The following is a 57,671-nucleotide window of genomic DNA, read 5'->3' on the forward strand; positions in this document are numbered from 1 at the left end:
ACGGGCGGTTACGAAGATCACAGGAATATCGGCGCCTGTCTTGAAGTGACGAAGGGCCTCCAGGCCATCCATGCCGGGCAGCCCCACGTCCAGCAGGATTAGATCGGGTGGATCCCGGCGTGCGACCGCCAGCCCATCCTCAGCGCTGGCGGTTGTGCTGGTTTGATAGCCGACGAGCTCCAACTGCAGGCTCAGGCTGCGGCGCAACAGGTCGTCATCTTCAACGATCAGAATATGTTGTGGCATGGCAAAGCCTCGGGGAAGAATGATGAAACCAGCGGCTATCATAACATGGATTGCCAGCCAATTCAAGCGGCGTATGGGGAACAGAAATTCTGCCGACTCCCCTCCCCGAACCGGGGAAGGGGTCACGGTTAATGGCTTTGACAACGGTGCTGGGTGGTGATAGACTGCGCGTGTTCTGTTGGGAAATAATCCCGGAAACGAGGTCAAAGAACCTTGGCATGGCGAGGGTGTTGAACCAGTCCGCGCCGGGCCGCGATTTCTCCACGAGGCAGGGACTCCAATGCATCTATACTTGATTCGACATGGACAGAGTTACGTGAATCTGAAGGACTGGGAGGATGGCAACCTGGATGAGGGGTTGACCGAGCTTGGACAGCAGCAGGCGGCCGCGCTTGGTACCTGGATGCCGGTGGCGGTACCCGAGATCGATACCCTTTACGCCAGCACCATGCGTCGCGCCCGGGAGACCGCTCAGTACCTGGCTGATGCTTACCAATGCGGGATCGAATTCGACGATCGACTGCGGGAGATTGGCAACAACCGCTACGACCACACACCGTGGCCCAGCGATGATCTGCCCAAAGAGTATTCTGATTACTGGTCAAGCGAGCGACCCTTTGCCACCTCCACGCCCATCGTGGAGGGTGGTGAGACCTTTATGCATTTCCGTACCCGGGTCGGACTGTTCATTGAGGAATTGGTGACATGCTGCCGCGGAAAGCGAGTGCTGGCGGTTTGCCACGGCGGAGTCGTCGAGGCAGCCTTCGATCATATCTTCAACATCGGTCCCTGGCGCCGCTGTGAGATATGGGATCACAACACCGGCGTTACCTATTTTGAGTATGTGGAGATTCCTCGGCGCGAGACATGGCGCCTTCATTTCCATAACCGGATTGACCATCTTGTCCAGGAGATTACGGCTGAGTAAGGGGCATGTTCCCGTTCGGCCAATCGTTTCGACCAGTCGGAATTGATCCGATTCCCGGATTGAGTGCCAGGGCGTACCTGGAGGGAGACAGATCGTGGAAACCGGTTTGTTCGATTGGGAACAGCTGGAGGGGAGGGATTAGACCATAATCACCAGCCGCCGCAATCGGCGCATCGTCGAGGTGCGAAAATTGAACCAGCGCAAACACAGGCAGCGCCAGGGCCGTTTTTCGGTCGAGGGTGTGGCATTGTTGGAGATGGCGTTGGCAGCGGGCGTGCAGCCCCAGGAAGTCTACTTCAGTGAAGAACAGCTGCAGTTGAGCGACGGTGGAGGCAGGGTGTTGGCGCGCCTGGCTGCCACAGATGCTGAGTTGGTGGCTGTTTCCCTGGAGGTGATGAACTCCCTGGCCGATCGCGGGATTCCCGAGGGAATCGTATCCCTGTTTCCCTTGTTCGAAACCCCGCTGAACGATCTGCGTCTGGCAGGAGATGGCCTGGTATTGCTCATTGATCGGCTCCAGGATCCTGGAAACCTGGGCACGCTAATCCGCACCGCCGACGCCATCGATGCAGCCGCGGTGGTGTTGATCGAGCCCTGTGTGGACCCCTTCGAGTCCAAGGCGGTGAGAGCGACTATGGGATCTCTCTTCAATGTGCCTTTGATGCGCACCACCGATGTGCCGGCTCTTTTCCAGCGACTTGCGGCATTGGGGCTTTCGACCGTGGCTGCTGATGCCCATCGCGGGGAAGCCTGGGGCGCCAACTTGTGGCAGGGTTCGGTGGCATTGGTGGTCGGGCATGAGACGCGCGGCCTGACGGAGGATGTCCTTCCCTACGTCGATGCCTGGGTCAGTCTTCCCATGGTGGGCAAGGCGGAATCGCTCAATGTGGCGGTAGCAGGCGGTGTGCTGATGTATGCCTGGCTGAAGGCGAACGAGCGCCATGGTTGATATCCTTGTTATCGGAGGTGCCTCTCTCGACCGTTTGCATTTCGCAGGCAGGACAGCACAGTCACCCGGTGGCGCCGGGCTCTATACCGCTGCTGCCGCGCACCGGGCGGGTGCCACTGTGGCGATGTTGGCGCCCAGACCTGACCCTGTTCCTCGGGCATTGGAACCAGCGGCAGAGCGGATTGACTGGATAGGGCCTCTTGTTCCTCCCAAGGACCTTCCACATTTCGAGATTGCCCATTATGGCGGCGGCAGGGCTGAACTGGTCACGGCTCGCTGGGGAGCAGAGGCCAGACTGACACCGCAAGAGCTTCCCGGTGATCTCTCAGGCTTTTCAATAGTCCACATTGCCGCTCTGGGATCTGCTGAACGGCAACTTGCGTTCCTACGCTCCTGCCGACTGCGTGGCGCATCCCGTATCTCGGTTGGTACCTATGCCAGGGTTGTTGTCGGAGAAACAGAGACAGTAAGGGCCTTGCTCCGTGAGGCTGATCTGTTTTTCATGAACGAAAACGAGGCTGCTGTCCTGTTCGCCGATGTGGTGGATGCCAGAACCCAGCCGGGGAAGCTTCTCTTCATCACACTGGGCGAGAAGGGCGCCAGGGTTTGTCAGGGAGATCGTGTCAGCGAAATAAGCCCTGTGTCTGCACGGGAACTGGATCCAACGGGTGCCGGCGACACCTTCTGCGGAACCACACTGGCCCTCCTGGCACGTCACGAGCATCCGGTACTTGCCGCCGAAATGGCCACCGCTCTGGCTGCGCAGGTCATCGAGAGTGTCGGTCCTTCAGCCCTGTGGCGAACCGACCCGCTGCCCAGGCCGGCAGCAGATCGAAGGGTGATCGTCAATCCGGTGCAGGTAGACAACGTTGCGGCCTTGATCGCAGACCTGCCGGAGGTGCAGGCTTTTGACTTCACCGGTCCTGAGTATCCTCCAGAAGGACACCCGGCTACCCTTGGCTATTTCTTCACAGCAACGCTGCAACAATTCGGTTTTTGGTCTGTTGTCGATGATCACTACAGCCACCCGCTGTTGGCGCCCCTGGATGGGGCTGTACGCAAAGGTTCCGACTATCTGTGGCAAAGCTGGTTGCACCCCCTGGCAGGTGACCGGTCTTTTTATCATGCTTCCCGCCAGGTCACCCTGACTCCCGCGGACCTGAGTGCACTCTTCCGCGCCGACGATGGCTGCGATCCCATGCCAGCGCAGGCACTGCACCTGGAGGTAGCCCGATCCTATGGGCGGGATATGATGACCATGGCCCATACCCCGGCCGGGATGGTGCAGACAGCCAACCGATCGGCTGCACCTCTGGGAACCTTCCTGTCCAGCCTCGATCACGTGGGCGGCTACAAGGAAGACCCGCTGCGCAAGAAAGCAAGTCTGCTGGCGTTGATTCTGGCCCAGCGTCCTGAAAGGTTCCTGCGACCTGGCCCGTCTGAGGCAATGCCACCCATCATCGATTATCACCTGATGCGCTCCTGTTTGCGCACCGGGCTTCTGGAGGTGACCGATCCTTCGCTGGAGCAGGCTTTGATCCAACGACAGGTATTGGACGCGGCCTCAGAGCGAGCTGTGCGCCGGGCAGCCTACCGGGCAGTCAACTCGCTCGTGCCACTTTCCGGAAAGTCGATGGGTGCAGTGGACTGGTTTTTCTTCAACGCTCGTCGCCGCTGTCCGGAGATGACGGAGCCGGACTGTTCAGCATGCGCGGTTGATCCGGTGTGTGCTCAGCGCAAAACGTTGTTTCAGCCTGTGTTTCGTACAACCTGTTATTGACGGTTGAATGGTTTGGATCTGGCCGCCAAGATCAACGCGATTCCATGATGATATTGATTGACTCGCTTTTGTCCCAAATTACCGATGGTGCTATTTGTGATATTCGTGTCGGCGCCAGCTGGACGGCTGTTGAGGCCCATGTGGCCGGGGAGAGGCGTTGTGGTCTGGCAACCTCGTTTTCCGGGCATCGATCCGGCCATCACGGGAGGCCGCGGGTTGCCGATGCTGGCAACCTGACAGGGTTTTCCCCCACAGCCCTGGTGCAACTGGCGCGATCCGATAGCCCGATGGAGATTGCCATTGGCCTGGCTGCTATCAATGCTCTGTTGCCGCGCCAGCCAGCGTTATGGGCCGAGGAACATGCGGCTGATGTCATTGCACATCATGGCAAGGGAAAACGCGTTGTTCTGGTTGGGCATTTTCCCTTCGTCGACCAGCTGCGCGAGCGCGTGGGCACCCTCTGGGTCCTGGAACTGCAACCTCAGGCGGGTGACCTGCCGGCCAGCGCAGCAGTCGATGTGGTTCCCCGGGCCGATGTACTGGCTATTACGAGCACGGCTTTCATCAACCGTACGTTTGCCGGCCTCATGGCTCTTCGTCGCCGGGATGCGCTGGTGATGTTGCTGGGCCCCAGCACCCCCCTGTCACCTGTGCTGTTCGATTACGGCGTGCATTTTCTTTCGGGGGCAATCGTACAGGATGTGGACCGGGTCCTGCAAGCGGTAAGCCAGGGCGCGAACTTTCGCCAGGTCCGTCGCAGTGGCGTGCAACTGGTTACGATGAGCCAGATTGTACCGTGAGGTATCCCTCGTTAAGATGTATGTGTTTGCTTATTGTGACCAATTGTACAGGATAGCAATCCGGGGTATAATGTCAGTGAATTTTACGCCACTGATTCTCCTCAGAGTCTCGTAGAGGTAATTGAGATGCGAAGGTCGCTTTTACTTGTTTTCCTTGTTGCTATTATCATTTTCATCCTTCCCCAGGGCGTGATTGGGCAAGATGAGGATGAAGCGCCGGTCGTGCGCGCCGTTCTGTTTTTCTCTCAGAGTTGCCCTCATTGTCACACGGTCATCAACGAGTTCCTGGTTCCCATGATCGAAAAAGAGGGTGATAAATTGGCGATCATCGGGGTCGACATCGCCCAGCCAGGAGGTCAGGAGCTTTACCTGGCATCCACCCAGCGGTTTTCCGTGCCCGACGAACGGCAGGGTGTTCCCCGCCTGGTCGTCGGCGACCGGGTATTGGTCGGAAGTGTGGAGATTCCCCAGGAGTTTCCGAAGATCTACGCCGAGGGTCTGGCCAATGACGGAATCGATTGGCCAGACATTCCTGGTCTGACCGAGGTGATTGCCCTCAGTGCGGAACAAGAGGCACAACACGAGGGCCCTGAACAGCCGCCATCCAGAGAGGCCCAGGCAACCGACACGCCGGTCCCGGAGGCTGAGGCAAACAGTACATCGGTCCCTGAGGGCGAGCCGACACCGGCCGAGCATGTCTTGCAGCTGGGAGAGGAACCACTGCCGCCGGAGCCTACCACTGACACAGCAACGGAAGGGGGTACGCTGGCGGCGATCATATTGGGTGCGATGCTCCTGGCACTGATCTACACGATCGCACGCGCCATCGTTGCACGCGATACCTTGTTTGCAAGTAACGGCGAGTTAATAGGAAGGGCCTGGTCGTGGCTCATTCCGCTACTGGCCCTGATTGGGCTGGGGGTCGCCGGGTATCTGGCCTACGTGGAGATCACGCACACAGCAGCGGTGTGTGGACCAGTGGGCAAATGTAACATCGTCCAATCCAGCGAGTACGCCAGCATTGCAGGCATACCGGTTGCGGTCCTGGGTATGCTGAACTATATCGCTGTCCTTGTATTGTGGACAGTGCATCGCTTTGCATCAGGCAAATGGTCCTGGTGGGCAGCTCTGGCGCTGTTGCTCTTGACCATCTTCGGTGTGCTGTTTTCTATCTATCTGACGCTGATGGAACTGTTCGTTATCCATGCCATTTGTGCCTGGTGCCTGGCGTCGGCCATTATCACGACGGTGTTGATGCTGCTGGTCTTGCTTCAATTGACCGGGCGGGGCACTGTCAAGAGTGTTCCTCCCCGGCAGAGTCCAACTCAGGCTTGAGAAGAGTCCTCCAGAGTCTCAAAAGCTGAGGCTTCGGCAGAAACTCCAAAGAACAGGCGGCGGACATCACGTCCACCGCCTGTTTTTCGCTTTTCCAGACATCTTTGCTTACGGCTGGGATTCGCTTTTCTCAAACACCAGCAGACCGGCGCTGCTGTCTGCCACATATAGTTTCCCGGGAACCTGCGGATCGACCACGATGTGGCGAGCGCTTCCTGGCACATCCCCCGCTGCCACCGGCCGCGGCCTGTCGGGGTCGCTCACGTCGAGAAGCCAGATGCCCTGCTCGCCCGCCGTAACGTAAACGCCATCGTTGCTGGCGGTGACTCCGATCAAACCGCCAGGCCCGATCATGGAACTGATGAGCCGGGGGGTGGCGCGATGACTCAAATCCACGATGTGCAGACCACCGGAACAGATGTCATAATAGCAACTGGCGGTGGCAATATAGGCCAGGTCGCCCGCCACGGCAATATCCGAGACATCTGCCGGGAGTTCGACCGAACCGACTTCATGAGGCAGCGTGGGATCGCCCAGATCAAATATTCGCAGAATGCCCTTGTGGCCATCTCCCTGATCAGCACCGCCCCCTGCCAACAGGAACTCAACGGGCCCGCCTGGCACAGACCCGCCCGCCAGGGCAACCTGCCAGAGTTGACCCGGCACGTCCAGTTTGCTCAGCAATTCAGGTTTCGTCCAATCGGTGACATCCAGCACTCGCAGGCCCGTATCGCCGACAGCTACATACGCCAGTCGTTGCGCAGGATTGTCGCCGGTGACGGCAACACTGTAACCCGCCCCTTCCATCTCGTCAGCGCTGATTCTGCCTACCCCCTGCGGCTGTGTGGGATCGGACAGATCGACAATCTTCAGGCCTTCCTGCCATACCGGCACATAGGCGATGTTATCGATGATCGTGAAGCCACGGGCCCAGCGCATATCATCCAGGCTGCCGATTTGCTTCGGGGCAGCACCCCAAACCGGTTCGTAGATACTCAGCACACTTTGGGAGGTTCCTGCAGCCAACAGAAGCGGTGTGCCGGGAATGGCGGCGATTTCCGCCAGGCCACCTGGAAATACCACATCTCCGATAATGGCCAGCTGTTTGGGATCTGAACTATCAACCACCGTTAATCCCGAGTTGGCCGTGTCGACCAGGGCACGATCTTCGACCAAAACCAGGGCCGAGTTGGCGCCAGGAAGGCCGAGGATGCCGGCGGATTTCGGCCTGTACGGCTTCGCCATATCGACGGCGATCAGATTGGTTCCGCACTGCCCGAACTCGCAGAAGACTTCGGTCGCGAAGACATAGTTTCCATCGACTCCCACGAAGCCGGTGGGCAGGTCTGTCTCGTAAAGGTTGATCAGCCGGGGATTGGCCGGTTCGCTCAGGTCGTACCATCGAATGCCATCTCCGGCTACGAAGAGGCGGCCTTCGTCCAGGGCCAGGGATCGTGCCCCTCCGGGTACTTCGATGGTGGCCAGGTCCCGCGGGCGCACCGGATCACCAACGTCGATCACTTCCACGCCTATGCCATGAGCCACGTAGGCCATCCTGCCTGCCGCAACGACATCATTGGGATAATCGGGCAATTCCGTGGCGCTTAGCAGCGCGGGAGTTTCAGCTTCGGCTATATCGACCAGGTAGAGGCTTCCCTGGCAGGGGCCGTTCGGGCAGTGACCGCCCGTTACCATCGCCACATCGTATCGAGTGAAAACCTGCAGGGCATCCCGGGGCAGTGGAAACAGGCTCACAAGTTGGGGCATGGAGTAGATATTGACATCCAGAATAGCCAGCCCGGCCGGGCCTGCAGCGGCGTAGGCATAGCCGTAACCGGGGACATCCAGCCCTTCGATCATCGCAGGCAGTGGCGGGCTTTCCCCCAGGAGCCGGGGATTGGCAGCATCGTAGTGGTCGATGGTTACCAGGCGCGGACCCACGGCAAGGAAGGAGAGATAGCCGGTCGCGTCGATGGCCAGGGATTGTCCGCCGACCTGGTCTACCAGGGTCAGCGTGGTTTCCCCCGCCACGATGTTTTGGGCAGAAATCGAGAGCTCTGCCAGAGGTTGTTGTGTCATCGGCACAGCCGCCGGCTCTGCAACCGTTTCAACCGTCGACCGACCTATGGGGTCGACAATGGGTTCCGGCGCAGGGATGGCGTAGTCGTACCATGCCGTGCCCGGCGCACAGCCACTCAACAGCGAGATCACCACCAGGATCAGAATCCCGGGGAAAACAGACCGGCGAACAAGATTCCTGTAGGCTATCACGTTCATAAAAACAGTTTGCGAGGACATTGGCTGCGCTATTTTAGCATCTCGCCCGATTGCGGGCAAGGGAAATCTCCGCGCAAATCCCGCCTCACTGTCGCGTGATCAAGGGCAGGAAAACAGAGGGTGCCGGGTCCGGGGCACCGTAGCGCATCATGACTCCCTCGAAACCCACCGCCCAGCCATCGGTTGCCGAACTCATGGCAATCGAATTCACTCCTCTAGCCGAGGGGGTCTGCGCAGGCACCCATGCGTTTCCGTCGCCGTGCAGCAGCGGCAGCCGGCTGCCGCCAATCCAGCCTTCCTCAGTATCAACCAGGGTCACCGCCCAAAGGTCGTGATCGCTCGGGCTATCTGCCTTGTGCCAGGCCTGCCCGTCCCACTGCAGGATGGTGCCTTCCTGGCCCACGGCCCAGCCATCGTCGGCCTGGTTCATTGCGATGGCTTTCAGGTAGTAACGGCTGGAGGGAACATCAACCGGGGACCAGGCGTTTCCATCCCAGTGAAACATGTGTTGCCATTCACCTGCACCCCACCTCGAACCAACGATCCAGCCATCCGTGCTGGAGATCATGGCTATCGCACTTCCACTGATCTCCTGATCGAAAAGAGACCAGGCAATGCCATCCCATCGAAAAATGCCACCCCTTCCCGCGGCCCAGCCGTCGTCGCTGGACACCATGTCCAACGCATAAAGATCTTCAGTAGTGGGGCTCTCGACCTGGCTCCACGATTGCCCATCCCAGTGCAGGATAGTTGAAGAAGGATAATTGCCGCTATAGCCGCCCACGGCCCAAACATCGTCACTGCTTACCATATCTACGGCGTTTAGTTCATCATCGCCGGGGTTGTCGACTTGAGTCCAGGAGGTGCCATCCCAGTGCAGGATGACAGAAGCAGGCCATTCCCCACCCACGGCCCAGCCATCGTCGGGTTCGCCGATGGCGACGCCGTTCAAATCAAGTCCGGTTGCAGTAAAGGCCGGTGCCCAGGCAATATCCCCCGATTGGGGCACCCGGTGCATGATGATACCGTTTTTTCCAACGGCCCAGCCCATGCCATCGGCCGTGGTCGCAACGGAGTAGAGACTGTATTGGGATCTGACTGGGAAGGGACTCGTCACCTGAAGCCAACGATTGCCGTCCCAGCGAAGCAGGGCGGGAGAATACCTCAGACTACTCACGGCCCAGCCCTCGTCAGCATTGACCATGGAAACCGACGTAAGCGACCGGTCAGTAGGACTCTCCACGGGGGTCCACGAACTGCCATCCCAGTGCATGATCGTGCCGTCTCCGCCCACGGCCCAGCCATCGTCGGCGGAAACCATGAAAACCGAGAGAAGCCCTTCTCCCCAGGTTGGAGCACCGGGCGGCCGCAGCCAGGCGTGACCATCCCAGTGGAAGATGGTCATCCCCCCGCCCACGGCCCAGCCATCGTCGGCGGCAACCATGAAAACCGAACTCAGCCGCTTCTGCGAGACCATCTCGAACTGGGACCAATGGTGACCATCCCAGTGCAAGATCGTGCTCCAGTCACCCACGGCCCAGCCATCATTGGCATCGACCATGGAAACTGAGTACAGGGTCCGGTCAGTAGGACTCTCCACCAGGTCCCACGAAATGCCATCCCAGTGCAGAATGGTACCTTCTGCGCCCACCGCCCAGCCGTCGTCGGCATCCAGCATGGTGATCCCATAGAGATCGTGGACGGTTGAACTGGGTACGGCCGTCCACTGGTCGCCGTACCAGTGCAGAATGGTGCCCCCTTCCCCAACCGCCCAGCTCTCGTTTTCAGAAACAGCTGCCACCGAGTGCAGATCTCTCTTGGTAGGGGAGTCGGGGGGGGTCCAGACCGCGCCATCCCAGTGAAAAGCGCCCTCACCCCCGATAGCCCAGCCGTCTGAAGCGGAGATCATGGACACATCGTATAACGGTTTGCCGGTCGGGCTGGTGACCTCATCCCAGGCGTGGCCGTCCCAGTGCAGGATGGTGGTTGTGTTGGAATAACCGCCAACTGCCCAGGCGTCGTCATGGGCGAGAACGGTTACCGATTGCAACAATTCGTCGCTGGGACTGACAACCTCGCTCCAGCTGGTGCCATCCCAGTGCAGGATGGTGCCAGCTCTCCCGACGGCCCAGCCATCATCCGCCGCGACCATGGACACAGAATACAGCGTATGACCGGTTGGGCTTGGGAACTCAAGCCAGGCATGGCCGTCCCAGCGCAGCATGGTGCCGTCGTAGCCGGCGATCCAGCCACCCTCTTCCGTCAAAGCAATCGAATTAAGCCTCCGGGTTGTTGTTGATGCGACCCGCCGCCACCGGTTGCCATCCCAGTGCAGGATGGTGCCCTCGTAGCCCGCGGCCCAGCCGTTGTCAGGATCGGTCATGGCCACCGAGGTCAGGATTTCGTCGGTGGGGCTGGCGAACCGTTGCCACTCGACTCCGTTCCAGTGGATGATGGTGCCCTCTTCACCCACAGCCCAACTATCATCGGCACTCAGCATGGTTATCCCGTACAGGGTCTTGTTGGTTGGACTGGGAACCCGGAACCAGCCAACACCATCCCAATGCTGAATACTGCCTTCGTAGCCCACGGCCCAACCGTCATCTGGTGAAAGCATGGCGATGGCTTCGCCTCGGCCTGCGGGGCATCGGACTGGCCGGTCAGTTGTCCAACATTGCCAGGCGTACGGAGTATCCGCGGTGGGCGCGGACTGGCCAACGGGTGCCGATGCCGCCGGCGGCACATTGACCAGCAGCACAAGGACGAACATCAAGCAGAGCAACGAGCGGGTCGATTTCATGGCGAAACACCTCCAGATGGAAAGAATATGACCTGAATCATGGCGCAATAGCGTGTGACGCGGTAAGCTGGTATTGAACGGCCGGGACCAACCTCACCGGCCGTTGACCACTGGCAGGAACAGATCCTGCGGGCGATAACGCCACAGCTCCCCGCCGTTGGCCCAGTTCCAGGTGCCCAGGTGCAGACCACCGTCGAAATTGGCGATGGCGTTGGCCCATAGCGTTGCATCGTTGTTGTTGTCGCCGAAGCCCTTGGGACTCATGGGATTCCAGACTGACCCGTCCGAAGAATGCCACACCTCCAGCCCCGTGGAGAAGTTGGTGGTCACGGCGATCAGTTCGGAGTCGAAGGACAAGAGGGCTTCCACCTTGAAGTTGTCCGGGTCACCGAAGCCATCGACCATGGTGGGCAGCCAGAGCGATCCATTCGGTGAACGCCATATCTGTCCACCGGTCGAGTCGTTGCGCGTGCTGATATAGAGCCAGTTGTCGAACAGGGCCATGCTGCCGAAATGGATGTTGTCGGGGTCACCCAGGCCGTTGACGGCAGCCATTTCCCAGCTGGCGCCGTCGTCAGTTCGCCACAATTCCGCGCCTTCTGCATTGTTCTCTACCGCAGCATAGAGCTTTTCCTCAAACACGAACAGGTCCGATACCAGGTTGTTGCTGCTATCACCGTTGAATCCGGCGGTGACCACCCGTGTCCAGGAGCCGTTGTTTCCTGTGCCGGAACGCCAGATTTCCGCGCCAGAGTCGTTTTGTGTGGCGGCGTAAAGTGTGTCATCGAAAACGGCCAGGGCGGTGATGGCGACATTGTCCCCATTGCTAAACCCGTTTTTGACTACCTTGGACCAGGAAGTGCCCGAAAAACTGCGCCATACCTGAGCGCCTGTGTCGCCCCATCCCGTTGAGGCGTAGAGGTCTCCATGGAACAGTTGCATGTCAACCACGGCGGGTGCTGCCTGGGGATCAGTGAATCCCCACTCGCTGGAGGGCAGCCAATCGGATCCGTGCGTTGACTTCCATATCCTGGAGCCCTGTTCCCAGTCGGACGTGGCAGCGAACAGTTGCCCGTCGAAGGGTTCCAGTGCTGACACCCCGGTGCTCCAACGCTGGCCAAAGCCGTTGATATTGACCTGGACCCAAGAAGGAACGCCGGTCATGAATTTCTGGACGCGGTGATTCTCCTGGTCCGCCACATAGATAGTGCCAACCTGGTTTGCAGCTACGCCGGCAGGGTTGCGCAACCGCCCTGATCCGGTGCCTGTCTCGCCTCCGATGGTTGTCAGATAGGCGCCCGTCGCATCGAAGACCTGTACCCTGTTGTTCCATTGGTCGACGGCATACACCCGACCGGCCTGACCCACTGCCACTGCGATGGGATGAAGATGGCCGAAATCATCGCTGAAGACGCCGGTTTCACCCGCGAAGGGTCCGCAGTCGTAGGCCTGTCCGTCGGGCAAACACTGCTGTATCCGCTGGTTGTTGCTGTCGGCAATATAGATGATGCCCTGGCTACTGACGGCGACGCCAGAGGGCCAACGGAAGTGGCTATGGTCAGACCCGGGCTGACCTGTTTCGCCCAGGGTCAGCCTGTAATTCCAGTTGCTGTCATAGATCTGTACCCGTTCGTTGCAGCGATCCGCCACCAGGATATCGTCGTTGGTTGGGTTGATGGCAACCCCGCTGGGGCAGTTGAACTGCTGGTTACCCGTGCCCTGCCCGCCGACGCTCTGATTGAAGGATCCGTCGGAGTTGAACACCTGGACGCGATGGTTGGTGGTATCAGAGATATAAGCGCGGCCTGTTGCATCAATCCCCACGTTGCCCTCAGGCCCGCCCCAGTAGTCGCCAAAGTGTTCATTGTCGTCGCCAAAGATGCCCGCTTCCCCCGCCGCCCACAGCGTCAGGCCATCAGAATCCAGCTTGACCATGCGGTAGCCCGGGTTTTCCAATACGAAGAGCTTGCCATCCGCCCCGGTGCCTACACCCCACGGCCCATTGAAGTGGGACTGGTCGACGGCGTAGGGTATGCCACCGGTGCCGGCGAAAATGGCCAACAATGTCCCGCCATGGCTGTACTTGCGGATCGTGTGGGCCTGCAGGTCGCCAATGAAGATATTACCGAACGAATCCGCCACAATGTCGCCCGGCCAGATCATCTCGCTGGCAAAGCTGGTGCAGTTGCCCGCCGGCGTACAGCGTTTGACGCGCCCGTTGCCTGTATCGGCGATGAACAGGTTGTCGTTGTTATCGATTCCGATTCCCAGGACAAAATCCAGGGTGTCGACCCCGTTGCCTTGGCTACCGGTGCCGTGGAATGTGGTGCAGGTCCACGCCCCGGCCAGGACACAGCGTTGAACGCGGTAGTTATCGGTATCTGCTACGTACAATTGGTCGGCGCTGTCCAGAACGATCTGAGAGGGCAGGTTGAAGTGAGCGGAGTCGCTGCCTGGCTCCCCGGTCACACCAATGGTAGCTACATGGCCTGGCGTTCCGCCCGATAACGAATAGACCTGCACGCGATGATTTCCGGAGTCCGCCACGTACATCTGGCCCGTGCTGTCAAAGGCAACGCCGCGCGGATAACGGAACCGGCTATTGGAACTGCCGGGCGTCCAGGGGCTGCTTGATGGGAAAGTTTGAAGCGGACTGCCATTGGCATCGAACTGCCGTAGTGCCGAAGCGGCCACGATCCAGATCGATTCATCGCTGTCCAGGGCGACATCTTCCGGTGTTGCCAACAGGTCGTCGTCGAATCCCGGTTGGCCTGCCTGACCGATAGACAAGGTTTTTATTCCTGCAGCGTCGAATTTCTGCATCCGAAAGCCTGCTTCCTCGACGACATAGATGGCCCCTGTGTCGTCGATCGTCATGCCCATCGGGCGGTTCAGATGCAAGGAGTCAACATGATAGGGTGAGCCTGTTGTTCCCAGGGTTTCCAGGTAGCTGAAACTGAGCCCAGGATCACCCAGGCTAACGGTGGTTGCCCGGGATTCCGGCAGGTTTTTCAGGTTCAATGGAGGCTGCCAGGGGTATTCCCGTTCGTCGACCGGATCGGTCGCGACCAGATCAAGGTCTTCTTCGGGCGAGTGGTCCGGCATCGGCGCTTGGGCAAGCACTGGTGCACTGCCCGCCAACAGGAATACCACTGTGGATAAAATGAGAGAAAGATTTGTTTGAAAGTTCATGCCAATCCTCCTGGTCCGGCATCGATCGCCGATCCGGATCGGTCCCGGACCTATGGTGCCGGGTCCATTGCTCTGGGCACAGGCCATAGGGGTAGTATATACGCTGCCTGTTTCTGCAAGCAAATACGTAATGGCAGGTGAGCTGGGATGATTAGTACAGCTTGGCGTAGATAAATATACAGTTAAAGACCGTCCCTACTTCTGGTGAAGGACCTTGGTTACTGCATAGTTATTTAGCCCGCAGAGTATTAGTGTATTTTGCTGAGAGTCACTATAATGACAGATGCTGTTCCTCGTAGGTGCCATGTTGGAGAGGGTCGAATCATGCACTATGCCATCAATATCATAAACTTCGGTGACTGCGGTGATGCCCGCGTGTTGGCCGATTTGGCTCAAGATGCCGAGGCTGCCGGCTGGGACGGCTTCTTCATCTGGGATCATATCGCATGGGATTGGGGTGTAATGCCCATGGTTGATCCCTGGATTGCCTTGACGGCAATCGCCCTGAGTACTGAACGCGTGCGACTCGGGGCCATGGTTACGCCGATTCCCCGTCGAAGGCCCTGGAAGTTCGCGCGGGAGACCGTCTCCCTGGATCATCTGTCCGATGGCCGGCTGGTTGTAGGCGTGGGCATCGGGATTACCAAGGCCGAATTCGACAACCTGGGCGAGCCAGGTGACTTCAAGATCCGAGGTGCCATGTTGGATGAGGGCCTTGAGGTCGTGGAGAAGCTCTGGTGTGGCGAGTCGTTCAGTTTCGATGGCCAATACTACAAGATCAAGGATACCCAGTTCCTTCCGGCACCACAGCAATCTCCCCGGATTCCCGTCTGGGTGGCGGGCATGTGGCCCAATAGACGGCCCTTCCGTCGCGCTGCTCGTTGGGATGGTGTCTTTCCCATACCGGCCGGCGGCGCGCCCGAAGAAATGCTCACTCCCGACGACATTCGCGACATCATGGCCTACGTCCAGCGGTATCGCGGGAGCGATCGCCCCTTTGATGTTAGCATCGGTGGCGACACCCCTGGCGATGATCCGGCGCGGGCCGCTGAAACGGTAAGCCCTTATGCCGCAGCCGGTGTAACCTGGTGGCATGAGGCAATTCATGGCTTTCGTCCCGACCTTGCCCAACGGGCTGAAGAGTCCTCGTGGGTCGATGCCATGCGCTGGCGCATTCTTCAGGGGCCTCCGCGTATCGAATAACCGTAATCTGCAAGTTACGTGACCAGCATTCGCGCATCCACAGCCAGGGCACCCTGACCCCTGGCATAAACGATCAGGGGATTGATGTCGATCTCCTGGATATCGGGGAAGTCCAGGGCCAGTTGTGCCACCTTTTCGATGACCTCAGCCACTGCTTCGATATCCCCCGGTGGCTTGCCCCGCAGGCCCTGGAGCAGCTTGCCGGCCTGGGTTTCCCCGATCATCCGCAAGGTCTCCGCTCTCTCAAAGGGTGCAATGCGAAAAGCGACATCTTGGAATAACTCCACATAGATGCCACCCAGTCCAAACATGATCAGCGGACCAAACTGAGGGTCGCGGCGCATGCCTACAATCACCTCGTGGCCCGCCGCCGCCATCTGGGCGATCAGCAGGCCCTCAACCCGGGCATCGGGCATGCGCCGGGGGATCTGGGCCATCATCTCTTCGAAGGCCAGCTCCACTGCTGCCCGGTCAGAGAGTCCCAACACGACCCCGTCAACCTCTGACTTATGCAGAATGTCGGGGGAAACGATCTTGAGCGCTACCGGGAAACCCACATTTTCTGCCAGCTCTGCCGCCTCAAATCCGGAATGTGCCATGGCAGCCCTCGGTTGGGGCACATCGTAGGCCTCCAGGATCAAGCGTGCAGCGTACTCCCCAAGCCAGCTGTGGCTATCAGCTCTGGCTCGTTCTATCAGCGTTGTCACCTGGTCGGATGTGCTATCCCTGGGCGCTTTCCCGGTCTTCCGTAGTTTCTTTGCTATCGTTTCATCTCCCCGAGGATCCCCTGCCTCGTTCTTTCGCGCAATGGCTGATTCTCTCCACAGCGCTTCGCTCTCCGCCCTGCGGCCTACGGGGTGGTTCCCAAGGACTTCGTGACATTCTGACATTCTGACATTCTGACATCCTTCTCTCTGTATCTTCGCATATTGCCACATCTTGCCCAATGCCCGGACGGCCGGTTCCGGAAATTGAAAGGGCGCGATCTGATACTCGTGGAGCCGGGCCATGGCTTCGCGTACCGCCAGGTCACCCATGAAGCAGGCCACCACTGGCTTGTCACTGTCTCGAGTTGCCCGGCCAATAGCATCTGCGACGGCGGCCGGATTGATCAACGCCTGGGGAACCAGAATGGCCAGCACCGAGTCCATGTTGGGATCGGCCACCAGGGCCCGGATTGCCATTTCAAAATCGGGCGGGGTGGCGCCACCCAACATGTCGATGGGGTTAGCCAGTTGTGCATCGGAATGGGTGTGCCTGCTCAGCTTATCCAGCGTGTCAGGGCAGGGTGCAGGCATGACCAGACCATTGCGTTCCAGCTCATCGGCGGCCAGACTGGCGGGTCCACCCGCGTTGGTGACGATGGCAACACGATTGCCCCTGGGTAGTGGACCATAAACCAGAGCCACGGCGCTGTTGAATAACTCTTCCACGGTGTCGACCTGCAGCACCCCGCTCTGCTTGAAGGCTGCATCATAGGCGGCTGATTCCCCCGCCAGGCTACCGGTATGGGAAGAGACAGCCCGGGTGCCAGCTTCCGTGGTACCCGCCTTGATCACCAGAATTGGCTTTCGGGGCGTGACCTGGCTGGCGACATCTATGAAACGACGCCCGTTTCTGATCGACTCAAGATAGGCGACGATAACCCGGGTGTTGGGATCATCGGCCAGCGCTGCGATCAGGTCACTCTCGCTGAGATCGGCTTCGTTGCCCAGGGTGGCAAAACGGCTGAAACCGACCCCCTTGCCATCGGTCCATTCCAGGATTCCACCGCAGATAGCTCCTGACTGGCTGACAAAGGCGATGTGCCCGGGCTTGGGCATGGCACGAATGAAGGTTGTATTGAGTCCTGTGTAGGCATCCATAGTGCCCACGCAGTTGGGACCGATCATACGCATATTGTGGGTCTGGGCGATTCGCACCATTTCCTCCTCCAACGCCTGGCCCTGGAGCCCCACCTCCTTGAATCCTCCCGACAGAACGATAGCTGACCTGATACCTCGTCGGCCACACTGTTCCAGCGCCGCCGGGCACAAGGTGGCGGGAAGGATGATCACCGCCAGTTCGACCGGGTCGGGCACGCTATCCACGTTCGGGTAACATGGCAGGTCGAGGATATGCTCTCTTCCCGGGTTCACCGGATAGATCGCGCCACGGAAACCATAGCTTTTCAGGTTGCGCAGAACGCCAAAGCCCAGCTTCTGTGGATTGGAGGATGCGCCGATCACAGCGACGCCCGAGGGATCGAAGAAGGCGCGCAGGGAAGAGGATTGGAGATTGTGTGATTGCGAGATTGCGTGGTTGCGTTCAGTTGTCATGGGCAGCCTCTTCTCGGAATGGTGTTTCATGAATCATAACACGGATACGACTGGTCGACCATGATACAGGTCATATATGGCTGAGAATGACCAAGAAAACAGGTTTTGGCTCACGGCTGAAGAATCCCTGGCTGTCCAAATAACAGGGCGAGGCTCAATGCCTCGCCCTGGGTGCGATCATTAGTCGGTGGTGAGATCTTTAAACGGCGACAAGTTCGTTGAATTTCTCTGCGGAGGAAGCCTGTATCTGATCGTGGATGGAAACCCCGTGGCTGTCCATAGTTACCACAGCCGGAAAGCCCTCGACCCGGATCTGCCAGAAGGCTTCAGGCACGCCAAACTCATCCATCTTGTGAACATCCTGGACCTCTTTGACCGACTGGGCGATCAGACTGGCTGCCCCGCCGATGGCGTGGAGGTAAACAGCCTTGAATTTCTGGCAGGCAGCCAACGTTCTGGGCCCCATGCCACCCTTGCCGATCACAGCCTTGACGTTGAAGTGTTCAATGACATGGTCTTCGTACACTTCCTCGCGGATACTGGTCGTCGGGCCGGCAGCCACAAACTGCCACGTGCCGTTGTCCTGCCTGACCACCGGGCCGCAGTGATAGATGACGCCGCCGTCCAGTTTATCCTTCAGCAACGCGTACAAACCGGCTTCCGACTCGGGCGGGTTGCCCTCGGTGTCGATAAACGTTTCGATCATGTACTTATGGGCGGCATCGCGCGCTGTAAAGATGACGCCATTGATGCGAACGACGTCGCCCACATTCAGGGCGGCAATAGCTTCATCCGAAATTGGTACGTTCAGATCGATCATTGGTAGATCACCTCCCAGCCTGGCATAGCTCCCTCCCTTTCCTTGGGGCGCACCAGCATACTTCGCCGGCGGTTGGCCCAGCACATGTAGCTTACCGAAACAAAATAACTGGCCGGCAGCCGGTGCATGACATCCATCTGGACATCGAGTATCGTCGTCCTTCCGCCGAAGCCCATGGGACCGATGCCCAATTCGTTGGCCTGGTCCTTGATGGTCTGCTCGAGTTCGGCAAGCTCCGGGTTGGGGCTTTGGTCCCCGATTTCGCGGAATAGCTGGATCTTGCTTCGGGTGTACCCTGTGCCCCTGTCACCGCCAACTGCGATGCCGAGTACCCCGGGGGCACAGCCTTTTCCCTGGGCCTGCTGAACGGCATCCAACGCGACTCGGCGCACACCTTCCAGGTCTCGTCCTGCCTTCAGCCGGGCATCGGGAATGGCGTACTGGGCTCCCACGTTTTCGCAACCGCCGCCCTTGAGCATCAAGTCCACTTTCACGAAGTCATTTTCCCATTCGTGGAAATGCATGGTGGGAAAGTCGATGCCCGTGTTATCGCCACTGTTTTCGCCGGTGAGGCTGTCTACGGCATTGGGCCGTAGATAGGCCTGGGCAGTCGCGGTGGCACAGGCTGTGCGGATCTGATCGGCCAGCTTTCGCGTCGACCAGCCCAGGGGATAGTAGACTTCAAAGATGGGTGTGCCAGTATCCTGGCAGATGGGAGTTGACTTCTCGCGGGCCAGCGCCACATTCTGCAGGATGGTATCCAGTGCACCCTCGGCGGCCGAGCCTGGCTCTTCCTGCTCCCTGGCCTCTGCCAGGGAACTTTCCATATCGGGGGCCAGATCAGTGGCCGTGCGTCGAATCAATTCAACAAAGGCATCGGTCAAATCTTGCATACTCAATTCTCCTCAGGCGCTACAAAAAAGCCAGTTCCCGCCAGAGCTTACAGGGAGCAAGCGCGAACAAACAGACTTCAGCCGGGAATCACCGATGTTGAATTCAGGATGTATATAAATCCGCCTGAAGCCTCGACTCCCTGGCGGGAACATTCAGGAGTTGAGGCTTTAGCTGGGAATCACCGATGTTGAATTCAGGATGTATATAAATCCGCCTGAAGCCTCGACTCCCTGGCGGGAACATTCAGGAGTTGAGGCTTTAGCCGGGAATCACCGATGTTGAATTCAGGATGTATATTGACCCACCTGAAGCCTCGACTCCTGCAGCGCTACGCCGGGCTGCACTAGATTGTCCGCTCGAAAGAGTCCAGGGTGTTCTGGAGCAGCATGACGATGGTCATTGGGCCCGCGCCGCCGGGCGAGGGTGAGATGGCACCCGCAACCTCCTTGGCTTCATCGAAGGCCACATCTCCCGTCAGACGATACCCGCGTTTGCGGGAAGGATCATCTACCCGGTTCGTGCCGACGTCGATCACCACGGCCCCTGGTTTGATCCAGTCACCGCGTACCATCTCTGGACGGCCCACCGCAGCTACCAATATATCGGCCTCCCGGCAGATGCCTGGCAGATCCTTGCTACGGGAATGGCAGGTGGTTACCGTGGCGTTGGCGTGCAACAGTAGGGATGCCATGGGCATCCCTACAATATTGCTCCGGCCCAGCACGACGGCGTTGGCGCCTTCCAGTTGGACACCAGTTCTTTCCAGTAGAACCATACAACCCTTCGGGGTGCATGGAATGAAGAGGGGTTCACGCCCCTTCATCACCAGCCTGCCGATGTTAATCGGATGAAATCCGTCGACATCCTTATCCAGGCTAATTGCTGCCAGGATGGACTCTTCATCGAGATGCCCGGGTAAGGGCAATTGCACCAGGATGCCGTTGATCTCCGGGTTGGCATTCAGCTCTTTCACCAGCCCTTCCACTTCCTCCTGGGTGGCGTCGGCCGGCAGGGTATGGTTAAAGCTCTCCATGCCCACTGCCTGGCAGCGCTTGCCCTTCATGCGAACATAGGTCTGAGATGCCGGATCCGCTCCGACCAGTACCGTGACCAGACCTGGCCTTCGGCCCGTTTCAGCGTAGAGTTCCGCCACTCGGCCTTTTATCTGTTCCTGAATGTCGGCGGCAATAGCCTTGCCGTCAATCACCGTTGCAGTCATATGACTCTCCTTGAGTATAATCGTTTTGGTGGATAGAGATCAATCCACTGTAACAGAGTGATCCTGGGGGGTTGGGTGGCGCAACAAATACTCGGATGCTGATAGTACCGCCTTGGCGCCGTCTCCAATAGCGATCAGCACCTGTTCGGTGAAGGTGTTTGTAACATCACCCGCCGCAAACACCCCCGGACGACTGGTAACGCCACGGCAGCTGACGATGATTTGTCCCTCGCCGTCAAGGTCGACCAGATTTTTCACCAACTCCGCGTTAGGAATCAACCCCATTTCGATAAAGAGTCCCCGGACGTCGATGGTTTCCTCGTCACTGTCTGGCGTACGAATGGTCATCTCCTCCAGGTAGGGAGATCCTCCAACGCTAACCAGGGTTGAACCCTCAAGCACCACAACGTTCTCAAGGGAACGGATCTTGTTCAACCAGGGTGAGTCTTCATCCAAAGGGTCTGGCGAGACCAGAAAGACCTGGCTGGAGAGGGTAGCCAATTCGGTTACCGCTCGGAAGGCCAGGTCGTCGCTGCCGACAACCGCCGTCCTTTTTCCCCAGAACAGCGGCGCGTGACTTAGCGCCGAAAAGCTCACGCCCAGACCCAGTAGGTCGGCTTCTCCCGGGACACCCAGGGTGCGCGGCTGGGAACCGGTGGCAACGATAAGGGTGCGCGCGAGGAAAGAAGTGCCACTTTCGGTGGAGACCTGAAATATCTCATCGCCATCTTCCGACTGTTTGGCTGTGACGCTGATGGCCTTATCCATGAGGCGGGCGAAATCCAGGTACTCGACCTGGCTCTGGAATTTGCGAATTACTTCCTCGCCGTTGATAGTTTCGTAGCCTTCAAGGCCACGGATGTGCATGCGATAGTTCGCCTTGCCCCCCAGGTCTTCGGTGATCAGCAGCGTTTCGAGGCGTTTGTGAATGGCATAGACCGTCGCGGTTAATCCGGCCGGGCCTCCGCCAAGAATGATCAAATCATACATGGTTGCCTCCTGCAGGGTCATGTGTCAGTTGCGTGTGGGTTCTCGACGGCAGGGTACAGTTACCCAGATAGTCAATTTGGCAATCAATTCCTGCCAACAGCTAATCCTCCGGCGCTTCCGGAATGAAACCCTCTTTCATCATCCAGTTGGTCAGATCGCGGGAACGGGCGATGATATCCCGGGCATGACTGTAGAGCTCATCAGCCGAGCGGGTCAGGCGCGCCAGGCCCTGCTCTTGGGCCATCACGCCCACCGCTACCGCTTCCTTGGGGAAAACATCCCAATCATCCATGGTGGGCAGAATGTGTTCAACATCCACTTCCCCGGCTGCATCTGCCAGGGCATTGGATGCAGCAATACACATCTCATCGGTGATCGTGCTGGCTCGTACGTCCAAAGTTCCCCGGAAGATGCCAGGGAACCCGAGGGAGTTGTTGACCTGGTTGGGAAAGTCGGAGCGACCGGTGGCGAAAACGCGTACCCCCGCTTCTTTTGCCTCCCAGGGCCACATCTCAGGTACCGGGTTGGCGCAAGCGAAAACGATCGAATCCTCAGCCATCTGGCTGACCCACTCGGTTTTCAGCGTACCCGGTCCCGGCCGACTGAGGGCAATGCAGACATCGGCATCCCGCAGCGCTTCAGAGATATCGCCGACTCTGCCTTCGGCGTTGGTTGCGTTACAGAGCCGCCATTTGTCCACGAACTCGGCCTTGCGGTGGGCGATATCCTCGCGCCCGGGGTGCAAGATGCCCTTGCTGTCGACCACGCGGCAGTTGCCGGGATCGGCGCCGGCCTTAAAGATCAGGCGCATACAGGCCACGTTGCTGGCTCCCGAACCGACAAAGGTGATGTTGACATCCTCGATCCTTTTTCCCACAACCATCAATGCGTTGATGAGCCCTGCCAGCGTGACGGTCGCTGTGCCCTGTTGGTCGTCGTGCCACATGGGTATCTCCGCTTTTTCTCGCAAGGTGTCGAGGATGCGGAAGCATTTGGGCTGGCTGATGTCCTCCAGATTAACACCACCGAAGCTGGGTTGCAGCATCAGCACTGTGTCAATGAATCGATCGGGGTCCTTGGTGTCGAGGCAGATGGGCACGGCATCCACACCTCCAAGATACTTGAAGAGCAGCGCCTTGCCCTCCATGACCGGCATGGCGGCCTTGGGACCGATATCGCCCAGACCGAGGACCCGGGTGCCATCGCTGACGATTGCGATGGTATTCCATTTGTTGGTGTGTTCGTAGACGAGTTCGGGGTCGGCCTGGATGGCCTTACAGGGTGCCGCTACCCCTGGCGTGTACCAGATGGCGAAATCATTGAAATCGCGCACGCGGCAGCGCAGCGCTATTTCCGTCTTTCCCCGGTAAAAGGGATGGAGACGCATGGCGTCGGCCGATGGCTTGGTGGCCTTCGCCAGCAACGCCTCGACATCTACAGGTTTTTCCTCGTTTTTCACAGCTATCATTGTTGCCTCCTGTAGTCAGGAAGATGCCTGGCTACAACAGAACCGGGTGGCAGAAGTTTCCCTGGCGGGAAGTGTGAGATAGCCCGGCGTTGGCATTCCACCTAGGTGCCATAGCCAGCTTCAACTGATATGTTTCCAAATCGAGGTAGATCGCTGATGACCAGAACATTGAAAACCTCGGCTAATGACAGCGACAGCCGAGGTTCTTATTCGCCTTGGTCGCCGACCTATCATCGTCAGTTATCTCTAGAATACCACAGGTTTTTGGGGAAAAATATGATCTGGCGCGTGTTTTTTCCCCGATTTTCAACGAATTTTCGAGATTCGCAGGCTTTCTTGGGATTGGAAAGAATAGTTTGCACTACGGAATCAACGGCCGGTCAGGATTCCAGGGCAAAAAAGGCCAGGGGATAGGCCTAGGCCAGCCGGCTGTCGACCGATGTCCAATCGCTGTTGCCAATCCAGCCAACGATGGCCTTGATAACGGCGATGAAACCGACGATCATCACGATCCAATGCAGGATCGAGTGGAGTGATAGGACCAAGGGATACATGATTACATCCGAGTGTTTGCTGAATGAGTTGATTCCCATTCTAGCGTGGAGTTATCTGTTGTCAAGAATCCAGGGTCAAGTGCCGGGCATCTGGGGCTGAGCAAGGACGCAGGCAAAAAGAAAGCCCATGCGTCAAAAAGACACATGGGCAATTGCATGCTTTGCGACCGATCATTGATCGGTCGCGGCACGGCATAGTTGGCTGGTTGTTAAGCGACCACTACGTTCGTTGCCTGCAGGCCCTTGCGACCCTGCTCGACGTTGAACTCGACCTGCTGGCCATCCTCCAGAGTGCGGAATCCGTCAGTCTGAATCTCAGAGTGATGGACGAACACATCCGGGCCGGACTCGCGGGCGATAAAACCATAACCCTTGGCGGGGTTGAACCACTTTACGGTTCCTTGTTCTCGTTCTGCCACGGTATTTTCTCCTATTACGTATACTTCTGGATGACCGGCGCCGTGGCGGCGTCGCCATCACAATGGTTTGTCGACGTAGGTTAAAGTTGATCGCCAGTAAACAAAAAAGGCTCGCCAGAAGAATCCCGGCAGCCTTGATTAGTCTTACAGGGTTGAACTTCATCCTACTGGCAATAGTATATTACGGTTTAGAGATTCTGTCAAATTTCCGATTGGAGGCCAAAAACACTAATTTTGGCAAGCTCGAGAGCCTCGGTAACTAACGCCGTTATTCAGTCGTTTAGATACTAATCTGGACAAGCCAGAGGAACGCTGATTACGCAGACCTTCGGCGCAGATCATCGCCGATCTTCTCTGATGTCTGATCAGCGTTTGCCCTTCGGCTACGCCCCTCGACAAGCTCGGGACACGTCGGCGTTTATCTGCGGTCATGTTCTTTCTTTTCAGCGCTGCGGTACATCACTTGTTAGGTTCGCGGATAATCTCCTTGCCCAGTGTGCAAGAATCTGACTCGAAAGGTACTAACGAAGCCGTTCCGCCAGGGCACTGTAGCGATCGGCGATGCGGTTATTATTCACAGCAATGGCGATGGCCCGGGGCGATCCTACCAACACGACCAGTTCCTTTGCCCTGGTAATGGCTGTGTAGAGCAGATTGCGCTGCAACATCATGTAGTGCTGGGTCATCACAGGGACGACCACGGCCCGGAACTCGCTACCTTGCGACTTGTGTACCGACACGGCATAGGCGTGAACTATTTGGTCCAGTTCGAGAAAGTCATAAACAATCGTTCGGTTATCGATCTGCACCATTAGTTGCTGTTCGACAACGTTGAGGGCGATGATCTGCCCCAGGTCGCCGTTGTAGACGTCTTTGTCGTAGTTGTTGCGGATCTGCATGACCCGATCGCCTACGCGAAAGACCCGTCCGCCTGCCCGGCGTTCCGGTTTGTTGGGATGCGAGGGATTAAGCGTTGACTGCAATCGCAGGTTGAGGGCACCGACGCCCACAGCACCCCGGTGCATGGGGCTGAGTACCTGGACATCGGTCGAGGCAATGCCAAACCGTCGCGGGATACGCTCCTGCACGATTTCAGCAACGAGCCCGGCCGCTCGCTCCGGATCCTCCGTGCGAAACAGGAAAAAATCCTGGCAGATCTCGGGATTCCACTCGGGCAAACGACCCTGGTTGATGCGGTGGGCATTTTCGATGATGTAGCTACCGGCCGCCTGGCGGAAGATCACATCCAGGCGGACTACCGCGGCTGAACCGGAATCGATCACATCGCGCAGGACGTTGCCGGCGCCCACCGGAGGCAACTGGTCGATATCGCCAACCAGCAACAGATGGGCCCCTTGCGGAATGGCCTTCAGCAAATGGTTGGTGAGTAACAGGTCCAACATGGACGCCTCATCGATAATGACGATGTCGACCTTCAGGGGTTTTTCCTCGTTGCGCTGAAATGTGAAGCCGCCGCTGGGACTGAATTCAAGCAACCGGTGGATCGTCTTGGCCTCCCGGCCAGTTGCTTCGCTCAGGCGTTTCGCTGCGCGGCCGGTCGGTGAGGCCAGGGCATAGCGCATGCCGCTGGCGTCCAGTAGATTGATCATGGCAAGCATGCAGGTGGTCTTGCCGGTACCGGGACCGCCGGTCACCACCGTGACGGGCCGGGTCAGAGCCGTCTGTACGGCTTCCTGCTGCTTGCCCGTGAGGCGCAGACCTGTTTTTTGTTCGACACTGGCAAAGGAGCCCGGCCAATCGTGCTCTTGGAAGATGAACAGGCGATCCTGGGGAGTTTCCATCAGGCCTCGCAGCCGGCTCGCCGTTCCAATCTCGCCCCGGTAGAATGGTACCAGATAAACGGCTCGCTCCTCAGCCAACTGGCTCCCTCCCGCATTCCTGCTCCCGATAGCTTTCCTCTTTATTCCCTCTGCCACCTTCTCAACATGTACCTGTTCGTCTCTTTGCAGGGTATCGATCGCGTCGCCAACCAACGGCGAAGGTACCTCCAGTAGTTCGGTGCTGACCTCGGTCAATTCCTGTTCAGGCACGTAGACATGGCCGTCATCGGCCTTTTTTCCCAGGCTATAGGCCACGCCGGCCGCGATCCGCTCCGGCGCGTCGGAAGCGATGCCCAGATTGCGGGCGATCTTATCGGCGGTAATGAAGCCAATGCCGTGCACGTCCCGGGCCAGGCGGTAGGGATCGTTTTTGACTACGGCGGCGGCTCCATCTCCATACTGTTTGTAGATACGGACCGCAAGCGCAGGACTGACACCGTGACTCTGCAGGAAAACCATCACTTCCCGGATCTGGCGCTGCTCGTGCCAGGCGTTTTTAATCAGTGCTACCCTTTTGGGGCCAATACCCTCAACTTCGCGTAGCCGGTTGGGGTCCTGGTCGATGATCTCCAGCGTATCGGAGCCAAATTTGCCGACGATATGCTTGGCCATTACCGGGCCGATGCCCTTGATCAGGCCGCTGCCCAGGTATTTTTCGATGCCGGCCGCGGTGGCAGGCAAGACGGTGCTGTAGCTCTCAGCCTTGAACTGCCGGCCATATTGGCCGTGCAATGTCCACTCCCCCTTCAGACGAACGTGCTCGCCGGCGCTTACCCCCAGCATATTGCCCACCACGGTAACCTCGTAGTCCTTGCCGTCAGGAATCAGTTTGGCGACGGTATAGCCGTTTTCCTCGTTATGAAAGGTGATGCGCTCGATAACGCCTTCGAGAGGGAGCATGGGGGGATCATGTGGGTGATAGTGTTTTTTGTGCGGGTAATCAGGACCGGGTGCTGGGTGGCAGGTGGCGTCGCTGGCTTTTCAGCCTCGAAGAGCCAGCCGCCCGGTGCCCGGAAGTGGTCTATCTTTCTATCCACCGGGGGAAGAACATGCGAATTTCTCCCTCGACGGTGTGGTCCCAGCTATCGGATACCTGATTGCCGCCAGAGTCGACCAGGACAGATCTGTACTGACCAGGAGTAGTGCCGGGGATCTCGACCTTGCAGTTGTAGCGGAATTCGCTGCCCGCGATGCCAGGATAACCGATTTCCTGGAACTCCGTGCACATCTTTTCTCCGTTAAGCGGACCCTGCACCAGCAGCTTCACATTGCCTACTACAGCGCTCTTGTTGCGGTTCAGGACCATGCCGTAGAAGGTCAAAAAAGGGTTGGAGTTATCCCTTGGCGTACTGTTTTCGTACTTGTTGAAGAGATAGGAGGGCGCCGGCGTTGGCGCTGGTGCCGGTGTATTGGTCGGCGGCACCGGCCTGGGTGTGTTGGTTGGTGGGGGTGGCGCAATGTTGGTCGCAACCTGGACCCCATCGACGTTGCCCTGAACATTGGCCAGACGGGAAACGATCCAACCATCCTTGCCGTTTACGCAGCAAACCTGCCACCAGTCATTGGCATTGTTGCGCCCAATGATCTCCAGTTCGCTGCCGGAGGAAATCTGGCCGACTACCGGATAAGCGGTGCCTGGCCCGGAACGAACGTTGACCCGACCCGAACCAGCGACGATCGCTACCGGACCGCTCTCCGGCGTGGGCGTGGGCGGCACGGGTGTCTCAGTTGGTGGTTCGGCGGGTGTATCGGTCGGTACCGGAGTCGGAGGGACCTCCGGAATCGCTGTTGCAGGAACTGGCGTTTGTGTTTCGATCGCCAGCGGCGTTGGGGTAAAGGTAGGCCGCAGCGGCCGGTTCAAGGTTGGGGCCGGCTCCGGTTCGGCCGACGATCCGCACGATACGGAAGCGACCAATAAGAATATCAAGGTCAGAAATATCGGTAAACGATGTCTTGTGAGCATGAACGTTCCTCCGCGAAAAGAGGTGTTGTTTCCAACTCCATCGAAGGAGTCAGGAGGCTCTATTGTAGCACAGCGCGGGAAACTGAGCTACTTGAAAGCCCGGTGATCAACAAACGCCGTGACCGGCAAAGTCACGGCGTTCATCTCGATTTCCAGAAACAGCGCAGGACAGTGCCTGGATTTTCTGTTCAGGATGACCGGCTTCTTCTATGATGATGTTCCGAAACGGCTGCCCAGAATATCTACCAGATCAGGCTTTCCGATCTCCTGCAGTTCGTAGCGAACCCGCTGGTGGGGCTTATCGATCCGGGCTACCTTGGTCAGGTCAATCGGCGTCGCGATAATTACCAGATCGCAGGGTACATTGGCAATAGTCTCGCTTAGATCGGCTATCTGTTGGTCTCCATAACCCATCGCAGGCAGTACGGCGCCCGTTGTCGGATACTTGTCATAGGTCGCTGCGATGGATCGAACCGCATAGGGTTTTGGATCGATGATTTCGGCAGCGCCAAAGCGACGGGCTGCCACCACACCTGCGCCGTAGGACATTTCGCCATGGGTCAATGTGGGACCATCCTCAACCACCAGCACCCTCTTGCCCAGAATTTCCTGCGGATTCTCGACGAAGATAGGGCTGGCCGCATCGACAATGATCGCTTCGGGATTTACCTCGCGCACCGTGTTGCGAACCTGCGCTACGTTATCGAGACCGGCCGTATCAATTTTGTTGATCACGACCACGTCGGCCATACGCAGATTGGTTTCTCCAGGATGATACCTGACGCTATGACCGGGACGGTGGGGGTCGACCACCACGATATGTAGGCTGGGCCTAAAGAAGGGCAAGTCGTTGTTGCCGCCATCCCAGACAACGATGTCCGATTCCTTTTCCGCCTGGCGCAGGATTGCCTCGTAATCCACGCCTGCATAGACGACGATGCCCCGATCCAGGTGGGGTTCGTATTCCTCGCGCTCCTCGATGGTGCAATCATGGCGGTCCAGGTCCTCGTGGCTGGCAAATCGCTGCACTGCCTGCTCCGCCAGATTGCCGTAGGGCATGGGATGGCGCACGACCACGACCTTTTTTCCCTGGTCGCGCAGGATGTCGCAGACTCTGCGTGTGGTCTGACTCTTGCCACTGCCGGTTCGCACGGCGCAGATGGCGATCACAGGCTTCTGCGATTCGAGCATGGTCTTGTCGCCACCCATAAGACAGAAATCGGCGCCGGTCGCTAGCACCCGTGATGCCTGGTGCATGACGAATGTGTGGCTGATATCGCTATAGGCGAACACAACCTGGTCGACCTGCAGATCCTCGATCAGCGCTTCCAGTTCCTCTTCCGGATGGATGGCAATCCCCTCGGGATAGAGGGAGCCCGCCAGTTGGGCTGGGTAGAGGCGCCCTTCGATATCGGGAATCTGCGTTGCCGTGAAAGCAACAACCTGGTAATCCTCATTGTCGCGGAAAAACAGGTTGAAGTTGTGGAAATCCCGCCCGGCTGCACCCATGATCAGCACGCGTTGCGCAATCTTCTCTTCAATCATTGAGCTTAAACTCCTTTGTTCCGCTACCCAAAGGACCTGTCGAGTTGACAAATGGCCGTGCCAATTCGACAGATCCTTGAGATAGCAACTATATCTATCCGACTACCGAAGCGAGTCGGGACGTTGCCAACAGCCAGACTCAGCTTTCTACATCTGTTTCCGCCGCTTCCGGTGTTTGTCCTATTACCCGGGGCCGGTACATTATCTTGGCCAGTATAATGCTAATACCGTACAGGCCCAGCAGCGGCCCCATCACGATTGCCATATTGACGGGGTCGATGGTCGGTGTGATCAGTGCTGCCAGCACGGCAACGATCACGAAGGCGATTCGCCAGTTTCTGATCAACATCTCCGGTGTTACGATGCCGATGCGTGCCAACAGGGCGATCACCAGCGGCGTCTCGAAGGCCACCCCGATCCAGAATACCACGCGGGTAACGAAACTGACGTAATCCTTGGTACGAGGGACTGTTGGAATCCCGCTGAAATCAACCAGGAAGGGAATCGCCACCGGCAACATGATGAAGTAGGCGAAGGCTGCCCCTGCCAGAAAGGAAAGCGCCACGAACGGCAACGACACGTACAGCATCAGCCGTTCCGGGTCCGTCAGGCCTGGCACGATGAACGCCACGACCTCGTACACGATGACAGGCATGGCCAGAATGGCTCCGGCCGCCAATGATACCCGCACGTATACCCCCAGGTTCTCTGTGAGTTCAATAGCCTGCAATCCCTGAAGGCCGCCTACCGGTTCAGCGAGAAATTCGATGATCCGACCGGCAAAAACAAACGCGATTACTGTTCCGATCAATACAGCGACCACGGCAATCGTCAAACGCCGCCGCAGTTCCTCGATATGAGGAACGAGCGATTCAAACTGCAGGCTCAAGTCTCGGAAAATATCGTCTTCCATGTTGGAATCAGGTTGCAGAACTGGGTGTCTCGGTTACTGGATCCGTCTTGGTATCCGCTTCAGGCTGGGCGGGATCATCGTCAACTACGGGAATCGCTGGGGTGGTGCCATCCGGCAGCGGGGCGGCGGGCGTTGCACTGGACTTGGATTCCTGTTGAGCTATGCTGGCCGCTCCTGTTTCCTGCGGGGCCGCCGATTCGACAGGCTGGCCAAACCCAGGCGGCGCGATCGTGTTGGCTGAGAGCTCGTCCAACTCCTGCAACGCAGGAACCGGCTCAGCTATCGCGTCCGTGCCGTTGCTGGTTTGTGGGTTGGGATCAGAGGTGAGGGGTTGCTGAGCGGCTGCTGTCTCGCGGCGCTGGTCAGTCTCTTCCATGAGCTCCTCGAGCTTCAGTTGCCGTTCGATTTCGGCGTTGACGTTTTGCCAAATTTCGGAGTAATATCGCAGTGACCGCGAAAGTTTCGCCCAGTAACGCGCGATCTGGGGCAAACGCTCAGGACCCAAAACAAGGAGGGCAATCAAAAGGATGAAGAGAAGCTCTCCTGTGCCAACTCCAAACAGGTTCATGGGGTGTCTGCGTCCTTGGAAACTGGCTCCAATGTCTTTATCGGTTCGGGCGTCAGAGGGATTGTGCCGTCGTCGGGAAGGAGTTCGCCCAGTTCGGGACGAGGCGAATCGGCCAACATGGTGCCGAGTACGCCGTTAACAAATCGGGGGCTGCTATCGCTTCCAAAAGACTTTGCCACCTCCACGGCCTCATTGATGGCGACTTTGATCGGCGTGTCCGTCTCTGCTTCGACCAACTCGTAGATAGCAATGCGGAGGATATTGCGATCGATTACGGCCATCTGGTCCAAAGGCCATTCCGGTGCGTAGCGAACGATTAACTCGTTGAGCTGCTTGCGATGGCCAATGACCCCAGCAAGCAGGTGGCGAGCAAATGCTTCGGCCTGGGGTGACAGGGGTTGGGTCTTGAACCGTTGTTCCAGGGCGGTGCCTGCCGGGTGGTGCGCCATGTCTGCTTCGTAGAGGGCCTGCAGCACCGCGATTCTGGCCTTGCGTCGCAGTTTCATCTACCTGTCTCAGCCACTGGTGTTGGCTGACTCAAGTTCGATTTCGTCGATGAAGACGTTAACGGCGCGAACATCCATGCCCACCATGTGTTCCATGGCACGCGATAGCTGGGTCTGAAGCACTTCACCGAGATCGGCCAGGCTGATTCCCTGCTCCGCGATGACGTGCACGTCGATCGTCACTGAGTTGTCGTCAAACACCTCGATGCGCATGCCTTCGGCGACAGCCCCGCGACCAATCATCCGGCCGAGTCCGGAGGGGGTTCGACGGGAAAGACGCAAGACGCCTGACTGGGCCAACGAGGTCATGCGCACGATAGTGGTTAACACGTTGGGTGCGATGGTTACGCTGCCGGGCGGAATATCGTAGGTTTGATCCATGGCACTGTCCCGATTATTGCATTACAAGGCCGCCGTCGACGCTCAGGACCTGTCCCGTAATGAAACTGGCTTCGTCGGATGCCAGAAAGGCGACAGCGGCGGCAACATCAGCGGGTGTTCCCAACCGTCCAAGGGGTGTGGCTTCTTCCGCAGCCTTAACGTTTTCTTCGGTCAGCACGCTTTCAGTGAGGGCAGTAGGCACAAACCCTGGCGCAATCACGTTGACGGTGATGTTGCGGCTACCCAGCTCCTTGGCCAGCGATTTACTGAAACCGATCGCGGCAGCCTTGCTTGCCGAGTAGTTGGTCTGACCAGCCTGCCCTGCTAACCCTGAAACACTGCTGATGTTGATGATGCGGCCCTGTCGGCGTTTTACCATGGGCCGGGCTGCCGCCTTGCAACAGTTGTACACGCTCTTGAGATTGGTGTCAATCACGATGTCCCATTGGGGCTCTTTCATCATCATCAGCAAGGTGTCGCGTGTGGTACCTGCGTTGTTTACGAGCACGTCGATCTGGCCAAAGGCGTTCAAAGTTTCCTTGATCAAGCGCTGCGCTTCATCGAGCTGGCTGACATCGGCCTGGATCACGATCACCTCACTTCCCGCGGATCGGATCAACTCGGCGGTTTCCTCAGCACTTTCTTCGCTGTCACGGTGATTGACAACGACTTTGGCGCCCTCTTCTGCCAACCGGAGCGCTATGCCCCGTCCGATTCCTCGGCTGGCGCCTGTTACAATAGCGACTTTATCAGTAAATCTGTTCATGTTGATAGGGCACTCAATTTCTCGATGTCTTCCGGGGTACCGACCGACAGGCGGCTAACGCTGCGATCGATCCTTCGCATCAGTTTGCTTAACACATCGCCCGAGCCAATCTCGATCACGATGTCAATGTCGCTCTCCACCAGCGTACGCATGGAATCAGCCCAGAGCACAGGGGATGTTAACTGCTCCACCAGGTCTTCACGTATCGCATCTGCCTGATCTATCGGCCTTGCATAAACATTGCTCACCACCGGAATCCTGGCATCGTCTATCGACGTGTTTTCCACAGCCACGCGAAGTGCCTCGGCGGCCGGCGCCATCAACGGGGAATGGGCAGCTATACTCACTGCCAGCCGGACTACCTTACGGGCGCCGGCCGCCTCGGCAAGCGCCATGGCCCGTTCCAGGGACGGCATATCGCCTGAGACCACGACCTGCCCCGGGCAATTATCGTTGGCAACCTGGACCACGCCATCCGTGGCTATGCGGGCACTCTCGCAAACATCTTCCATCGTAGCCATGTCCAACCCGAGGACAGCAGCCATGCCACCCCGGTTTCTTTTGCCAGCTTCCTTCATAAGACGACCACGCTCGCGCACGAGGCGCAGGGCATCGGCATACGAAAGGGATTCGGCGGCAACCAGTGCCGAATACTCTCCCAGGCTATGCCCTGCAACGGCGGCCGGCGCAGCCATAGCCGGCGTGACTTCCTGAATAGCTCGCAATGTGGCGATACTGCTCGCAAGCAGGGCAGGCTGGGCATTAATGGTGTCGGTAAGAGCCTCTTGCGGCCCGGTAAAACAAAGGGTGGAAAGAGAAAAGCCCAATACCTCATCGGCCTCTGCCATGGCATCACGGGCGCTCTCAAACACTTCTGCCAGCGCTTGAGCCATGCCAACGGCTTGCGATCCCTGTCCCGGGAAAAGGAATGCGGTCGAGCTCATTTTTCTGTCTGTCAAAAAACGGGAGATCTGGACGATATAGGATGCCAAATCCCCCGAGCTGCCGGCACTACTCGAGTCATCTCGTTGAGCCGATCATGGGTCCTGTCAGAATACTTCGAATTATCCTATTCCTCTTCAAATTCCACCACAGTGCGGCCGCGGTAGGTGCCACATTCGGCGCACGCACGGTGAGACCGGTGCTTCTCGTGGCACTGGGGGCACTCGACCAGCCGGGGGACAATGAGCGCATGGTGGGCTCGGCGCCGATTTCGGCGTCCTTTCGAAATCTTTCGTTTTGGCAACGGGGCCATTGCTTTCTCTCCTCTTGTTTACCTACTTATCCAAAAAAGGTGCTATTGAGTATCCAATTCACTGAGCAACACGCTTAAATCCTGCCATCTTGCATCGATCTCAGCGGTATCGCAGTCACAACTTTCCACATTCCGGTCACGACCACAGATCGGGCAGAGACCACCACAGTCTTGTCTGCAGAGGACCTGCATGGGGAGCGCCAGTAATAATGCCTGTCGCAGCACCTCTTCCAGGTCGAGGATATGCTGGTCATTGATCAGCAGAGCACTGTCCTCTTCTTCGAACTTCAAATAGGTGCCGCGCACAACATCGATCGTCGGCTGGAATTCCTCTTCTACATCCAATGTGACAGGAACCTGGATGCTTGTCAGGCAGCGACTACATGGCACGATGACTTCTCCCGTCAAGGTGCTCTCAACCAGGATTCCTCGATTGGTGCGCAGCATCCTGACCTTGCCCAGCAGGGGCTCAACCTGGGCAACCGCCGCTTCATCCGAATCGAGCAGGGCGACGACATCGTACACCCGGGTCGATCCGATAGGCTCCTTCAGGAGCTGGGCAACGTTGAATGCAGTCAGATTTGTCTCTATCATAAAAAACACTAGCGCAAGCGGTGTGACTCCAACCTGTCGCCCTTACGGTGGACAAGCGTCAAGCATGGATATACCCGCCTAGGCACGCTAGACGCTGCATTATAGGTCAGCAAGAGGTGAATGTCAAAAAAACGCTCTGGCAACGCAGCCAGTGCGGTTAATCTCTATCCGCCAGTTGGACCTGCAGGGTGCGAACACCGTTTTCCACTTCCCTGTGAAGGCGCATTACTTCCTCGGACAAGCGTGTCAGCGACTGTAATGCGTATTGATCCGCCTCGGCACGCATTGCCGCCATCTCGCTGTGAGCTTCCACGACGATCTCGTTGCCTTTTTGGCGGGCGTCTTCCACGATCTCATGCTCTTCCACTAATTCAGTGGCCTGTTCTCGAGCCATCTGCACGATTCGACTCGCCTCTTCGTTGGCTTGGGCGATAATACGGTCTCTTTCACCGAGGGTTCGCTCAGCCTGCTTGATAAGATCGGGCACGGAGACGCGCATCTGATCGATAACCCGGCGAACCGCTTCTTCGTCCACCATGAGGTTTTGAGAGAACGGAATGCGTTTGCCGTTGTTTATGATCGATTCCAATTGGTTGATGAGTTGTTGGATTTCGATGACGATCACCTCCCTGGTTGTGATCTAACTATCAGATTCGTGCCTCAAGGACAGCGCAATCAATCATGCGTTACGCCTACCGGTTGTGGTCGGAGAGATGCGCTTCACGGGAACTAACTGCGCATTCCCCTTGTTAACCCTGTGCAAAGCGCGCCAACAGGGCATCCCGGACAGTAGGTGGTACCCAGGCCGAGAAATCGCCTCCCAGCCCGGCAACCTCTTTGAGCAGTGTAGAGCTGAGAAAAACATAATGCGGGCTGGTGACAAGAAAGACCGTGTCAATGTCGGGAAAAAGGGACCTGTTGGCCAGAGCAAGGCGAGACTCGTAGTCGTAATCGGTGGCGGTGCGCAGACCTCGCACAATCACCGTTGCGCCCTCAGCACGAGCACAATCGCCTGTAAGATTCTGGTAAGTGACGACCCGTACATTCTTCAGGTGGGCCAGGGATGCCTGGGCCAGCCGGAAACGGTCGTCGGTCGCAAATAACAATCGTTTCGAGGGGGTGTCGTAGATTGCCACGACCACCTCATCGAAAAGCCCGGCGGCTCGCTCCGTGATGTCCACATGGCCACGGTGGAATGGGTCAAAGGAGCCTGGATAGAGGGCGACAACCATTAGCTGATGTCTCCTTCACCCTGCCAAAACTGCTTCGTCCGTCGGGCCAGTGCCAGATGTTCCGCCGCCGCCAGGTCAGGATCCTCTTCCAGGAGCCGGGATGCCTCTGCACGAGCCTGTTCCAGCGTGCGAAGATCGCTCAGTTGAGCCAGGCGCAGGTCGGGTAGGCCACTCTGTCTTGTGCCGAAGAAATCACCCGGACCGCGCAGTTGCAGGTCCTTTTCTGCCAGAGCAAAACCGTCATTCGATTGCTCCAGGGCGCGGAGGCGTTCGGCGGCATTGGGTGTCGTCGCGCCAGACAGCAAAATGCAGTAGGATGGATGCTCTCCCCGGCCTACTCGCCCGCGGAACTGGTGTAATTGTGCCAGCCCGAAGCGCTCGGCATCCTCGATGATAATCACCGTGGCGTTAGGGATATCGATTCCCACTTCCACGACCGATGTCGCGACCAGGACATCGATCTCGCCGAGCTGCATGGCTTGCATGACAGCCTCTTTGTCCCCCCCTTTCATGCGACCGTGCAACAAACCGAGCCTTGATTTTGGGAAGATTTCACTTTTTAGATATTCGTACTGTGGAACGGCAGCGCCTGCGTCCAGTTTTTCCGATTCCTCGACCAGCGGGTAGATGATAAAGGCCTGATGACCCTCCCGCACCTGGCGTCGCACGAATTTGTAGGCGCGCTCCCGCTCCGCGGGGGGAAGCCAGCGGGTCTTGATGGGCTGGCGTCCCGGCGGCATCTCGTCGATAACGGAGACATCCAGGTCACCGAAAACAGTAAGGGACAGGGTACGGGGGATGGGAGTGGCGCTCATGACCAGCAGGTGGGGTACCCCACTGTGATCAGAATCGCTACCGTTGCTGTCAGGTGCACCTTTCTGACGCAAGGAAGCGCGTTGGCGCACTCCAAAGCGATGTTGTTCGTCGATGACGGCCAATCCCAGGTTCTTGAACTCGACCCCTTCCTGGATCAACGCATGGGTGCCGATAGCTATATCGATCTCACCCGCCGCCAAAGCTTTTAACGTCTCAGCCTTTTCGACTGATCCCAGGCTGCCTGTCAACAGGGCGACCTGCACCGGCCTCTCATCGAGGCGCAGCTTTTCGAAGAAGTTGCGCAATCCATGGTAGTGCTGTTCGGCGAGAATTTCTGTGGGCGCCATCATGGCGGCCTGTGCCCCGTTGGTAACCGCCGTCCACATGGCATAGGCAGCAACGGCAGTTTTTCCGGAACCAACATCTCCCTGGAGCAACCGGCTCATGGGGTGACCGCTGTTGAGATCGCCACCGATTGCCTCAGACACCCGGCCCTGAGCCGATGTGAACTGGAAGGGAAGTGTCTCTTCGAAGGCTTGTCGATGATTCTCTTGCAGCGAGTAGCGCTGGGTTGGATAGGATCGCCATTCACTGCGCTGACGCAATACACCTATTTGGATCAAAAACAGTTCATCGAATGCCAAACGTCGCCGCCCGGCCTTCAGCATGTCCTGGCTGGCGGGGAAATGTACCTGCTCCAACGCTTCGCCCAAGGGCAAGAGACCGGCGCGGTTGCGCACGCTGGCCGGAAGATGATCGTGCAGGTTTCTGCCCCAGTTTTCCACAACCTGTTTCTGTAGATTTCTCATCCAACGGGCAGAGATTCCCTTGGTTAATGGATAGATGGGGACGATTCGGCCCGCGTGGATAAACTCCCTGTCCAACTCTTCCCAGTTGGGATTGCGCAGTACCAGGCTGCCCAAATAGCTGTCGACCTTGCCGCTGAACAGGTAGGTTTGACCGACCCGAAGTTGCCTGTCTATGTAGGGGTTAAACCAGGTTGCCTGGATCGTGGCAGTCGAGTCACCGAGAACACCCGTGACCAGGGTTCTGTTGCCCCCCGAGAGCTTGCGTTTCTTCAGGTCCCACAGATTGGCCAGGATAGTGATTTCCTCACCGTATTGCAACTGGTAGATGGGTTTAAGGGTGTTGTAGTCGACATAGCGTCTGGGTGGCAGCCAGAGCAGATCGCCGATGGTGGTTATGCCCATCTTTTCGAGCCGAGTCGAATATCCTGGCCCCACGCCCGGCAGCCGGTCGACCGGCGTGTTGAGGGTCTCTGCGTCCACTGGTGTCGGCCGGGAGGGTTGAATGCTGTGCGGTGGTGGAGAGCTTACCCGTTGGGGTCTGGCCTCGATTTTTTCTGATGCCTCAGTTGGACGGGATGGTCTGGCCGTTTGTTCGACAGGGCTTTCCTGCTCCGCCGGTTTCTCGCCCTGGATGGCATCAATTCTTCCGCTGCTTTCCTGTTTGCCCGCGTTTTCCCATTGATCAGCATAGGCCAACAGGTTCCCGACCATGGCCTGCCGCTCCGGCACTGTTTCCAGCGTAGGATATCGCTTCAGTTCGGAGACAATCTGAGACACCAGGGCCATCTGTGCCTGTGTAGTGGCTTGTTTGCTGGCATCGCTTTGCCAGCGATCCCCCAGACGTTCGAGGCCGCCGATTACCGACTTGTTTCGATATCCTTGCTTTTTTTCCAGCGCAAGGATCTTTTGCAGGCGAACGATTGCGTTGCTCACGAGATGCCTAACCAATCGCCTCAAACACGACAACCCCCATTGCTTCCGGTCCAAGATGGACGGCCAGCGATGGATTGCAGCTCATTACCGGGAAGTTTTGCCCTGGGTATGCCAGCTCCAGGCGCTCTAACAGAATTTCCGTTTCTTGGGAAAACCCGCGCTGCAAAACGGCAGTGCGCTGAAGATTGGCGAATTCGGACACATAGTCAAATAGTTTGTCGACACCTTGCGCACCAGTGCGCACTTTCTCCAATGGAATGATCTTTCCGTCCTCGATTTCCAGCACAGGCAGTATTTTGAGCATAGTTCCCAACTCGGCCTGGGCCGGGCTGATGAGTCCCTCTCGTTGCAGGTAGGGTAGCTGTTTCACCAAAAAAAACAGGTAAACGTGGGGCAACATACCTCGAACCAGGCGATTGCAGTCATCCAGGTTATGGCCGCTGTTGGCCGCCGCCGCCGCCGCCTGGACCACGTAGCCCAGCCCCACCGTAGTAGAAAGACTGTCTACTACCTCTATTCGGCAACGGCCCAATAACATGTTGCGGGCCATTGTGGCGGTTCGCACAGTATTGCTGAGATGGCTCGACATGTGCAACGAAAGAATCTGATCCGTTTCTTTGTGCAACCGGGAGTATAACTCAAGGAAATCGTCAAGCGAGGGACCACTTGCGTGCGGAAGGACGGCACTATCGCCTTTTCGCAACAGGTCGAAATACTGGCTTGGTGCTAACTCAGTACCTTCCTTGAAGTTACCTTGCTGAAGGTGGATGGTATGTGGCAGCACATGGACATTCAGTCGTTGTGCCAACTTGGGTGAAAGATGGGCATTGCTATCGGTAACAATGGTGACGCGGGCCACGCTGCGCTCCTGTAGCTCGGTTACTTATTCGACCGAGATGATGTAATGATAGTGGGGTTGACCGCCAGAGACAATCTCCAACTCCTGGTCAGGATGGGAGCTCTGCACTTCTTTGCCCAGGACCTTCGCCGTCGCAGAGTCGATTTGGTCGCCGAAATAGATGGTTATGATCTCGGCATCGTCGATTTGCATCTGCGGCAGCAGCAGGAGCACCACCTCTTCCGGGGTTTCTCCCTTGGTGGTCAACTTATGGTTTAGCAGGCCGATCACATCCCCCTGGGAGACTTCCACGCCGTCGATGCTGGCATCGCGGACGGCGACAGTGACCTCGCCTGTGTCGATTTGATCCAGGGATGACTTCATGGCCTGGACGTTTTCTGAGAGGCTCCTCTCGGGTTTGAAGGCCAGCATGGCACTGATTCCTTGCGGAACGGTGCGGCTGGGTACTACTTCCACCTGTTTTTCCAGACGATTTTCAGCCATTTCCTTGGCCTGGTTCGCGGCCATGATAACGTTGCTGTTGTTGGGAAGCAGGATGATCTCATCTGTGGGCAGAGCCTCGATAGCCTCCACCAATTCTTGAGTACTGGGGTTCATCGACTGTCCACCGGGTATCACGAATCCAGCCAGCAGGCTTTCAAAGACCGCACCCAGGCCAGAGCCGGGCGCCACAGTGATGACGCCCACGCCATCCAGTTTCTCCTCAGATGCCGTGACCAGCGTCTGTGGTGCGGTGCTAAGTTCATCCAAGACATCGTCGGGTGCGAAACCGGCTGCCGCCATAGCATCCATATTTTCGACCACAACGTCGGTAAGGAAGCCCTGACTGAGGCCGTAGGAGAGGGGAACACTGGGATCGAAGTGGTGAACGTGCACTTTGATCATCGTAGAGCTTCCCTCCACCAGCGGACAGTCACCTATTTCGCTGATGTGCTGGCGGATGGAGTCGACCTCCAGATCGGTGCCCCAGATCAAAAACTGGATATCGAAGCCGAAGCGGGCCTGGGGCAGGTTGAAGGGGTCTATGGCTACGGCATCGGAGATAGGTGGGGCTTCAATTGCCCCCGCGGATGGCTCAAATCGCCCGCCCTTCAAGTATCGCAACATGCCATCGAAAATGTAGTACAACCCTTTGCCACCTGAGTCCACGACGCCAGCCTTGGCCAGCACTGGCAGGAGACTGGGTGTGCGTTCGACACTTTCTTCGGCGGCCTGGACCGTACGCTCCATAACGAAGTGCAGGTCTTTGTCGACCGCGGCGGCCCGGCCCGCCGCGTCAGCTGAGTCTTTCATGACAGTGAGGATGGTTCCTTCAACAGGCTTGACCACACCCTTGTAGGCCGTATCGGAGGCGGAATGAAAGGCTTCAACCAGATCGTCTGCGGTGGCGATGCTTTTGTGGCGGAATGCATGGGAAACACCACGCAGTATCTGCGAAAGAATGACACCTGAATTACCTCGGGCACCCATCAGGGCGCCCTGGGCTACGGCCTGGGCAACGCGGGAAATATCGGTTTCATCGCTCTTTTCAATCTCTCGCCATGAGGCCAGCATGGTGAGATGCATGTTCGTGCCCGTGTCTCCATCAGGTACGGGGAAGACATTAAGAGCATTTACTGTTTCCTTGTGGCGTTCCAGCCACATAAAGCCAGCCCAGATCATATTCTTGAGGTCCTGCCCATCGAAATGCTGGTGGCTTTCGCTGGATAGGAGTCCTGCCTGGAGGCCGGCGGTGTTGCTCTGAGGTTGTTCTGTTTTCGATCCGCGATCGATTTTCAATGAATATTCGCTACTCAACTGTCCATCTCTTATTGAGAAATTGTAAACTGGAACTAGCCTTTGGCAACAAGCTGTTCGTCATCGACGCGCAGGCCTTGCACATGTACATTGATGGCCTCAATCGGGAGGCCGGCCACGTTCTCAAGCGTAAAACGTACCCGCCGCATGACGCCCGCAGCAACCTCGGTGATGCGGGTGCCATATTCGACAATCACGTAGATATCGACAACGATGCCATCTTCACCTCTTTGCACGGTGATACCACGGCGAGCCCCTCGCTGCAATGAGCCGGTCAAACCGGTGATGATGTTTCGGCTGCTCATGCCAACAACACCATAACACTCCTGAACGGCTTCGGCTACCAGGGTGGCGATTGCGCTCGGTGAGACCTCTATTCGGCCTAGGTTTTCATCGGTAAATGTCATTGCAGTTTTGCCGTCCACACAAGAGTTTGCAGAAAATCAGTTGCTATGGTATCATAGCCTCAGTCATGTAGGAGACTGCCCCGAGGCACGGTGCCACGGGGTTTTACTTTGCACGGGAAGCGAGGAATTGGACAATGGCCAAGTGTCAAGTTTGCAGTCGTGGTCCCCAGTTCGGACACAACGTTAGCCACTCTATGCGCCACACAAAACGCCGCTGGAATGTCAATGTGCAGCGCGCTACCATCGTTGTAGATGGCAAACGACGCCGTATGGCAGTGTGCACCAAGTGTCTAAAGACCATGAGCAAGACCCAGTAGTGGGGCCGATAGCAGGGCTATCGGCTCTTGCTTTGGGCACTAGCTCTCCTTAAGGCGTCGGCTTCGCGAGCGGTGCCAATCTCGATACTATTATCCGGGACCTGATAGGGTTCCGGATTTTTTCATGGTCTGTTTCCTCAATTCACGCAATGATGCCCCTACTTCGGGGCCGCGAAATATGGCGCTACCGGCTACCAGAACGGTTGCCCCTGAGGCGACTGCCGGATAGGCAGTCTCGGCGTTGATGCCTCCATCCACCTCAAGCTCGGCTGCAGAGCCTGCCGTTGCGAGCATCTCACTCGCCCGGCGCAACTTGTCGTGCATGGAAGGCAAAAAATACTGCCCGCCAAAACCGGGGTTCACGCTCATAACCAGCAGCAGATCAATCTCCGCAATCACTTCCTCCACCATGGTCAGAGAAGTGCCCGGATTCACCGACACACCTGCCTTAACACCCAAGTCCCTGATTACCTGAACAGCGCGGTGTAGATGAGGCGTCGCTTCTGCATGGACCGTCAGATAGTCCGCACCTGCCTCAGCAAAGGCGGCCAGATAACGTTCTGGCTCCACGATCATCAGGTGCACGTCCAGCGGCAGCCTCGTCACCTTTCGCAACGAACGAAGAACAGGAATGCCGATGGAGATGTTGGGCACAAAGCACCCGTCCATTACATCGAAATGGATCCAATCGGCCCCGGCGGCTTCCGCATCTTGTACCTGATCGCCAAGGCGTGCAAAATCGGCGGCTAACACCGATGCAGCGATTTTTACTGTAGTCATACGCTCCTGATTGTCTCGTTCTCCGCTCCGGAGTTACCCTTCAAAAATCCGGGTAGGACGAATAACCCGGTTATTGTACGCTTGAAAGCCCCTTTTGGCAAAGGGACCGGTCTGAGGGATACCACAAAAAGTGTCCGTTGATCTCAATAAGGTTGTGGGCCTGGCAGCGATTAAAGTACACCCTTCTCCAGGGATCCAGCAACCCGGGCACGCAATTGTCCGCAACCAGCATTGATGTCCACGCCTCTGCGAACTCGCAACGAGGTCACAATGCCGCGGTCGCGCAGAATGCCGGCAAAGATGTCTGCATCCTCCCGTCGGGTTGGCTGGAAAGGAGAACCGGTGACCGGATTGAGCGGGATCAAATTGACGTGACAGAGTAGTCCCTGAAGAAGAAGTGCCATCTCCTCCGCCAGGGCCGGGCTGTCGTTGATATCGCGCATCAGTGCGTATTCGAAGGTAATTCGGCGGTGGGTTCGTTCAATGTAACGTCGAATGGCTGCCATCAGATCGGCAATGGGATAGCGCTGGTTGATCGGGACAAGCTGTTCGCGCAACGCGTCGTTGGGCGCGTGCAGGCTCACCGCCAGGTTTACCTGAAGGCCCTCCTCGGCAAAACGATCGATGCCGGGCACCAAACCGACGGTGCTTACGGTGAGACGTCGTGCCCCCAGTCCAAGCCCGTCAGGACTGGACATGGCTCGCAGTGCTCGCCAGAGGTTGCTGTAGTTGGCCAGCGGTTCGCCCATGCCCATTATCACGACGTTCGTGATGCCACCAGAATCGGGCGTGTTGCTCTGTAACCAGCGCTCGAAGTGTATCACCTGGCCAAGCATTTCTCCTGGGCTGAGATTTCTCTGAAGGCCCATCTGCCCAGTTGCACAGAAGGTGCAGCCTATGGCACATCCAGCCTGGCTACTGACACACACTGTGCGTCGCCGGTTATAGCGCATCAGCACAGCTTCGATCAACTGGCCATCATCGAGTCGCAATAGCGCCTTTGTGGTGTTGCCATCCGATGAGGCCGTCTCCGTCACGGGTACTAATAGATCGATCTGGCTATCCTCGGCAAGGCGGTCCCTCAATGCAGCGGGAAGATTGCTCATCTCAGATGGCGCGCTTACCTGCTTCTTGTAAAGCCAATGTTGGACCTGGCGGGCGCGGTAGGCCGGCTGGCCCCATACGGCCATCTGAGTTTCCATTTCGTGGGGCGTAAGGTCAAGAAGACGCACACGCATTTGCTTTTCGGTCACAATCAACTCGCTATTCCTGGACCAACGATTGGACGCGTAAAAGGCGAGCCACCTGCGCTCGCCCGGTGACATGTAGTATACCGCAGAACGGAATCTCGGTCAAGGGCTGGCATCGCTTCAGAGAGTGTGTTACAATCTGGTTATGCCCAAGAACACCGCATTTCCTCTCGGGTTTTTGGCCCGAATGGCAGAACTCCTGGACGACGATTTTCCTGCCTTCTTGATAGCTCTCGGACAACCCCCTCGCTCTGGTCTCCGGGTGAATACCCTCAAACTGACACGGGATGAGTTTGCGCGGATTAGCCCATGGCCTTTGGAAGTTGTATTCTGGTGCCCCGACGGTTTTCTGCTCGATCGCAAAGCCAACGCTGGCCTGCACCCATTCTACGATGCCGGTCTCTATTATATCCAGGAGCCCAGCACAATGGCTGTGGCGACCCAGTTGGCGCCCCAACCCGGTGAACGGGTGTTAGACCTCTGTGGCGCGCCGGGTGGAAAAGCAACCCATATCGCCGCTCTTTTGGCAGGAGAAGGGATTCTGGTAGCCAACGAAGTCAACTCGAAACGGGCCAAGGTGTTGCGCCGCAGCCTGGCGCGGTGGGGCGCTCGAAACGCAGTGGTTTTGAATGAGACTCCACCACGTCTGGCCCAGCGGTGGCCCGGGGCTTTTGACCGCGTACTCGTCGATGCGCCCTGTTCCGGCGAGGGGATGTTCCGTAAGAAGGAGGAAGCTCGCCAATATTGGAGCAATGCCCATGTGACCGGCTGCGCTGTGCGCCAGAAGGAGATACTGGAGTCTGCGGCTGTCCTGGTCCGCGCCGGGGGACTGCTTGCCTATTCAACCTGTACCTTCGCGCCGGAAGAAAACGAAGGGATCGTGAGCCGTTTTCTGGCTGCCCGGCCCGACTTTGTTCTCGAGGAACCAGTCTGGTTTCCTGGCCTGGAACCTGGGATTCCCGCCTGGGCATCGTGGCCGGCAGACTCTCGCGAGACAACCCTCGACGATCGGGCGCAAACCCTGGTGCACACCATCAGAATGTGGCCGCACAGAGTGGATGGGGAAGGGCACTTTGTTGCACTGTTGCGGCGTGAAGGGGATGATCCGGTCCTGGACTGGCATCTGCCGGAAATCGATGATCTGCCCGATGAGGCGATGGAGCCACTGATGGCGTTCTGGCAGTCGAGTCTGGCAATTCCGCTGCCTGAAGGAATTCTCTTGAGGCCCAGGGATCGCTTCACGGCCGATCTTTTTGCCATACCAGCCGATGCTCCCGCTGTTGACGGATTACGGGTAGGTCGATCGGGATGGCACCTGGGTACGCTGCGAAAAGGCCGCTTCATCCCCTCCTATTCTCTCGCAATGGGCTTGACAGCGACCCAGGCTCATCAGGTGCTTGATGAACCTGCGGGCGGCGAGTGTGTTGCCCGCTACTTGCGTGGCGAAATACTGCCTGTGCCCGGGCCCGATGGCTGGGTTTTGATCTGTGTGACGGGATTTCCTCTGGGCTGGGGCAAACGCAGCAAGAACGTGATCAAAAACCACTATCCCAAGGTCTTCCGCGGCCCGTAAGCAAAAAGCTCGTTACGACTCTTCACTGCTGTTTTCTCTATCGCTGCGGGAATCCCAAACCTCTCGACCAGCATCGATACTTGCTCGCAGACGGCCGCGGCGGGTTGGCGCATCTGCAGGACCCAGGGATGAGGCATAAGCTCGGCGGGCCGCCCGTCGCCACAACGACCGGGCTGATGCGATCTGATACCCCGCTCTTCGCCGTGCCGTTTTCCACCAGGGGGATGGGGGTCGATTGACGGGGGCACACCACTTGATTGCAGTAGCTCCCCAGGTCAAGCCAGCACCGAAGCCGACGAATACGATGTTCTGACCAGGCTCCACCCGTTTGGCCTCGATGGCTTCACAAAGCGCAATGGGGATCGATGCCGTGGATGTGTTGCCATAACGCTCAAGGTTTACGAACACTTTCTCTTCAGGAATCTTGAGTTGTTTTATCACCGAAGACTGAATGATACGCCGATTGGCTTGATGGGGAATCACCAGATCCACTTCGTCCATGGTCATGCCGGCGCGCGCCACCACCCGGCGGGTACCTTCCGCCATGGCCCTGGTGGCAAAACGAAAGACAGCTTTGCCATCCATTTTAAGGTAATGCTGTCCGGAAGCTACCGATTCCAGGGTCGTCGGATTGGCACTGCCGCCACCGGGCAGGATCAGAAGATCTCCCCCTGAGCCATCAGATCCCAGGGCAACCGACATGATACCACCAGGCTCTTCGCTGGCTGCCAGCAAAACGGCGCCCGCGCCATCACCGAACAGGATGCAGGTGCTTCGATCGGTCCAGTCGAGCAGGCGGGAGAGTGTTTCCGAGCCAATCACCATGACATAGTCAGCGTCGCCGGCCAGGATCATGCCCCGTGCCATGGCAAGGCCATAGACAAAGCCCGAACAGGCTGCGCTCAGGTCGTAGGCACCGGCGTTGATGGCACCGAGGGCATCCTGAATCAGACAGGCGGTGGCAGGAAACTGGTAATCCGGCGAGGTTGTGGCGCAGATGATCATGTCGAGAGCGCTGGCCGGCACGTCAGATACCCTCAGCGCGCCGCGAGCTGCTTTCACTGCCAGGCTGGCCGTCGTTTCATCAGGACGAGACACGATGCGTCGTTCAGCAATGCCGGTACGGCTACGAATCCATTCGTCGGTAGTCTTCACAATCTCGGATAGGTCATCATTGGTGACCACCCGGTCAGGCACGTGCATGCCCCACCCGACGATCTGAGCATAACGACCGGGGGCGGTAGATAGTGGAGGGCCGGAACCATTTACTCCGTTTGTTGTTGGGCTTGGTGTTCCATTCATGCTTCTCATGCTTCAAATCCTGGGTTGCCGTCAGGATCAAACCTTGCCGAAAACGAGGCAGGTATTGTGCCCGCCGAACCCAAAAGAGTTTGACATGGCAACATCTATCCTGAGTTGACGAGCGGTGTTTGGCACATAGTCCAGATCACAGGCCGGATCTGGAAACTCATAATTGATCGTCGGTGAAATAACGCTTTCGGTAAGGGCAAGCACGGTGGCAACGGCCTCTACGGCGCCGCCTGCGCCAAGCAGGTGGCCAGTCATTGACTTGATGGAACTCAGTGCCAATCGATAGGCATGATCGCCAAAGAATTTTTTCACGGCCAGAGTCTCGGTAGAGTCGTTCAGCGGCGTGCTGGTGCCGTGGGCATTGATATAACCTACCGACTCGCTCGGTACTCCAGCCTGGCGCATTGCCATGGTCATGGCTTCACAGGCCCCGATACCATCCTCCCGTGGCGCCGTCGCGTGATAGGCATCTGCTGTAATGCCGTAGCCCAACAGCTCACCATAGATGTTGGCTCCCCGGTCACGGGCATGGCTCAGGCTCTCCAGGATCAGCGTCGCACTTCCTTCGCCGATCACGAATCCATCCCGCTGGATGTCAAAGGGCCGGGAAGCGCGCTCGGGCTCATCGTTGCGTGTTGAGAGAGCTCCCATGTTGGCAAAGCCTGCCAGCACCAATTCGTTGATGGCTGATTCCGATCCGCCGGCGATCATGACATCGGCTGCGCCTCGCCGGATGATTTCGGACGCCTCGCCGATTGCCCCGTTGCCGGTAGCACAGGCCAGAGACACCGCAACATTGGGTCCTCGGGCCCCCAGCATTGCGGCAATTTGCCCGGCGGCAGTGTCCAACAATATCGAGGGAATCATGAGGGCACTGACGCGCCGGGGGCCCTTTTCCCGGAGCACTTCCGCTGCATGCAGGAGGGTCGTGATTCCGCCGATACCCGAGCCGATGTGTACGCCCACACGACGAGGATCCTCACTGGCCATGTCCAGACCAGCATCACTCACGGCCTGCATTGTCGAAGCAATGGCGAATTGCGCAAAGCGGTCTGTTCGCCGAACTTCCTTCCGCCCCAAATAGAGGGATGGATCGAAATCTTTCACCTCGGCGGCAATCTGGCTTTTTACCCGACTTGCATCGAAGCTTGTGACAGGCCCGATGCCTGATCGTCCAGCGAGCAGACTTTCCCAGGTCGATGGTACGTCTACTCCAATGGGTGTTACTGCACCCAAACCGGTCACTACTACCCGCTGATTGTCGTTATACAAAATGTTTCTCCGGCCTCTGATATATCATCGGTTAGCGGGTTACCAGACAGGACCTCTGGAAAAAGAGATGCGCATGCGACCCGATTACTTTCGCTTTCTTAACAACAAAAATGCGCTTCGGCCTGCACAACCACTCGACCGTGAGCGCGCCTCAATTATAATCTAAAACACGGATGGCGCAAAAAAGATGCGCACGGTGGAAAAAACACCGAGGTTGCATCGGCAACTGAAGCAGCTCCCATCGCGGCAGGAGAGTGTTTTGGCTGCCGTTTTTCTTTCTGGTACAATGATCAGGTTGAATCACGATCGGATACTGCGTTCAGAGGGAGTTCTATTTCATGAAAGCGATTCGAGTTCACGAGTTCGGCGGGCCTGAGGTGATGAAATTCGAGGATGTACCTTTGCCCGAACCGGGAGAAGGTGAAGCCCGGGTTCGCATCGAGGCAGCGGGCCTCAACTACATTGATACTTACCATAGAACTGGTCTTTACCCGGTAGGGCTCCCCATGACGCCAGGCATGGAGGGAGCGGGTGTGGTTGATACCATCGGCCCTGGCGTTGTCGGTGTTATGCCTGGGGATCGGGTGGCTTACTGCATGGCGCTTGGCGCATACGCCGACTACGCTATCGTGCCCTCCTCGAAATTGGTGCCCCTGCCTGCGGCGGTCAGCAGCGAAGCAGCGGCGGCGGCATTGCTGCAAGGAATGACGGCCCACTACCTGGCTTTGAGCACCTACCCCCTGACGCCAGGGGATAGGGCATTGGTCCACGCCGCGGCCGGCGGTGTCGGACTGCTGTTGGTGCAGATTGCAAAGATCGCGGGCGCCACTGTCTATGGCACTGTGTCGACCGAGGAAAAGGCTCAATTGGCGCGGGAGGCTGGCGCCGACGAGGTGATCCTCTATTCGAAGATGGACTTTGAGCAGGCCATCATGGACCTCACCGATGGTCAGGGTGTCGATGTGGTCTATGACTCAGTGGGGCAATCGACCTTCGAGAAAAGCCTGAATTGCCTGCGCCCCAGAGGCCTGCTGGCGTTGTTCGGCCAGTCCAGCGGACCAGTGCCGCCAGTCGATCTGCAGATACTGAATCAGAAAGGCTCCCTGTTCATCACCCGTCCCACGCTCGGGCACTACGTCATAGACCGCAACGAACTGATGAGCCGGGCCGGCGACGTGCTGATGTGGATGACGGAAGGAAGCCTGGATGTTCGGATCGATCGAACGATGCCCCTGAGCGAGGCGGCAGAGGCCCACCGGCTTTTGCAGGGCAGGAAGACGGCGGGCAAGGTACTTTTGCTTCCCTGGAACGATATTCATGAGTGATATTTTTGCCGGACTCAACGAACAACAGATTGCCGCAGTGTCGGCACCCGAAGGGCCGCTGCTGGTCCTGGCGGGACCGGGCTCTGGCAAGACCCGGGTACTGACCCACCGCATTGCTTTCCTTGTTCAGCAGCAGCATGTGCTACCCTTCCGGTTGATGGCGGTGACCTTTACCAATAAGGCGGCCCGGGAAATGCGCGGCCGGACGGAGTCATTGCTGGGAGGAGAGCTTCGTGGCTTGACGATTGGCACCTTTCACGCCATCTGCGCCCAGATTCTTCGCCGCGAACACCAGCACCTGGGAGTCGAAGGTAACTATGTCATCTTTGACAGGGATGATCAATTACGCACCGTCAAAGGGGTCATCAAGGAACTCAACCTTAGCGACAAGCTCTACAGGCCTCAAGCCATGCTGGGCCATATCAGCCGCTCCAAGAGTGAACTGGTTACACCCGACAGGTATGTCTCCCGAACCTATTGGGAGGAGGTGGCTGGCCGCATTTACAGTCGCTATCAAGCACTGTTGCGCGAGAGCAATGCGCTGGACTTCGACGATCTGCTCATGGAAACGGCCCTGTTGTTGCAGGGCAACGACGAGGTTCGTAAACGCTATTGGGAACGCTATCAGCATGTGCTGGTGGATGAGTTTCAGGATACCAACGTGGCTCAATACGAGCTGGTGAAGCTGTTGGTCGGCAGCGACTCTCCTCGTAACCTCTTTGCTGTTGCCGATGAGGATCAGGCGATCTATGGCTGGCGAGGCGCGGATTATCACAACATCGCCCGTTTGCGCGAGGATTTTCCCGAGATGCGCCAGATTCTCCTGGAACGCAACTATCGCTCCACCCAGCTCATCCTGGACGTGGCGAACGAGATCATCAAACACAATTGGCAGCGAACCCCCAAACGGCTATTTACCGACAACGAAGGTGGGCCGGAGATCACGGTGTTTCAGGCCTACAATGAAACTGAGGAAGCCAGTTACGTGGTCGACGAGATCGCGCGACTCAACCTGGAGGGCAAAGGGACGCCAGGCGACTGTGTGGTGCTCTATCGAACCAATGCCCAGTCCCGCGCCCTGGAGGATGCCTTCGTTCATCGCAATCTGCCCTACAGGCTGGTCGGGGCCACCAGGTTTTACGAGCGGAGAGAGATCAAGGATGCGATCGCTTTCCTGCGCCTGGTGCACAATCCCAGTGACAGTCTGAGCCTGCAGCGAATCGTCAACGTACCGCCCAGGCGCATTGGCAAGACCACGACCACTTACCTGGCCCGTTGGGCTTCCGAGATGGGGCTTTCTCAAGGGCAGGCATTGCAGGTGCTGGCCGGTGAAGGTGAGGCGTTTCGTGACAAAAGCCCCGCTCCCGAGTTCTTCGATAACCCTCCCTTTGGTCGCGGCGCAAAGGGGTCCTTGCTGGCCTTCTGGCATATGCTCCAGGGCTGGCTTGATGTCAAAAATACCCTGACGGTCGGCCAATTGCTGGAGCGGGTGCTGCAGGAGTCGAGCTACGCCACCTGGGTCCGGGATGGCACCGAGGAGGGTGAGGGTCGTTGGGAGAACCTGCAGGAGCTTCGCTCGGTGGCCGCCAACTACAATGAATTTCCGCCAGGGGAGGGCTTGTCTGCCTTTCTGGAAGAGATTGCTCTGGTGAGCGATCAGGACGAGGTGCCTGAAACCCAGGATGTACCGACGTTGATGACCTTGCACACGGCAAAAGGCCTGGAGTTCCCTGTGGTGTTCATTGTAGGGATGGAGGAGGGAATCTTCCCTCACAGCCGCAGCAAGGAGGATCCGGAACGTCTTGAGGAGGAGCGCCGTCTAGCCTATGTGGGTATTACCCGTGCCAAACGTTTTCTTTGTCTGACACACGCCTTCCGGCGTACGCTCTATGGCAATACGGAGATGTATCCTGCCAGCCGATTCCTGGAAGAGATTCCCTCTCATTTGATCAACAGCAAGGGTATGGGCGCACGGAGACGGACTTCGGTGCCGGACCGCAGCGCTCAACGGGCCCGGGCGGGATCGCGGATGACCCGCTGGCAATCTCCGCCGGCTGGAAAACGCGATAGCGGGCAGGCTGAGGCAGGGACTCCGTCCCGAAAGGCTCAGTTCAAGCCTGGACAGCGGGTGAGCCATGGTCTTTTCGGCGAAGGTATCGTTGTCAAGACGGAGTTGGCGGAGGATGATGAGTACGTCAGCGTAGCCTTCCCGGGCAAGGGGATCAAAAAGCTGATGGCCAGCTTCGCCAGGCTGGAAGTGGTGCGCGAATAGTTTCGTCTGCAAGTCACTGCGACGCTACGCCAGCAGGCGCGTACCGTGAGGTAAGGCCACCGAGAGGTGTGAGCGAGCCAGCCGAGGCTTGGTGCAGGTGTTGCTTCGGCCCGAACCCTGGTCCCTAAGAAACTCGCCAAGATCGGCAGGCACCCTGAGCCGGTCCGGAGCTTGCGAGGGACCGTGTCGAAGGGCGCCGCCTGTATCATCGCAAGTGCGATAGGAGATAGCTGAATGTGGGAGTTGATTACATGAGCGGGCAGATGATCAAAAAAACGACCATGGGTTTCCTGCTGGCTTCCCTGCTACTGCTGGCCGGCCCCCTGCCCCAGCGCTCGTCGGCCCGCGTCACCATCCCGGCGACGGGCGGGAGCGCTTCCCGCGGTGACCAGGATCGCTGGCAGGACAAGGTGGTACCCGACTTGTTGGCGGACACGGCCGGCGGGGAGCGGGCCAGCTTTCTGGTGATCATGGCAGCCCAGGCCGAACTGGGTCACGCCGACCGTTACCTCGACAAGGATGACAGGAGCCGCTTCGTCTACGAAAGGCTGACCCGTACGGCGCTGGCCAGCCAGAAGCCGCTGCAGGCCTGGCTGGACCGCCGGGACATCCCCTATCGATCCCACTACCTGATCAACATGCTGGCCGTCGAGGGGGACCAGGGGGTGCTGGAGGCGTTGGCGCGCCGGGCCGACATCGCCCAGATCCGGGCCAACCGGGCCGCGCCCGGCATTCCGCCGGCCGAAAGGATCGCCCCCGATCTCCAGGCACCGGGCCTTTTCAGTTTCGACGGGATGGCGACTCCCCGGACGCCCGATAGCCCATCCAACACCGAATGGGGAGTCGATTTCGTCAACGCGCCCGCTGTGTGGAGCACCTACGGCATCCGGGGCGAAGGAATCGTCGTTGCCAACAACGACACCGGGGTAGACTGGGACCATCCTGCCCTGATCGGTGCCTATCGCGGCTGGGACGGCACGTCGGCGGACCACAACTACAACTGGTTCGATCCCTTTGGCGGCGATGTTGATTGCCCCGATCCGACGGTGCCCTGCGATGACCATGGCCATGGCACCCATACCAACGGCAGTGCGGTGGGTGACGACGGCGGCGACAACCAGATCGGGGTCGCGCCCGGGGCCCAATGGATCGGCTGTCGCAACATGGACAGCGGGGTCGGTACCCCCGAGTCCTATACCAGTTGTTTCGAGTTCCTGCTGGCCCCCTTTCCGCCCGGAGGAGATCCCCTGACCCAGGGCAATCCAGACCTGGGCGCCCATATTGTCAATAATTCCTGGGGTTGTCCCCCCAGCGAGGGGTGTGATCACTTCACCCTGCGCCAGGTGGTGCAAAACGTGCGGACCGCAGGCGTGTTGGTCGTTGCTTCGGCCGGCAATAACGGGTCCGCCTGCACCAGTGTGCTCTATCCGATCGGTACCTACGATGCCAGCTTCACTGTGGGCAACGTCAACTCGTCCGGGACCATTGCCGGCAACAGCAGCCGTGGGCCGGTGGAGTTCAACGGTACGGATATCGCCAAGCCGGATATCTCCGCGCCGGGCACCAATGTCCGGTCTTCAAGGCCAGGCGGCTACGGCTTTGCTTCAGGCACCTCGATGGCCGCGCCTCATGTGGCTGGCACTGCCGCGCTGCTCTGGTCAGCTGAACCGGAATTGATCGGCCAGATCGGCGCGACCGAGTATATCCTGACCCAGACGGCCGATCATGTGGCATCCACCGCCTGTGGTTCCGATGGTGTGCCCAACAACACCTACGGCTGGGGCTATGTGGATGCGCTGGCCGCGGTGCAGGCAGTCCTGGAGCCGGCCCAGGTGACGGGGCAGGTCACCGAGAGCCAGTTCCGCTGCGACCCCAGCGCCACCGCCCTGGTGCCGGGCGCCCAGCTTACCTTTGAACACGCCTGGCTGGAGGATGTGACCATCGTTGTCGCCGTCGATGGGACCTTCGCCACCACCCTGGCGCCCGGCCGTTACACGGTGAGCATGGTCGATCCCGCGGGCAACGAGTCGCCCGATTATACCGTCTGGCTGCTGGGCAACCGCGACAACCCCCTCGTTTTCTCTCCCATGGCCTGCCAGTTTTTACCAGAGCTGAATGGCGCGGAATCCTGAGCCTCGATCAATCCAACTCCCAAGACTGGACCTATCAAGTAGACCGCTCACTGCAAGGCACAACTATGTAAGCGGTTCGGGTCGGCCCTTGCGCAGATGGCCCAGGTATTGCCAGGTCTAGATCGAATTGAATTGCACGTTGTAGAGTGCTGACCGAGCAACAGGAGTCGAGGCTTTAGCCGGTCTTGCTCGGTCGGTTTCTGTCACCGGCTGTGGCAGCTTCGGGTTGTCTTCTTACCTGTCGGCCAGCACCGACAGCGCTTCTCTCAGATCCCCGGCAGGCTCGAACGGTTCCTGTGCCAGGCGAGCCATCTGCAGGCCGCCCTCTTCCATGGTGGACTCCAGCAGGCAGCCGGCCAGGGGCAACACCCCGCGAATGGCTGACCATGCGTCTTTCGGGGTTTCGTTGGGTCCAAGCTGCATGGGGATCAATACCGCATCCATGCCACGGCGGTCCAGCCAGTCGTTTCCGGTAATCAGCCGGGGGGACCCGTTGGCAGCCTGGCCCATCAGGCCGATCAACGCAGTATGGCAGGTGATTTGCTCCACGCGGTAGATGTCGAGCATGTCGCCGGCAGTGATCTGGCCCGGGGCGGTGGCCGAGAGGGAGGTGTGGCCGTCCGGCATGGCAATGGGGTCAGGGGCGGCGAAGCTCAACAGGGCGTTGCTGTAGCGGAAGGCAACAATTCGACTGAGCAACCCATACTGGCCCATGGCGATGGCAATGGTGGGTGCCGCGGCGCTGGCCAGCAGTTCGAGCACCGGGGCTACGTCGGCCAGTTTCCTGGCATTGCCCACCACCTTCACCACGTCGGCGCCGGCCGCACGCATCTGGGCGGCGGTGGCCGCCAGCCCGGCAGGCATGGCGTCGAAATCGTGGCGGGAGAGGATCAACCGGGTTCGGCTGCGATCCAGGGAGGCGACTGTCTGCAGGGAATCCCATTCGAGATCGATGTAAGCCGGGCCCAGGCACGCGGCCTCCTGCAACACGGCCAGCCGCTCCCCCTCTGTGCCCCGCCAATTGCCCCCTTCCCGCGGGGGCCGGCAGGTCACAATAACCGGTAAAGGGGAATCCCTCAGCAGCCCGGCCAGGTCGAAGCGCTGCATCAGGTCCAGGCGCAGCTCAGCCAGGTCGGCGGTCCCGGCTGCCTGGGCCATGGCCAGGCGCGCGCTGGCGGTATCGGGAGCGGCGATAGCAACTGCAAGAAAAGTCATAGGGAACTCCTGCCAACCATTGTAGTCGATTGCCAGCGGCCGGCAAGTTGCGAATCAGGGGACAGAGGGCCAGGAGCGGGTCAGGAAATGGCTGGAAGCCATGATTGAAAAGAGGACTGCCGCCGGCCAGAAGAGGGCGGACGACAGACCGCTGACTGCCGCCGGCGGTCTGTTGGCAGCGGCCACAGCCATAATTTGAGGATTCCGCCGATATTGGCTATCATAGCATGACAGGCTGCCCTTGTGACCGGAGAGCAGCTGGGCATGCTCCGGCGGACTGCAGCATGACGCGGTCCAGTTCCCTTTTGATCGGCCTGTCTAACAGCAAGAAGGGGTGACAGAATCTATGCGTTTTTCCTACGGCATCGAGCATGAGGTAGCGTTTCTGAACGGCGAGGGCAGGTTTGCCGACTTCAGCAATACTCAGTTCTCCGAGTTTGACCGGATCATCCAGGCCTTGCCGACCTTCCCTGGCGATTATCCCCAGCTGCGGGTGGGTGATGCCGGGATCAAGGTCAAACGCTGGTACATCGAGGGCTTCGAGCGCTTTGCCGACAGCGAGGATGTAGTAGACTGCGCGCCCAAGGGCATCGAGATTCGCACCACCATCCATCCAACGATTGCTGGGGCCATCGCTGAACTTTCCGAGAGCTTTGAGCTTTTGTGCCAGGTGGCCGCTGCTTCCGGGTTCAAGCCCGTGTGGACCAGCTTCAATCCGTTTCAGACCACCTTCGAACCAGATCCGCCCTTGAATCCCTATGAACTGCGACGCCGTGAAACTTCGCCGGAAATGCAGACGGCCGAGATTCCCATGCTGACCTACGGACCCGATCTGAGCATCTCTGCAGACGGCCTGGTCCTGGACCGGCAGATCGACATCGGACGCAAGTTGACCTACTATAGCCCGGCATTGCTTCCCTTCAGCTTTAGTTCCCCCTTTTTCGATGGAAAGCTCTGGGACGGCTATTCGGTGAGGACCTACGTGCGCACCGGGCCACGCCCGGCCTGCATGGTGTTCATCGACGATCCGGCCAGGATGATCGAGAGTTACCCTTCCCTTACCCAGATGGCGCGCGTGCCGGCCGAGACGGGGCGCATTGAATTCAAGGCCTTCGATAGCTGCGCCGACTTTTCCCTTTATGCTGGCCTCCTTGTGTTGCTCAAGGGCCTTGTCCTGGACGAGACGCTGCCTGGGCGGGCGACCGTGCCCGACGCCGCCTTGCACCAGCAGGCTGCGCGGGCAGGCTTCGACGATCCGCAGGTACTGGAGTCGGCCCACCGGGTGATGGAGGCGGCAGCGGCGGCGCTCTTGGACGATGACGACCGGCGTTTTCTGGCCCCGTTACACGGGTTGCTCGAGAGCAGGCGAACGCCCGCGCACCAACTGATCGACGCTTTCAAGGTTTCAGGATCAATCGAAAAGGCATTGAGACAACCTTACGAGACCAGGGAGTCGAGTCATGATCTATACCGCTGACCGCATTTTCGTCTTCGCGGTCCAGCGTTTCACGTCGTCAGGGATATCGGTTGTCATCATGGCGCTTCCATTGGAGTTCACCCGGTGGTACAATGGCACCTGAGGCTAGCGGGCGATCGATCCTGGAATCAAAAGCGCCCGGTTTACCTGCCGGGCGCTTTCTAATGGCCAACGATCGCTGGTGATCAGGCGGCCACAGCATACTGCTTCTTCACAGCGTCGATGGCGGCCTTTAGTTTGCTGCCGGCAGCTTCGGCCACCTGCTCCAGTTCCGGGTTGCCAACGATACTCATTGCCACCACGGGGTTGAGTGCCGAAACGGTGCAGGTGCCATCCTTGTTCTCGTAAACAACCACGTTGCAGGGCAAGAGCAGCCCGACCGACTGATCTGCTTCCAGTGCCCGGTGAGCTAACGGTGGGTTGCAGGCACCCAGGATCACATAACGGTGGTAGTCCAGGTCAAGTTTTTGCTTCAATATGGCCTTGACGTCGATTTCGGTCAACACGCCAAAGCCCTGTTCTTTCAGGGCGGCAACGGTTTTTTCGACAGCTTGATCGTAATCCAGATTCAATACAGTTGTGATGCCAAGGGACTCTTCTGTTGACGTCATGGCGAGCTCCTTTTGAGGAAATTTGGATTCAGGGTTTTGCCTTCTGTAACTATTGCAAACTATTCGATGCAGGAAACCGCCATTTGGTTTCGTCTGCCTATCGCTGATCTCGACAACTGTAACCTCCAGGTGGGAAGTACCATCCAATATGACAGGAATAACGGTCGATCTAAACATCTATGAAGATGAAGAAGCGTTGGTTCAGGCGCTACATGCAGGCGATAAGCACGCTTGTGCCTGTATGATCAAGCACCATGCTCCCCAGATGTACGCGGTCGCAATGCGTATCATGGGGGATCCTCATGAAGCGGAAGAGGTGCTGCAGGAAGCATTTATCAGTGCCTGTCGCAAGGCCGACACATTTCAAGGCCGCAGTAAACTGAGTACCTGGCTGTATCGCATCACGACCAACGCCGCATTGATGCGATTGAGAAAGAGGCGGGATAATACAGTCTCCCTGGACGAACCGCACTTGACCGATGAAGGAGTTGAGTTTCCCAAACAGTTGGGCGACTGGTCTGTCGATCCCAGCCAGCAGGCTTTGAGCGCCGAATTGCGAGAGGTCATGGAGGAGGCGGTGCAGCAGTTACCAACCTCGTTGCGGACTACCTTCATCTTGCGTGATATTCAGGGTCTGACCACCCAGGAAACAGCCGATGCGCTTGAAATTTCCCCCGGTGCCGTCAAGGTTCGCTTGCATCGGGGCAGGCTCAAGTTAAGGGAACTGTTGGCCGGCTACCTGGCTGGTCAATCGGAAGA

At 58.1% G+C, this 57,671-nt stretch carries 48 protein-coding genes (1 of these 48 running past the window's edge); 13 read left to right on the forward strand and 35 right to left on the reverse strand.

Annotation, left to right across the window (positions count from 1 at the left end; genetic code table 11):
- The coding region (locus U9R25_11005; protein ID MEA3336430.1) for a response regulator at window positions 1–246 on the reverse strand (246 nt) is incomplete at its 3' end.
- A gap of 280 nt (window positions 247–526) precedes the next feature.
- Between U9R25_11005 and U9R25_11010 the strand changes: the two genes are divergently transcribed.
- The 5 genes from U9R25_11010 (at window position 527) to U9R25_11030 (ending at window position 6,038) form a co-directional block, all read left to right on the forward strand.
- Window positions 527–1,174 carry a histidine phosphatase family protein gene (locus tag U9R25_11010; GenBank protein MEA3336431.1) on the forward strand — a complete coding sequence of 216 codons (648 nt, stop codon included), beginning with the start codon at window positions 527–529 and terminating at the stop codon, window positions 1,172–1,174.
- 190 nt (window positions 1,175–1,364) lie between these two features.
- Window positions 1,365–2,123 carry an RNA methyltransferase gene (locus tag U9R25_11015; GenBank protein ID MEA3336432.1) on the forward strand — a complete coding sequence of 253 codons (759 nt, stop codon included), beginning with the start codon at window positions 1,365–1,367 and terminating at the stop codon, window positions 2,121–2,123.
- Complete coding sequence (locus U9R25_11020) at window positions 2,116–3,903, forward strand: carbohydrate kinase family protein (GenBank protein MEA3336433.1); 1,788 nt, start codon at window positions 2,116–2,118, stop codon at window positions 3,901–3,903. Before U9R25_11015 ends, U9R25_11020 begins: the two co-directional genes overlap by 8 nt.
- Window positions 3,904–3,947: 44 nt before the next feature.
- Window positions 3,948–4,703, forward strand: a complete 756-nt coding sequence (locus U9R25_11025) for a DUF364 domain-containing protein (GenBank protein MEA3336434.1) — start codon at window positions 3,948–3,950, stop codon at window positions 4,701–4,703.
- Between the two features lie 126 nt (window positions 4,704–4,829).
- Window positions 4,830–6,038, forward strand: coding sequence for a vitamin K epoxide reductase family protein (locus U9R25_11030; GenBank protein ID MEA3336435.1), 1,209 nt, complete (start codon window positions 4,830–4,832; stop codon window positions 6,036–6,038).
- Window positions 6,039–6,146: 108 nt separating this feature from the next.
- On the opposite strand, the gene U9R25_11035 is transcribed toward U9R25_11030, so the two are convergent.
- From U9R25_11035 to U9R25_11045, 3 genes are all read right to left on the reverse strand, one after another.
- Window positions 6,147–8,315, reverse strand: a complete 2,169-nt coding sequence (locus U9R25_11035) for a hypothetical protein (protein ID MEA3336436.1) — start codon at window positions 8,313–8,315, stop codon at window positions 6,147–6,149.
- Between the two features lie 85 nt (window positions 8,316–8,400).
- Entirely contained in the window at window positions 8,401–11,115 is a 2,715-nt protein-coding gene (locus tag U9R25_11040) for a hypothetical protein (protein MEA3336437.1), read from the reverse strand.
- Window positions 11,116–11,208: 93 nt separating this feature from the next.
- Window positions 11,209–14,307 (reverse strand): 6-bladed beta-propeller, encoded by a 3,099-nt coding sequence (locus U9R25_11045; GenBank protein MEA3336438.1) that lies wholly within the window; start codon window positions 14,305–14,307, stop codon window positions 11,209–11,211.
- 324 nt (window positions 14,308–14,631) lie between these two features.
- Here U9R25_11045 and U9R25_11050 point away from each other — a divergent pair, with 324 nt between their 5' ends.
- Entirely contained in the window at window positions 14,632–15,510 is an 879-nt protein-coding gene (locus tag U9R25_11050; protein ID MEA3336439.1) for an LLM class flavin-dependent oxidoreductase, read from the forward strand.
- Window positions 15,511–15,524: 14 nt separating this feature from the next.
- Here U9R25_11050 and U9R25_11055 read toward each other — a convergent pair whose 3' ends face one another.
- The 25 genes from U9R25_11055 to U9R25_11175 all read right to left on the reverse strand — a co-directional run bounded on the left by U9R25_11055 (window position 15,525) and on the right by U9R25_11175 (window position 41,377).
- Window positions 15,525–17,828 (reverse strand): acetate--CoA ligase family protein, encoded by a 2,304-nt coding sequence (locus tag U9R25_11055; GenBank protein MEA3336440.1) that lies wholly within the window; start codon window positions 17,826–17,828, stop codon window positions 15,525–15,527.
- Between the two features lie 199 nt (window positions 17,829–18,027).
- A complete protein-coding gene (locus tag U9R25_11060) occupies window positions 18,028–18,648 on the reverse strand; it encodes a FumA C-terminus/TtdB family hydratase beta subunit (GenBank protein ID MEA3336441.1) in 621 nt (206 codons plus the stop codon).
- Window positions 18,645–19,541, reverse strand: a complete 897-nt coding sequence (locus U9R25_11065; protein ID MEA3336442.1) for a fumarate hydratase — start codon at window positions 19,539–19,541, stop codon at window positions 18,645–18,647. The genes U9R25_11060 and U9R25_11065 overlap by 4 nt, the downstream gene beginning before the upstream one ends.
- 344 nt (window positions 19,542–19,885) lie before the next feature.
- Window positions 19,886–20,761, reverse strand: coding sequence for a bifunctional methylenetetrahydrofolate dehydrogenase/methenyltetrahydrofolate cyclohydrolase FolD (gene folD, locus U9R25_11070; GenBank protein ID MEA3336443.1), 876 nt, complete (start codon window positions 20,759–20,761; stop codon window positions 19,886–19,888).
- 39 nt (window positions 20,762–20,800) lie between these two features.
- Entirely contained in the window at window positions 20,801–21,751 is a 951-nt protein-coding gene (locus U9R25_11075) for an NAD(P)/FAD-dependent oxidoreductase (GenBank protein MEA3336444.1), read from the reverse strand.
- A 100-nt stretch (window positions 21,752–21,851) separates the two neighbouring features.
- Complete coding sequence (locus U9R25_11080; GenBank protein ID MEA3336445.1) at window positions 21,852–23,219, reverse strand: NADP-dependent malic enzyme; 1,368 nt, start codon at window positions 23,217–23,219, stop codon at window positions 21,852–21,854.
- A 416-nt stretch (window positions 23,220–23,635) separates the two neighbouring features.
- Window positions 23,636–23,773: a hypothetical protein gene (locus U9R25_11085; GenBank protein ID MEA3336446.1), complete on the reverse strand. Its 138-nt coding sequence runs from the start codon at window positions 23,771–23,773 to the stop codon at window positions 23,636–23,638.
- A gap of 209 nt (window positions 23,774–23,982) precedes the next feature.
- Window positions 23,983–24,192 (reverse strand): cold-shock protein, encoded by a 210-nt coding sequence (locus U9R25_11090; protein MEA3336447.1) that lies wholly within the window; start codon window positions 24,190–24,192, stop codon window positions 23,983–23,985.
- Window positions 24,193–24,713: 521 nt separating this feature from the next.
- Window positions 24,714–26,933, reverse strand: coding sequence for an ATP-dependent RecD-like DNA helicase (locus U9R25_11095; protein ID MEA3336448.1), 2,220 nt, complete (start codon window positions 26,931–26,933; stop codon window positions 24,714–24,716).
- 121 nt (window positions 26,934–27,054) lie between these two features.
- Window positions 27,055–27,996, reverse strand: a complete 942-nt coding sequence (locus U9R25_11100; GenBank protein ID MEA3336449.1) for an SH3 domain-containing protein — start codon at window positions 27,994–27,996, stop codon at window positions 27,055–27,057.
- A 207-nt stretch (window positions 27,997–28,203) separates the two neighbouring features.
- Window positions 28,204–29,538 carry a cyclic 2,3-diphosphoglycerate synthase gene (locus tag U9R25_11105; GenBank protein ID MEA3336450.1) on the reverse strand — a complete coding sequence of 445 codons (1,335 nt, stop codon included), beginning with the start codon at window positions 29,536–29,538 and terminating at the stop codon, window positions 28,204–28,206.
- Window positions 29,539–29,680: 142 nt separating this feature from the next.
- The gene (tatC, locus tag U9R25_11110) at window positions 29,681–30,454 is read right to left on the reverse strand and encodes a twin-arginine translocase subunit TatC (GenBank protein ID MEA3336451.1); all 774 of its coding nucleotides are present in this window, start codon (window positions 30,452–30,454) and stop codon (window positions 29,681–29,683) included.
- A 7-nt stretch (window positions 30,455–30,461) separates the two neighbouring features.
- The gene (locus U9R25_11115) at window positions 30,462–31,022 is read right to left on the reverse strand and encodes a twin-arginine translocase TatA/TatE family subunit (GenBank protein MEA3336452.1); all 561 of its coding nucleotides are present in this window, start codon (window positions 31,020–31,022) and stop codon (window positions 30,462–30,464) included.
- Window positions 31,019–31,528, reverse strand: a complete 510-nt coding sequence (gene nusB, locus U9R25_11120) for a transcription antitermination factor NusB (protein MEA3336453.1) — start codon at window positions 31,526–31,528, stop codon at window positions 31,019–31,021. The genes U9R25_11115 and nusB overlap by 4 nt, the downstream gene beginning before the upstream one ends.
- A 9-nt stretch (window positions 31,529–31,537) precedes the next feature.
- Window positions 31,538–31,909 carry an Asp23/Gls24 family envelope stress response protein gene (locus U9R25_11125; GenBank protein MEA3336454.1) on the reverse strand — a complete coding sequence of 124 codons (372 nt, stop codon included), beginning with the start codon at window positions 31,907–31,909 and terminating at the stop codon, window positions 31,538–31,540.
- A gap of 13 nt (window positions 31,910–31,922) precedes the next feature.
- A complete protein-coding gene (gene fabG, locus U9R25_11130) occupies window positions 31,923–32,675 on the reverse strand; it encodes a 3-oxoacyl-[acyl-carrier-protein] reductase (GenBank protein ID MEA3336455.1) in 753 nt (250 codons plus the stop codon).
- Entirely contained in the window at window positions 32,672–33,619 is a 948-nt protein-coding gene (gene fabD / locus U9R25_11135) for an ACP S-malonyltransferase (protein ID MEA3336456.1), read from the reverse strand. The genes fabG and fabD overlap by 4 nt, the downstream gene beginning before the upstream one ends.
- A 125-nt stretch (window positions 33,620–33,744) precedes the next feature.
- Window positions 33,745–33,930, reverse strand: a complete 186-nt coding sequence (gene rpmF, locus U9R25_11140; GenBank protein ID MEA3336457.1) for a 50S ribosomal protein L32 — start codon at window positions 33,928–33,930, stop codon at window positions 33,745–33,747.
- A 42-nt stretch (window positions 33,931–33,972) separates the two neighbouring features.
- Window positions 33,973–34,524 (reverse strand): DUF177 domain-containing protein, encoded by a 552-nt coding sequence (locus U9R25_11145; GenBank protein ID MEA3336458.1) that lies wholly within the window; start codon window positions 34,522–34,524, stop codon window positions 33,973–33,975.
- 157 nt (window positions 34,525–34,681) lie between these two features.
- Window positions 34,682–35,149 (reverse strand): hypothetical protein, encoded by a 468-nt coding sequence (locus U9R25_11150; GenBank protein MEA3336459.1) that lies wholly within the window; start codon window positions 35,147–35,149, stop codon window positions 34,682–34,684.
- A gap of 124 nt (window positions 35,150–35,273) precedes the next feature.
- The gene (coaD, locus tag U9R25_11155; GenBank protein ID MEA3336460.1) at window positions 35,274–35,756 is read right to left on the reverse strand and encodes a pantetheine-phosphate adenylyltransferase; all 483 of its coding nucleotides are present in this window, start codon (window positions 35,754–35,756) and stop codon (window positions 35,274–35,276) included.
- Window positions 35,756–38,314, reverse strand: coding sequence for an ATP-dependent DNA helicase RecG (gene recG, locus U9R25_11160; GenBank protein MEA3336461.1), 2,559 nt, complete (start codon window positions 38,312–38,314; stop codon window positions 35,756–35,758). Before recG ends, coaD begins: the two co-directional genes overlap by 1 nt.
- Window positions 38,315–38,321: 7 nt before the next feature.
- Window positions 38,322–39,173 carry a DegV family protein gene (locus tag U9R25_11165; GenBank protein MEA3336462.1) on the reverse strand — a complete coding sequence of 284 codons (852 nt, stop codon included), beginning with the start codon at window positions 39,171–39,173 and terminating at the stop codon, window positions 38,322–38,324.
- 24 nt (window positions 39,174–39,197) lie between these two features.
- Entirely contained in the window at window positions 39,198–40,970 is a 1,773-nt protein-coding gene (locus U9R25_11170) for a DAK2 domain-containing protein (GenBank protein ID MEA3336463.1), read from the reverse strand.
- Window positions 40,971–41,005: 35 nt separating this feature from the next.
- Window positions 41,006–41,377 carry an Asp23/Gls24 family envelope stress response protein gene (locus U9R25_11175; protein MEA3336464.1) on the reverse strand — a complete coding sequence of 124 codons (372 nt, stop codon included), beginning with the start codon at window positions 41,375–41,377 and terminating at the stop codon, window positions 41,006–41,008.
- 134 nt (window positions 41,378–41,511) lie between these two features.
- Here U9R25_11175 and rpmB point away from each other — a divergent pair, with 134 nt between their 5' ends.
- The gene (rpmB, locus tag U9R25_11180) at window positions 41,512–41,694 is read left to right on the forward strand and encodes a 50S ribosomal protein L28 (protein ID MEA3336465.1); all 183 of its coding nucleotides are present in this window, start codon (window positions 41,512–41,514) and stop codon (window positions 41,692–41,694) included.
- A gap of 90 nt (window positions 41,695–41,784) precedes the next feature.
- On the opposite strand, the gene rpe is transcribed toward rpmB, so the two are convergent.
- Both rpe and rlmN read right to left on the reverse strand, forming a co-directional pair.
- Entirely contained in the window at window positions 41,785–42,474 is a 690-nt protein-coding gene (gene rpe, locus U9R25_11185) for a ribulose-phosphate 3-epimerase (GenBank protein MEA3336466.1), read from the reverse strand.
- Window positions 42,475–42,644: 170 nt separating this feature from the next.
- Complete coding sequence (gene rlmN, locus U9R25_11190; GenBank protein ID MEA3336467.1) at window positions 42,645–43,727, reverse strand: 23S rRNA (adenine(2503)-C(2))-methyltransferase RlmN; 1,083 nt, start codon at window positions 43,725–43,727, stop codon at window positions 42,645–42,647.
- Between the two features lie 142 nt (window positions 43,728–43,869).
- On the opposite strand from rlmN, the gene U9R25_11195 reads away from it, so the two are divergent.
- Window positions 43,870–45,297, forward strand: coding sequence for an RsmB/NOP family class I SAM-dependent RNA methyltransferase (locus tag U9R25_11195; protein MEA3336468.1), 1,428 nt, complete (start codon window positions 43,870–43,872; stop codon window positions 45,295–45,297).
- A 12-nt stretch (window positions 45,298–45,309) separates the two neighbouring features.
- On the opposite strand, the gene U9R25_11200 is transcribed toward U9R25_11195, so the two are convergent.
- Complete coding sequence (locus U9R25_11200) at window positions 45,310–46,608, reverse strand: beta-ketoacyl-ACP synthase III (protein MEA3336469.1); 1,299 nt, start codon at window positions 46,606–46,608, stop codon at window positions 45,310–45,312.
- Between the two features lie 27 nt (window positions 46,609–46,635).
- The gene (gene fabF, locus U9R25_11205; protein ID MEA3336470.1) at window positions 46,636–47,880 is read right to left on the reverse strand and encodes a beta-ketoacyl-ACP synthase II; all 1,245 of its coding nucleotides are present in this window, start codon (window positions 47,878–47,880) and stop codon (window positions 46,636–46,638) included.
- Between the two features lie 338 nt (window positions 47,881–48,218).
- On the opposite strand from fabF, the gene U9R25_11210 reads away from it, so the two are divergent.
- The 3 genes from U9R25_11210 (at window position 48,219) to U9R25_11220 (ending at window position 53,609) form a co-directional block, all read left to right on the forward strand.
- Window positions 48,219–49,205 carry a quinone oxidoreductase gene (locus tag U9R25_11210; GenBank protein MEA3336471.1) on the forward strand — a complete coding sequence of 329 codons (987 nt, stop codon included), beginning with the start codon at window positions 48,219–48,221 and terminating at the stop codon, window positions 49,203–49,205.
- Window positions 49,198–51,477: a 3'-5' exonuclease gene (locus tag U9R25_11215; GenBank protein ID MEA3336472.1), complete on the forward strand. Its 2,280-nt coding sequence runs from the start codon at window positions 49,198–49,200 to the stop codon at window positions 51,475–51,477. The genes U9R25_11210 and U9R25_11215 overlap by 8 nt, the downstream gene beginning before the upstream one ends.
- A gap of 236 nt (window positions 51,478–51,713) precedes the next feature.
- Window positions 51,714–53,609 carry a S8 family serine peptidase gene (locus U9R25_11220; protein MEA3336473.1) on the forward strand — a complete coding sequence of 632 codons (1,896 nt, stop codon included), beginning with the start codon at window positions 51,714–51,716 and terminating at the stop codon, window positions 53,607–53,609.
- 234 nt (window positions 53,610–53,843) lie between these two features.
- On the opposite strand, the gene U9R25_11225 is transcribed toward U9R25_11220, so the two are convergent.
- A complete protein-coding gene (locus tag U9R25_11225) occupies window positions 53,844–54,824 on the reverse strand; it encodes a type I 3-dehydroquinate dehydratase (GenBank protein MEA3336474.1) in 981 nt (326 codons plus the stop codon).
- Window positions 54,825–55,170: 346 nt separating this feature from the next.
- On the opposite strand from U9R25_11225, the gene U9R25_11230 reads away from it, so the two are divergent.
- A complete protein-coding gene (locus U9R25_11230) occupies window positions 55,171–56,301 on the forward strand; it encodes a glutamate--cysteine ligase (GenBank protein MEA3336475.1) in 1,131 nt (376 codons plus the stop codon).
- A 185-nt stretch (window positions 56,302–56,486) separates the two neighbouring features.
- On the opposite strand, the gene U9R25_11235 is transcribed toward U9R25_11230, so the two are convergent.
- Window positions 56,487–56,912: a DUF302 domain-containing protein gene (locus U9R25_11235; protein MEA3336476.1), complete on the reverse strand. Its 426-nt coding sequence runs from the start codon at window positions 56,910–56,912 to the stop codon at window positions 56,487–56,489.
- Window positions 56,913–57,060: 148 nt separating this feature from the next.
- On the opposite strand from U9R25_11235, the gene U9R25_11240 reads away from it, so the two are divergent.
- Window positions 57,061–57,671: the 5' portion of a sigma-70 family RNA polymerase sigma factor gene (locus U9R25_11240; GenBank protein ID MEA3336477.1), read on the forward strand. 13 nt of this gene lie beyond the right edge of the window; only the first 611 of its 624 coding nucleotides appear in the window; the start codon lies at window positions 57,061–57,063; its stop codon lies off the right edge, out of view.

Source organism: Chloroflexota bacterium, assembly GCA_034717495.1.
GTDB lineage: Bacteria > Chloroflexota > Anaerolineae > JAAEKA01 > JAAEKA01 > JAYELL01.

Excerpts from the sequence above, each read along its gene's own strand:
- U9R25_11235 (MEA3336476.1), bottom strand. The coding sequence starts at position 56,912 with ATGACGTCAACAGAAGAGTCCCTTGGCATCACAACTGTATTGAATCTG.
- U9R25_11195 (MEA3336468.1), top strand. The coding sequence starts at position 43,870 with ATGCCCAAGAACACCGCATTTCCTCTCGGGTTTTTGGCCCGAATGGCA.
- U9R25_11020 (MEA3336433.1), top strand. The coding sequence starts at position 2,116 with ATGGTTGATATCCTTGTTATCGGAGGTGCCTCTCTCGACCGTTTGCAT.
- U9R25_11145 (MEA3336458.1), bottom strand. The coding sequence starts at position 34,524 with ATGATAGAGACAAATCTGACTGCATTCAACGTTGCCCAGCTCCTGAAG.
- U9R25_11175 (MEA3336464.1), bottom strand. The coding sequence starts at position 41,377 with ATGACATTTACCGATGAAAACCTAGGCCGAATAGAGGTCTCACCGAGC.
- U9R25_11065 (MEA3336442.1), bottom strand. The coding sequence starts at position 19,541 with ATGCAAGATTTGACCGATGCCTTTGTTGAATTGATTCGACGCACGGCC.
- U9R25_11100 (MEA3336449.1), bottom strand. The coding sequence starts at position 27,996 with ATGCTCACAAGACATCGTTTACCGATATTTCTGACCTTGATATTCTTA.
- U9R25_11115 (MEA3336452.1), bottom strand. The coding sequence starts at position 31,022 with ATGAACCTGTTTGGAGTTGGCACAGGAGAGCTTCTCTTCATCCTTTTG.
- U9R25_11230 (MEA3336475.1), top strand. The coding sequence starts at position 55,171 with ATGCGTTTTTCCTACGGCATCGAGCATGAGGTAGCGTTTCTGAACGGC.
- U9R25_11035 (MEA3336436.1), bottom strand. The coding sequence starts at position 8,315 with ATGAACGTGATAGCCTACAGGAATCTTGTTCGCCGGTCTGTTTTCCCC.
- rpmB (MEA3336465.1), top strand. The coding sequence starts at position 41,512 with ATGGCCAAGTGTCAAGTTTGCAGTCGTGGTCCCCAGTTCGGACACAAC.
- folD (MEA3336443.1), bottom strand. The coding sequence starts at position 20,761 with ATGACTGCAACGGTGATTGACGGCAAGGCTATTGCCGCCGACATTCAG.
- rpmF (MEA3336457.1), bottom strand. The coding sequence starts at position 33,930 with ATGGCCCCGTTGCCAAAACGAAAGATTTCGAAAGGACGCCGAAATCGG.
- fabG (MEA3336455.1), bottom strand. The coding sequence starts at position 32,675 with ATGAACAGATTTACTGATAAAGTCGCTATTGTAACAGGCGCCAGCCGA.
- U9R25_11080 (MEA3336445.1), bottom strand. The coding sequence starts at position 23,219 with ATGATAGCTGTGAAAAACGAGGAAAAACCTGTAGATGTCGAGGCGTTG.
- tatC (MEA3336451.1), bottom strand. The coding sequence starts at position 30,454 with ATGGAAGACGATATTTTCCGAGACTTGAGCCTGCAGTTTGAATCGCTC.
- U9R25_11025 (MEA3336434.1), top strand. The coding sequence starts at position 3,948 with ATGATGATATTGATTGACTCGCTTTTGTCCCAAATTACCGATGGTGCT.
- U9R25_11210 (MEA3336471.1), top strand. The coding sequence starts at position 48,219 with ATGAAAGCGATTCGAGTTCACGAGTTCGGCGGGCCTGAGGTGATGAAA.
- U9R25_11060 (MEA3336441.1), bottom strand. The coding sequence starts at position 18,648 with ATGATCGATCTGAACGTACCAATTTCGGATGAAGCTATTGCCGCCCTG.
- U9R25_11030 (MEA3336435.1), top strand. The coding sequence starts at position 4,830 with ATGCGAAGGTCGCTTTTACTTGTTTTCCTTGTTGCTATTATCATTTTC.
- U9R25_11055 (MEA3336440.1), bottom strand. The coding sequence starts at position 17,828 with ATGACAACTGAACGCAACCACGCAATCTCGCAATCACACAATCTCCAA.
- U9R25_11045 (MEA3336438.1), bottom strand. The coding sequence starts at position 14,307 with ATGAACTTTCAAACAAATCTTTCTCTCATTTTATCCACAGTGGTATTC.
- U9R25_11095 (MEA3336448.1), bottom strand. The coding sequence starts at position 26,933 with ATGCTCCCTCTCGAAGGCGTTATCGAGCGCATCACCTTTCATAACGAG.
- U9R25_11075 (MEA3336444.1), bottom strand. The coding sequence starts at position 21,751 with ATGTATGATTTGATCATTCTTGGCGGAGGCCCGGCCGGATTAACCGCG.
- coaD (MEA3336460.1), bottom strand. The coding sequence starts at position 35,756 with ATGGTTGTCGCCCTCTATCCAGGCTCCTTTGACCCATTCCACCGTGGC.
- U9R25_11010 (MEA3336431.1), top strand. The coding sequence starts at position 527 with ATGCATCTATACTTGATTCGACATGGACAGAGTTACGTGAATCTGAAG.
- fabD (MEA3336456.1), bottom strand. The coding sequence starts at position 33,619 with ATGAGCTCGACCGCATTCCTTTTCCCGGGACAGGGATCGCAAGCCGTT.
- U9R25_11125 (MEA3336454.1), bottom strand. The coding sequence starts at position 31,909 with ATGGATCAAACCTACGATATTCCGCCCGGCAGCGTAACCATCGCACCC.
- U9R25_11050 (MEA3336439.1), top strand. The coding sequence starts at position 14,632 with ATGCACTATGCCATCAATATCATAAACTTCGGTGACTGCGGTGATGCC.
- U9R25_11215 (MEA3336472.1), top strand. The coding sequence starts at position 49,198 with ATGAGTGATATTTTTGCCGGACTCAACGAACAACAGATTGCCGCAGTG.
- nusB (MEA3336453.1), bottom strand. The coding sequence starts at position 31,528 with ATGAAACTGCGACGCAAGGCCAGAATCGCGGTGCTGCAGGCCCTCTAC.
- U9R25_11225 (MEA3336474.1), bottom strand. The coding sequence starts at position 54,824 with ATGACTTTTCTTGCAGTTGCTATCGCCGCTCCCGATACCGCCAGCGCG.
- rpe (MEA3336466.1), bottom strand. The coding sequence starts at position 42,474 with ATGACTACAGTAAAAATCGCTGCATCGGTGTTAGCCGCCGATTTTGCA.
- U9R25_11040 (MEA3336437.1), bottom strand. The coding sequence starts at position 11,115 with ATGAAATCGACCCGCTCGTTGCTCTGCTTGATGTTCGTCCTTGTGCTG.
- U9R25_11200 (MEA3336469.1), bottom strand. The coding sequence starts at position 46,608 with ATGAGAAGCATGAATGGAACACCAAGCCCAACAACAAACGGAGTAAAT.
- U9R25_11085 (MEA3336446.1), bottom strand. The coding sequence starts at position 23,773 with ATGTATCCCTTGGTCCTATCACTCCACTCGATCCTGCATTGGATCGTG.